Source organism: Methylobacterium sp. (assembly GCF_019745455.1).
Lineage (GTDB): Bacteria > Pseudomonadota > Alphaproteobacteria > Rhizobiales > Beijerinckiaceae > Methylobacterium.
The window spans coordinates 1-56667 of sequence record NZ_JAIETD010000079.1 but is presented as its reverse complement, the minus strand read 5'-3'; the positions used below and the strand labels follow the sequence as shown (position 1 = coordinate 56667).

The following is a 56667-nucleotide window of genomic DNA, read 5'->3' as shown; positions in this document are numbered from 1 at the left end:
ATCGCCGCGATTCATCGTCTCGCCGTTGTTCTTTGTAGAGGACTCGTGGAGCGCGATCCGCTGAGCCAGAAAGTTCATCACGGCAAGGCCGCCTTCGCGCTGACCGCCTTCGCGGGCATCACCGCCACCCTGGCGCGGCGCCCGTTCCGTGGTCGCACGTTGCGGGCGCAGGCGATCCGCATGCAGAGCCAGGGAGGACGCCCGTGAGCGCCACCGCGTCGCCCATGCCGGTCGCAGGCGCCGAGACCCCTGCCCTGCCGGCGAAATCCTCGTCGTTCTACACCGCGATGCGGCTCCTGCCGAAGGAGCGGCGCGAGGCGATGTACGCGGTCTACGCCTTCTGCCGGTCCGTGGACGACGTCGCCGACGATGGCGGTGCCGCCGAGATCCGCGCGGCCGAGCTCGACCGCTGGCGCGCCGATATCGATGCGCTCTATGCCGGGCGGCCGGCGGCGCGGGTGCAGGACCTCGTGGTTCCGATCTCCCGCTACGGGCTGCTGCGCGAGGATTTCCAGGCGGTCATCGACGGCATGGCGATGGACGCGTTCGAGGACATCGTCGCCCCCGACGAGGCCACCCTCGACCTCTATTGCGACCGGGTCGCCAGCGCGGTCGGTCGCCTCTCGGTGCGGATCTTCGGCATGCCGGAGGATCTCGGCGTGCGACTCGCCTATCACGAGGGCCGTGCGCTGCAACTCACCAATATCCTGCGCGACATCGACGAGGATGCGGAGCGCGGCCGGCTCTACCTGCCGCGGGAGAAGCTCGCGAGGATCGGCCTGACCGATCCGACGCCCCATGCGGCTGTGATGCATCCGCGCATCGGCGAGGTCTGCCTCGCGGTGGCGGCCGAGGCACAGGAGCATTACCGCCAGACCTGGGCGATCATCGCCAGGAGCCCCCGCTCGGTGACCAAGGCGCCACGGCTGATGGCCGCCGCCTACCGGCTCTATCTCGACGCCGTGCTCGCCCGCGGCTGGACTCCGCCGCGCGCCAGGGTGAAGCCCGGAAAGCTCGCCCTCCTCGCCGTCGCATTCCGTCACGGCATCGTCTGATGGCAGGAACCATTCATGTTGTCGGGGCTGGCCTTGCCGGTCTCTCGGCGGCGGTGTCGCTCGTCGAGGGCGGCGCCCGCGTCGTGCTGCACGAAGCCGCCAAACAGGCGGGCGGGCGCTGCCGCTCCTATTACGACCCGACCCTCGGGCTCACCATCGACAACGGCAACCACCTGCTGTTGTCGGGCAATCCCTCGGCGCTCGGTTTCATGCGTACCATCGGTGCTCCTGCCGACGCGCTGTCGGGACCGGCCGAGGCGGAGTTCGACTTCGCCGACCTGAAGACCGGCGAGCGCTGGCGCTTGCGGCCGAATCGCGGCCGTCTGCCCTGGTGGGTGATGAGCCCGTCCAGACGGGTCCCCGGCACTCGCGCCGCAGACTACTTAGCTCCTCTCGGAATTCTGAGGGCCGCTGCCGGCAAGGGACCGGGCCAGGGCGGCACCATCGGCGAGAGCATGACCTGCGCCGGACCGCTCTACGACCGGCTCTGGCACCCCGTTCTGCTCGCCGCCCTCAATACCGATCCAAAGGAGAGCGATGTCGGCCTCGCCGCTAAGATCCTCCTCGAAACACTCGGCGCGGGCGGCGAAGCGTGCCGGCCCCTCGTGGCAGTTGCCGGCCTCTCAGCGGCTTTCGTCGATCCGGCGGTCACCTACTTGAGCGGGCGTGGCGCCGAGCTCCGTTTCGGGCGCCGACTGCGCGGCCTAGGATTCGGCGTCGGCCGCATCGATCGCCTCGATTTTGCCGATGGAGCGGTTGAACTTGGCCGCGACGACGGCGTTGTGCTCGCGCTCCCCCCTTGGGTTGCTTCTGACATCCTGCCGGGCCTTACGGCCCCTCAGTCTTACCGATCGATCGTGAACGCACATTTCGCGCTTCCTCCGCCACCCGGATCGCCTCTACTTCTTGGCGTGGTGAATGGGCTCACGGAATGGCTGTTCGCCTACCCGGATCGTCTTTCCGTGACCATCAGTGGCGCGGATCGGCTGCTGGAAACGTCGCGTGAAGACTTGAGCTCCCAGATCTGGATCGAGATTTCGACTTTGATGGGACTTGCGTCGGAAAGGCCAAGCTGGCAGATCGTGAAGGAGAAGCGGGCGACCTTCGCGGCGACGCCTGCCGAGGCCGCACGGCGTGCTAGCGCCGTCACCGACCATACGAACCTCGTCCTGGCAGGTGACTGGACTGCGACCGGACTGCCATCGACGATCGAGGGGGCGATACGCTCTGGAACGACGGCTGCGCTCGCGCTCCTAAATGGAGAACGGGCTGGCCGAAACATGCGTGGCGCTGCCTGACCGGCAGTGCCGAGTGTTGCACAGGTGTGCTCGATCACCCGCGCGGCGTTCGGATCGGTTCAAGCCGGGCGCATTGTGGTCGAGCGTTGAGCGAGGCGAGGATTGATGCGCGAGGCATTCAAGAAGGTAGAGGCGCTGCAGCGCCCGAAAACCCAGGAAATATCTCTCTCCGATGTCGAACGCGGAATCGTCCGGGCGACCCAGGGCCTTACGGCGTTGTCGCACGATGACGGCCATCTCTGCTTCGAGCTTGAGGCGGATGCGACGATCCCTTCGGAATATATCCTATTCCACAACTTTCGCGCGACGCCGATCCGCGACGGCCTAGCGCCCAAGATCGGCAATTATCTTCGCCGCACGCAGGGTAAGCATGGTGGTTGGGCCCTCGTCCATGATGGCCCCTTCGACATCAGCGCCAGCGTAAAGGCCTATTTCGCCCTGAAGCTGATCGGCGACTCGATCGAGGCGCCTCATATGCGCAAGGCCAGGGAGGCGATCCTCTCCCGCGGCGGTGCCGCCAATTCCAACGTCTTCACCCGCTTCTTTCTTGCTCTCTACGGCGAGGTTCCGTGGCGTGCGGTGCCGGTGATGCCCGTGGAGGTGATGCACCTTCCGCGCTGGTTCCCATTCCACCTCGACAAGGTGTCATACTGGGCGCGCTGCGTGATGGTGCCCTTGTTCGTGCTTCAGGCAAAGAAGCCGCGGGCGAAGAACCCGCTCGGCATCGGCATTCCAGAACTGTTCGTCACGCCGCCGGAGCACGTCCAGGAATGGCCGGGGAGCCCGCACGCGACCTGGCCTTGGACGCCGATCTTCGGGGCCATCGACAGGATACTGCAGCACACCCAAGACTATTTCCCGAAGAAGCGCCGCCAGCGCGCCATCGACAAGGCCGTCGCCTGGGTGAGCGAGCGCCTCAACGGTGAGGACGGCCTCGGCGCGATCTATCCGGCCATGGTCAACTCGGTGCTCATGTACGAGGTGCTCGGCTACCCGGCCGACCATCCGCAGATGCGCATCGCCTGCGAGGCGATCGAGAAGCTCGTGGTCGACAAGGGCTATGAGGCCTATGTCCAGCCCTGCCTCTCTCCGGTCTGGGACACGGCGCTCGCAAGCCACGCCCTCCTCGAGGCCGGCGGCCTCCAGGCCGAGCATCAGGCCCGGCGCGGCCTCGATTGGCTGCGCCCGCTCCAGGTCCTCGACATCAAGGGCGACTGGGCGGCCGGGCGCCCGAACGTGCGGCCTGGCGGCTGGGCCTTCCAATACGCCAACCCGCATTTCCCCGATCTCGACGATACAGCCGTGGTCGTGATGGCCATGGACCGGGCCATGCGCCAGCACGGCCTCGTCGCCGACATGCCCGATTACGCCAATGCCATCGCCCGCGCCCGAGAATGGGTCGAGGGGCTGCAATCGAGCGACGGCGGCTGGGCGGCCTTCGACGCCGACAACAACCACCATTACCTCAATCATATCCCCTTCTCGGACCACGGCGCTCTCCTCGATCCGCCGACCGCCGACGTGACGGCGCGCGTCGTCTCGATGCTGGCGCAGCTCGGTGAGACGCGCTCGAGCTCGAAGGCGCTCGACCGCGGAGTGACCTACCTCCTCAACGACCAGGAGGAGGATGGGAGCTGGTATGGCCGCTGGGGCATGAACTTCATCTACGGCACATGGTCGGTGCTCTGCGCCCTCAATGCCGCAGGTGTCGATCCGGCCTCACCGGAGATCCGCAAGGCCGTTTCGTGGCTGATCCGCATCCAGAACCCGGATGGCGGCTGGGGCGAGGATGCCTCGTCCTACAAGATCGACCCCGCCTTCGAGCCCGGTTACTCCACTGCCTCGCAGACGGCCTGGGCTCTCCTCGCCCTAATGGCTGCCGGCGAAGCCGACGACCCGGCCGTGACGCGGGGCATCAACTATCTCACCCGGACGCAGGGTGCAGACGGGTTCTGGGCCGAGGAACGCTACACCGCCACGGGCTTCCCGCGGGTGTTCTACCTTCGCTACCACGGCTACCCGAAGTTCTTCCCGCTTTGGGCGATGGCGCGATACCGCAACCTCAAGCAGAGCAACACCCGCCAGGTGGCGTTCGGGATGTGAGAGCGTACCCCGGCTCGTTCGTGACTCGCGAGCAGGACGAGGGAGCACTCGTCCTCGCCGTGGTCGGGCTCTCCAAGGAGGAACGGCTGGCATCGGGTCAGGGCATTGCGGTAGCCGGCGCCGGCGGAAACCCGTTGCGCCTCCGAACCATGCTTGACGGCCGGGCACCGGCAGGCCTTCGCGCTGTGGTCAGCTTCGGTATCGCGGGTGGCCTGGATCCTGGCCTCAAGCCGGGTGATGTCATCGTGGCTTCCGGTATTGCCGCGCGAAGCTGCCGCTACGACACCGATCCGGCAGTGACGGCGCGCCTTCGCGAGACGCTAGGCCGTTCGGGCTTTCGGGCCGCGCACGCGGAATTGGCGGGCGTCGATGAGGCCGTTCTCAGCGTTGCCGGCAAGGCGGCGCTCCGCAACAGTACGGGCGCGGCGGCGGTCGATATGGAATCCCACGTGGCGGCCGCGTTTGCCCTTCGACACGGCTTACCCTTCGCCGCGGTACGTGCGGTGTGCGATCCTGCGGACCGCGCCCTGCCGGCCTTCGTGGCGACCGCGTTGAAGCCGAATGGCGACCCCGACATCCTCGCTGTCCTCGCAGCCGTCATCGGCCGGCGCGCCAGTATCGGTGACCTCGTGCGGCTGGCCCGCGACTCATCCGCTGCCTTTGGCACCCTGACCAGATGCCGACGCAGCCTCGGTCATCATCTCGGTCTTCTCTCAGCCGAAAGCGCCTGACGCAGGGTTAGGCCGAAAAAAACCCGCCACGGTCGTTCGTGACGGGCTTTCCAAGATCAGACGCGACAGGCGCGTTCAGGCCGCCGAGCGGTTGCGCGCCTCGCGCTTCGTGTCGGCGCCCGAAGCTTTGATTTCCGAAAGCTTCTGGGCGACATTGCGAGAGAAGACGAACTCGGCCGGACGCTGGTTCTCCAGGCTGACTTCGGGAGCCATGTCGCCCTCGGTCTTGATGCCGCGGATGGCGTGAACGAGCGGCTTCCAAGGCTTCCTGACGGAATCGACCACCGAGGAGGCCTCGTAGCCCGAATGGACCATGCAGTCGGCACACTTCTCGTAGTTGCCTGTACCGTAGGCGTCCCAGTCGGTCTCCTCCATCAATTCCTTGAAGGTCGCGGCGTAGCCCTCGCCGAGCAGGTAGCAGGGCTTCTGCCAGCCGAAGACGGTGCGCGTCGGGTTGCCCCACGGCGTGCAATGGTAGGTCTGGTTGCCGGCCAGGAAGTCGAGGAACAAGCCCGACTGCTGGAAGGTCCACTTCTCGCGGCCCTTCTCCTTGCCGTGCCTGAAGACGCCGCGGAACAGATCCTTCGTCGCCTTACGGTTCAGGAAGTGCTGCTGGTCGGGAGCGCGCTCGTAGGCGTAGCCCGGCGAGACGGTGATGCCGTCAATGCCCATCTTCGTCACGCTGTCGAAGAAGTCGGCGATCTTGTCGGCCGAGGAATTGTTGAAGAACGTGCAGTTGATGGTCACCCGGAAGCCCATCTCCTTGGCCTTGGCAATCGCCGCCACGGCCTTGTCGTAGACGCCGCGCTGGCACACCGACTGATCGTGCATCTCCTTGTCGCCGTCGAGATGGATCGACCAGGTGAAATAGGGGCTCGGCTTGTACTCCTTGATCTTCTTCTCGAGGAGCAGCGCATTGGTGCACACGATCGCGAATTTCTTCTGCGCGATGATGCCCTCGACGATCTGCGGCAGATCCTTGTGGAGAAGCGGTTCGCCGCCCGCGATGACCACGACGGGGGCGCCGCACTCGCGCACCGATTCCAGTGCTTCGGAGACCGGCAGGCGCTTGTTCAGGATCTCATCGGGATAATCGATCTTCCCGCACCCGGCGCAGGCGAGATTGCAGCGGAACAGCGGCTCCATCATCATCACGAGCGGATAGCGCTTGCGACCGGTGAGGTGCTGCTTGAGAATGTAGCCGCCAATCTTCGCGACGTACCGAAGGGGAATACCCAAGGCGCGGCTCCTTTGCTTCTGGGCCCGATATGCCGGGCTGCTTACAGGGAAAAACCGTCAATTTCCAGCGCACTAGGCTGGAACGGCTCCAGCTCCAGCACTTGCCGGGTGTTGTTTCGTACTATGACGCAACTGTGTCACAGCCGTACAAGATCCGAGCCTGCGTCGTGGCCATGCCAGATCCGCGCCCGCCGCGTGAGCGGTGGATCGAAGCGAAGGATATTGCGGTGCGAAATGTCACATTGAGCTTCGCGGGCGGGTCGAAGCGCAGGTTTCATTGCTTTTTGCCGCCCGCCGACGTAATCAGCCGACCGCGTCGGGCGGCCCCGGAGAACCCGGCAGGATCAGCCTCGATCGTAGGTCCGCAGGACTCCGCACTCTGTGGATTCGGGGATTGCGGCTGCAGATGGTAGGTCGGCGTCGAAGACTGGTTCTCGCCCGGCGCATTTCATCGTGCCGCCGGGCGTTCCAGATGGAGCCCCGCGTCCAGGATGGCTCCGACAAGCAGGCAGGATACTCGTGATCGAACGGCTCGTTGCGTTCTCCGTCCAGCGTCGCTGGCTCGTCATCGTCCTGATCGCCCTGCTGACCGCGGCCAGCGTCGGGCTCGCCGCCCATCTCTTTCGCATCAATACGGATGTCGAGCGGCTGATCGACAAGGACGTCCCTTGGCGCCAGGACGAGATCAACTTCGAGAAGGCGTTCCCGCAGCGCACCGGAACCCTCGTAGCCGTGATCGACGGCCAGACGCCGGAGGTAGCCGAGGAGGCGGCCGCGGCACTGGCCAAGGCCCTCTCCACCAATAAAGACCGCATCGAGACCGTGTACCGGCCCGATGGCGGGCCGTTCTACGACCGCAACGGCCTTCTCCTGATGTCGAAGGAGGAGCTGACGAAGACCACCGAGCAACTGATCCAGCAGCAGGGCCTGCTCGGACCGCTCGCGCAGGATCCCAGCCTGCGCGGATTGATGCGCGTACTCGGTTTCGGTGCAAGAGGGATCAAGAGCGGCGACGCGAAGCTCGAGGATCTCGAAGGTCCGCTGTCGCGCATCGACGAGACGCTGAAGGACGTCATGGCCGGCAAGCCTGCGCGTCTGTCCTGGCAGCTCATCATGTCGAACGGGAAGGTTCAGAGCACCGAACTGCGCAAGTTCGTGATGATCCAGCCAGTCCTCGACTTCAATGCGCTCCAACCAGGCGCCGAGGCGACGAAGCTCGTCCGCAAGATTGCCGACGATCTGAACATCGACGCCGATCGAGGCTTGCGGCTTCGCCTCACGGGTCCCGTCGCCGTCGCCGACGACGAGTTCGCGACGCTCTCTGACGATGCGCTCCTCAACAACCTTGTGACGGTCGGCGCCATCGTGCTGTTCCTCTGGTTGGCACTTCGCTCAGCCTCCCTCGTCGTCGCCGTGATGATCACGACCTTCTCGGGACTGATCGTGACCGCGGCGTTGGGCTTGGCGATGGTCGGCGAGCTCAACCCGATTTCGGTCGCGTTCGCGGCCCTCTTCGTCGGTCTCGGCATCGATTTCGGTATCCAGTTCGCGGTGAGATATCGTGCCGACCGGTTCGAGCAGCCTGACCTACCCTCGTCGCTCACCGCGGCGGCGCGCGGGGTCGGCTGGTCGCTGACGCTGGCCGCAGTTTCCCTTATTGCCGGCTTCTTCGCCTTCCTGCCCACGGCGTTCCGCGGCGTCTCCGAGCTCGGCCTCATCGCCGGCGTCGGCATGGTCGTGGCCTACCTGTTCTCGCTGACGCTGCTGCCGGCCCTGATCGCCGTCATGAAGCCGAAGATCGAGAAACGCCCGGTGGAGACGCCGTGGCTCGCCGGCGTCGATCACTGGATCATCGAGCACCGCAAGGCCGTGCTGATTTTCGTCGGCCTCATCACGGTCGCCGGCATCCCGCTCCTGTTCAAGCTTCCATTCGATTCGAACCCGATGCACCTGCGCAGCCCCAAGGTGGAATCGATCTCGACCTATCTCGATCTGATCAAGGATCCCGAGACGAGCCCGAATCTCATCGATGTGATCGCCCCATCGGTCACAGCGGTCCCGGAGATGTCGGCGAAGCTGCGTGCACTCCCGGTCGTCGCTCGCGTCATCGATATCCAGACCTTCGTGCCACCGGACCAGGCTGAAAAGCGCCCGATCATCGCCGAAGCCGCCGAGATCCTCCGGCCGATCCTCAACCCGGCTCGCAAGGCCCCTCCCCCCACCGACGCCGACACCGTGAAGGCACTGAAAGACGGCGCAGCCGCTTTGAAGAGCATCGCCGTCGGCGACGCTTCAGGCGCGAAGGTGGCGGCACAGCTCTCGGCGACCTTGGAAACCCTTGCGACTGCAAACCCGGCTGTGCGGGATGCGGCGAACGTTGCTGTGACGACGGACCTGAAGTCGCTGCTGACGCGACTGAACGGGCTGCTCAATCCCGAGACGATCACGATCGAGAACCTGCCGCCCCAGCTCAAAGCAGAATGGATCACAAGCGACGGCCGCTCGCGCATCGAGGTCCATCCGAATGGCGACGCCAACGAGAACGCGGTCCTTCGCCGCTTCGCCAAGGAGGTGCAGAGCGTTGCGCCTCACGCCACGGGAGCGCCGGTGGCCACGACCTCGTCGAGCTACACGATCCTCGGCGCTTTCGTTCAAGCGGCGCTCACGGCGCTCGTCCTCATCTTCATCATCCTCTCGGTGGCCCTGCGTAAGCCCTGGGACGTGGCGATGACGCTCGGGCCGCTGGTGCTCGCCACCCTATGGACCCTGATGGCCTTGCACGTCGTCGGCATGCCGCTCAACTTCGCCAACATCATCGCGATGCCGCTGATGCTCGCCGTCGGCGTTGCGTTTCACATCTACTACGTCATCGCCTGGCGGGCGGGCGTGGTCGACATGCTGGCTTCCAGCCTGACGCGGGCGATCTTCTTCTCCGCGTTAACGACAGGCACCGCGTTTGGGTCACTCGTCCTGTCGAGCCATCCGGGTACCGCAAGCATGGGCAAGCTTCTCGCCCTGTCGCTGTTCTTCACCCTTGTCGCGGCCTTCTTCGTGGTTCCGGCCTTTCTTGGACCTCCGCCCAAGCAGGTCGATCCAGATCGGCCCGAAGGCGACGAGGCGTCGCCCAACGTGAGGGCGTCTCGGTCCGAACCGGCTGCGGTGAAATAGGGACTTGCCTTCCCGCAAGCCGTCGCGGTCACGGTCGTGTTCCGCCCGTACGGAAAGCTGACGAACGACGGAACGAATGGGTAGAACTGGCCGGATGGCGGTCGATCGTTCTTCGAGTGTCAGGAGAAATCCGAGAATCCGCCGCCGACCGCTCCCACCGCCCTCATTGCCGCAAACGCCTCGGGTGCTATGAGCGCGTCGCGTTCTGAGGCATAGGCGTAGCCCGGCGCTTCGCCGACAAAACCCCCGCTCGCTGCCGGGTGGGTATATAGCTCGGTCAGCCCTTCCGGTAGATGTGCCAGTAGACCCGCCACGCGCCGTGGGGTCATGGCGCCAGACCATGACAAGCCAAGGGTCCGATCCGGGATCAGCAGCCCTGCCTGGCGAGCCCGCACCGCGAGCAGCGCAGCCCAGGGTGCGATATCGAGGGCTGGCTTAGGATCGGCACCGGGCTCGGCGGCTCGCAACACGGCTCGCGGCTCGCGCGGCACGCGGATCGCACGCATACCGTAGTCCCGCCCGATCGCGAGCACCCGGCCGGCGATGAGCGGGTGGACGTGGAAATGCTTGTGAGCGTTGACGTGGTCCAGCGGCAAGCCGGTGGTGCGATAGGCATCGAACTGGGCCCGGATCTCTGCGGAGAGCTGACGGCGGGCTGCCGGCTTCAGGGCGAGGTCGAGACCAAGGCGGCCCATATCCCTTCGGAACAGACCATCGAATGCGACGAGATCCGGCAAGGCTTCGGCCGGGAGCGTCGGCCAAGCCTCGACGAGGACAAGATGGAGGCCGACACGCAGCCTCGGCATTCGCTTGGCCCGCGCGACGGCATCCGCCGCCGCGGGAGCGGAAACCATCAGGCTCGCGGCTGTGAGGATACCTTCGCGATGGGCCTGCTCGACGGCTTCGTTCACCGCGAGACTCAGGCCAAAATCGTCGGCGGTGACGACGAGCTTCCTTACCACGCCTCATCCTCGTCATCGTTTGCGGAGGGCAAATACGCCCGACACCCAGAACCGCAGCCCAGACATAAGAACGGCCGAGCCCTGAGGCCCGGCCGCGAAACTCGCAATCGGTGCTGAGATCAGGCTGCCTTGGCAGAACCGGTCTGGCGCTCCTTGAGGAAGCGGTAGAACTCGACGCCTTCACGAAGGCGGCGCTTCATCATGTCGGGCGAGCGGACCATCTCGCCGACGATGGAGGCGATCTTCGGGGCGCGGAAGTAGAACTTCTTATAGAAGTCCTCCACCGAATTGAAAATCTCGGTATGCGAAAGATGAGGATAGTGCAGCGGAGCGATCTGCACGCCATTCTCGTCGACCAGCTCTGCGTTCTCGACGTCGAGCCAGCCGTTCTCGACGGCCTGCTTGTAGAGGAACGTGCCCGGATAGGGCGCGGCAAGCGAGACTTGAATGGTATGCGGGTTGATGCGCTTGGCGAACTCAATCGTCTCCTTGATCGTCTCCTTCGACTCGCCCGGCAGGCCGACGATGAAGGTGCCGTGGATCGCAATGCCGAGCTCGTGGCAATCCTTAGTGAACCTCTCGGCCACTTCGACGCGCATGCCCTTCTTGATGTTGTTCAGGATCTGCTGATTTCCGGATTCGTAGCCGACCAAAAGCAGGCGCAGGCCGTTATCCTTGAGCACCTTGAGTGTCTCGCGCGGCACGTTCGCCTTCGCGTTGCAGGACCAGGTAACGCCGAGCTTGCCGAGTTCGCGGGCGATTTCCTCGGCCCGCGGCAGGTTGTCGGTGAAGGTGTCGTCGTCGAAGAAGAACTCCTTCGTCTGCGGAAATTCTTTCAGGCAGTATTTGATCTCCTCGATCACATGAGCGACCGAGCGGGTGCGGTAGGTGTGGCCGCCAACCGTCTGCGGCCAGAGACAGAAGGTGCAGCGGCTCTTGCAGCCACGGCCCGAGTAAAAGGAGATGTAGGGGTGCTTGAGGTACCCGATGAAGTACTTCTCCATCTCGAGGTCGCGCTTGTAGACGCTCGTGACGAAGGGGAGCTGGTCCATGTCCGTCATGATCTCGCGGTCCTCGTTATGGACCACGACACCATTGACGTCGCGATAGGACAAACCCTTGATCTCCGCCATCGGGACGCCGTCCGCGACTTCCTTGACGGTGAAATCGAACTCGTTCCGGGCGCAGAAATCGACCACGGGGGCCTGGGCCATGGAGCCGGCCGCATCGACCGCGACCTTGGCGCCGATGAGCCCGGCGATGAGCTTCGGGTTGGCGGCTTTCAGAGCCTCGATCGTCTTCACGTCCGACTTGAACGACGGCACCGAGGTGTGAAGCACCACGAGATCGAAGTCGTTGGCCTGGGCCACGATCTCGTTCAGCTTGATGTTGTGGGGCGGCGCGTCGATCAGCTTCGAGTTCGGCACCAGGGCGGCCGGCTGGGCGAGCCAGGTCGGGTACCAGAACGACTTGATCTCGCGCTTGGCCTGGTAGCGGGAGCCGGCACCGCCGTCGAAACCGTCGAAGGTGGGGGCCTGGAGAAAGAGCGTGCGCATGGGGTTCAAGGCCTCAGCGGGGTTCAAGGGACGGGCGGATTCGAGGCGAGCGTGGAGCTCTAGAGCGGCGTCGCGCCGGCATCGGGGCCGAGGCTTCGTTCCGGGATCAGCGTGCCATCCGCAACCACGCGATAATCGTGACCTTTCCATGTCACCGCCCCCGAGACGAAGCTCCAGGAGAAGTTCATGAAGGAGAGTATGTCGCGAATTGGCAACAGCCAGTAGGGGTGCGAGGCAAGCCCGAAGGCACGCTCGATGCGGACGCACAGGACGATCCGACAGGCGAGCGCGAGGGCGGCGACCGCAAGGGCAATCTCCCCGGCACCCGGAATCAGGGCGCCGATCAGCGCCAGCGGGAAGGCATGGGTGACGATGGAGCCGGCATAGCCGCCGGGATCGACGTTGCGGATCGTGCGGTTCCAGCGCAGTTCATGCCGCCACAGTCCGGTAATGTCAGTGTCGACGCAGGTATGGCCGACGGTGAAGACCGGAATTGAAACCGTGCCGCCGGTCTCCCTCAGCGCCTCGCCGATGGCGTAGTCGTCGGCGAGGTCGTCGCGGAACCTTTCGAAACCACCGATGGCCTTCAGGGAAGCCGAGGTGAACGCGATGGTCGAGCCAAAGCACGGGCGCGCCAGACCGAGCGCCGTTCCCATGACGACGTTAGGCAGGAACTGCACGTCGATGGCGAGCGCCGAGAGGTGGGCGAAGATGCTCTTGTTGGCCGGTACACCGTGATAGAGGCAAGTGACGCCGCTGACGCCTTCGACGGAGAGTTCGGCGACGACGCGCTCCAGGTAATCCGGCTGTACGACCATGTCGCTATCGGCGAGCACGACGATGTCATGCGCGATCGTCGCCGACATGTTGATGAGGTTGGAGACCTTGCGGTTGGCCCCATGCTGGCGGGCATCGACGACGAGATCGAGCCGCAGGGCCGGGTAGGCCTCGGCGAGGCGGCGCACCACGGCAATCGCCGGATCGGCGGCGTTTTGAACACCGAACACGATCTGGACCGGGCCGGCATAGATCTGGCGGCAGAAGGTCTCGAGGTTCTCGTAGAGGTTGGGCTCGGTCCCGCAGAGCGGCTTGAGCAGCGTCACCGAAGGGCGGGGCGCATCCGGTGCGAGGGAGGCCGGCACCCTGCGTGCGAAACGGCCGACGAGCCAGGCGGTGGACAGCCCATAGACGCATCCTGCCAATGCGAGCAGCAGGCACAGAGACGAGATCCAGGTCGTCAGGTCCATGGGGTGTATCGCTCGGGGTCACGTTTCGCGTGAGGAAGCCGCCGGAAAGACCCGGATCTCGGGCGAGCGGTGGCCGACGGTATCACTGCGATTCACGGCGCCGATTTGGCACCGCATCGCCCTGGATCCGTTCTCGTCGGAATTTGCGGCTTTCGTCAGCCCCCTCAGCCCTTAATCTGGCTCCGCAGCCCGTTCTCAAGGCAGCAAGTTCACCGACGTTGCTGTTGGGATACACAATCTGGCGACAGGCCTATCGCAGGTTGGTCCTCAGGGACGCCCGCCGGATACCGCGTCAGGCGCAGCGCTTGAGGGCTTGTGTCTCGACCTCGGACGACCGCACGGGCATCACGCCCGGCTCGTTTGCGGGAACGTAGGAAGCCGTACGCGTCCGGACTTCGCGACTCTCCCCCTGCTCGGGATCGGTACCGCGTCGGCCTTCGAGGGCGTGCCACGCGAAAAGGCCTGGGACGCCGACAAGGACGTCGGCGAGGCGCTTTACCAGCGAGAGCGCGAGAGCAACCTCCGCCGGGATACCGAAGATCGCGCAGAGGGCGATCAGGCCACCTTCCTGAGCGCCGAGCGCGCCCGGAATTGCGAAGGCGGCGCCGCGGACCGCCTGGGCGAGGCTCTCGATCACGATCGCCTCGACGATCGTCACCGGGTAGCCCATGAAATGGAGGGCGACGTAGACCTCGATCGTGCCGATCAGCCAACCGACGAGATGCACGCTCATGCCGGCGCCGACCCGCAGGGGCGCGCCGTAGAGCCGGCGAAGGTTGTCGTAGAGCACGTCGATGGCGCCGAGGGCGCGCCATTCGCGGCCATTGGCGAAGCGGCCGAGCAGCGACTGGATCAGCCGGTGGCCGCCGCGGCGCTGGATGATGAAGAACGCCGCCAGGGCGGGTGCGGCGAGCGCGAGGCCGCCGGCCACCGTCCGCACCACCGGGCCGTCGCCGGCGAGCCAGACCAGGGCGGCGAGCCCGGCGATCGTGAAGAGAAACTGCGTCACCGCCTGGGTCATCAGGTCGACGAACAGGCTGGCGCCGGCAAGGCCTCCGCCGACACCCTGGCGCGTGAGCAGCCGGGCCGCGACGAGATCGCCCCCGACCTGTGCCACGGGCAGCAGCGTGTTGATGCCCTCGCGCACGAAGCGCAGGACGGTGCAGTCCCACAGGCTCGGACGATCGCCGCGCGGGAAGATGACGAACCACCCGAAACCCGCCCAGGCGACGGCGACGACGCGCGCCACCACGACGATGAGAGCGCCCCAGCCGGCGCTCATCACGGCGGCAGCGACATCATCCAGGCCGGAAGACAGGAACAGGCCGGCGACAGTGCAAAGACCGACGATCAGAGCCAAAGTCGTCAGGTGTTTCATGGTCCCCTTTCGACCGGCCGGAAGCTGAGATGCCGTCGCATTAAAGCTACGGTTCCGCTCGATAGTAACGGCGGGGACCGAACAGCATCATGGCAAGTTGCAGCTTTGGGCATCGTTGTCTATCACCGGCGAGACACAGTGCGGAGCAAAGCGGCACAGGCCATAGCGCCAAGGACAACCGCCGCGCCGGACGCCCATAGGGACGATCAGAGAGATGGACCGCGACTCCCACATCACGGCGAATGATGCCGTGCTCGACGACGCGCGAATCGAGACCTACGCGACGGGACGGACCGGCTCGGCCGGGACACCGGCCCCGCAGAGCCCCGTCATGGCCTGGAACGAGTGGGACCCGCTTGAGGAGGTCATCGTCGGCTCCCTTGATGGCGCGACGATCCCGACGCACCACCTGACCGTGATCTTCAACCTGCCGCGCGCGGCGCAGCCGTTCTATCGCTTCGCCTCGGGCTTCCGGTATCCGAAGTTCATGAAGAAGCTCGCGCAGCAGGAGCTCGACAACTTCATCTCAATCCTCGCCGGAGAGGGTGTGAAAGTCCGCCGGCCGGATTCGATCGACTTCTCGAAGAAGTACAACGCTCCGCGTTGGTCCTCGCGCGGCTTCTGCGTCGCCTGCCCACGCGACCCATACATCGTCATCGGCGACGAGATCATCGAGAGCCCGATGTGCTGGCGCTCGCGCTACTTCGAGGGCGACGCCTACCGCTCGCTGTTCAAGGAATATTTCCGCGCCGGCGCCCGCTGGACTTCGGCGCCCCGGCCACAGCTCACGGACGATCTCTACAACTACGATTACCGGGTGCCGAACCTGAAGGCCGGCGAGCCGATGCAGTTCACGGTCAACGAGTTCGAGCCCGTCTTCGACGCAGCCGACTTCGTGCGCTGCGGCCGCGACCTCTTCGTGACCCGCTCCAACGTGACGAACCTCATGGGCATCGAGTGGCTGCGCCGCCACCTCGGCCCGGGCTTCCGCATCCACGAGATCGAGAGCCGCTGCCCGCAGCCGATGCACATCGATAGCTCGTTCATGCCGCTGGCTCCCGGCAAGGTGCTGGTGAACCCGGACTATATCGATGTCGAGAAGCTGCCTGCCGTGCTCAAGAAGTGGGACGTCCTGATCGCCCCGCGCCCCGACCCCGTCGAGGGCTTCATGAGCAAGATCTCGATGTGCTCGCCCTGGACCTCGATCAACGTGCTCGCCATCGACGAGAAGAAGATCGTGGTTGACGCGAGCCAGCCGACACTGATCAAGGCCCTGAAGGATTGGGGCTTCGATCCGATCCCGGCGCCGTTCCTGTCCTACGGCCCGTTCGGCGGCTCGTTTCACTGCGCGACCCTCGACGTGCGCCGTCGCGGCCCGCTGCGCTCCTACTTCTAGGACCCTTCCTCCGTGCCGGTGTGTTGCCGGCACGGAGTTCAGGCAGGCTCGGTTGCGCCCCACAGGCCGCCGAAGCGATCGCGGAACCTTTTTTTCGCGGCGCGCAGCAGCCTCTTCCAACCCGTCGCGCCGAAACGCGACAGGTAGACGGGGATCATCAGCGGGTTGCGCAGAACGAAGGGGGCATCCCCTTCAACCATCGTCCGGATCGCAATCACCGCAATCGGCGAGCGGAACGAGCGGAACGAGCGGTTTACGATTCCCGGCTGGGCGGAGTCAGGCTCGAAGAGCCCGATCATCAGCCCCTGCCGGGCCGCGCGGAAGCGCATCGAACGCTGGAGCCATTGCAACTCGGCGACTGCCTCCTCGCCTGAATGGGTCGGGTAGGCAATGACCACCGTGCGGAAAACCGCCTTCGCCTCTGGGCAGGTGATCGACCCATAAAGCTCGACGCCCGCGGTCAGCGTCCGTCGGAGCGCCTGTCGATCTCCCGGCATCGCCTCATTCACAGTGAGGCGCGCGAGATTCTGGCGGGCGGAAGGAGCCATGTAGGGACAGACATGGCCGCTGCGCCCGACATCGAGATGCGGCTGCATCACGTAACCTTCGAACCAATCGGCGAGAGATTTCAGCGTATCGCCGCTAGCAGAACGCACGTCCTGCCATTCGCTCCAGATTGGCGCCGGGATGCGGTCAGTCTGGGTTCGTCGGCCAACACTCATCCTGCGCTGCTCCGCTCTCACCCTCTTCCTCGAAAAGCGACGTGTGTCACCATTTGTCGAATGATGGGCTACTTAGACGATCGCATCTTATGACCCGGGGACTTCAATACAATTACATCACGCCTCGATCTTAAGGTATACTGAAGACGCGGTTAAGCGGGGGCGTCGCGACGAAAGGTCGAATGGCAATATCAAGCCGTCGCCCTGGATACACGCGTCGCCCGACGCCAGAAGATCACCGCGACAGCAAGGGCCAGCCCGTACTGCACAAATCCGTTCTCTGCGAGATCTGCCGGCGCCATGCCGAGGGCGATCACGAGTCGCGTCGCCCCGTTCAGCAGGATGACGGCGACGCAGAACAGGATGGCGGAGACGAGGGCAGCAATGAAATCCGGCATGTGTCAAGGTCCGCGGGCGACCCTCGTAGTCAGCAAAGTCCGCGCCAATGACCGCATGGATGGGCAGGATCAGGCCGCGGGCGGCCGCGTCGACTGCATCGATGGACGCTGCGAGAAAGTTTCGTACCAGGCCTTGAGTGCCGGCATCCGCATTGCCCAGGCCAGATTCGGCAGGCGCAGATCGAGATAGCCAAGGGCACAGCCGAGAGTGATCGTACCGATGTCGAGGCGATTATGGAAAAGGTCCGCCCTCGCTTCGAAGGATTGCAGCGAGGTCTGGATCTTCTGGTTCTGTCCGGAAATCCAATCTGAGGAGCGCTCGGATTCCAAGCGGGCCGTAAGTTCGTAGCGGATCAGCAACGCTGCCGCGAGAACGCCGTCAGCGGTGGATTGCAGGGTCAGCGCGTTCCACCGATCCGGCCCGGTGTGCGGGAGGAGCGCCCCACCGCCGAGGGAATCGAGGAACTCGCATATCACGCGGCTGTCAGCCAGAACGGCACCATCGTCAGTGATGAGGGTCGGCACCTGCGCGAGGGGATGGTGCTCCAGGATGTTGGAGTCCCGCTTGATCGGGTGAGCTGCGCTCGGCAGCAGCGTGATCCTCTCCGCAAGACCAAGCTCATGCGCGACGACCATCACCTTTCGCGCATAGGGCGAGAAATGGGAGTGGAACAGCTTCATCGGGAATCCGTGCTCTTGGAGTATGAGCTCAAGGCGTGCGCTTGGTGGGGGCGGCCTTCGCGGGTGCTGTCGGCTCGGCACTCGCAGCAGGCTGAGGTGCGGGAGTGATCCGCGGCGTCTCGACGACGAGGCGCTTGACCGGCCATCCGTCGCCCCATCGCTCCATGTCGCTTAACCGCGGGTTCGCCTTCAGGGCTGCGGCATCGGAACCAGCGAAGGCCGCGGCGGCAGCAAGGTCGAAGGTCTTCCAGAAGGCAAGATAGTCGAGGCTGTCGGCACGGGCGTTGTTGAGCTGGGCCACCAGAGTGGTCTGCTCGCCGGTAAGTGCCATGTCGGCCGACCACTTGAACGGCGGCGCCGGTTGTTTCGGATCGCGTGGGGGCTCGGGCGGCGCCTTGATCGAACCGCCATCGAAGGAGGCGTCGACTCCGGCCGGCGCAGCCAGAGTGGCCGTCAGGGCCGGGAAGCCATGATCGTCCGACAAGACCCTGATGAACAGCTTCCGCTCGATCGGAACCGCGCTCGCCTCGCGCAGGATCCGCCGTGCAGCGAGGTCGGCGGCGCGCGCATCGCGATCGCCGATCATCGTGATGATGAGGGTCTGGGCGGGAATGTCGCCAAGGTCCTTGAGCGGGATGCCTCGCGCCTTGGGGTCGCTGGCAATGCCGCCGGGCATCGCGGCGAAGACGAGTTTGGGAGCCGGCAGACCCTCGCCTTTGGCGGCCCCGGCGACCGACGCGGCAATTGCCGCCCCGGCAAGGTGCCCGACATAAGCGACCTTTGCCAAATCTGGCTTGGCATCCGGATCTGCGCCGAGTTCAGTAAAGGTGGCCTTCATCGCCCGAACGGCGTTGGCGGATGCATCTGCCGGCTTCGTACGGTTGACCTCCTGGAAGCGGGGAACGACGACGAGGAAGCCCGTTCGGGCAAGATGATCGATCCAGGCGCCGTAAACCTGGGGATTTGGCGCACCCCAAGCATGGAACAGCACCGCAACTGGCCGCCCTGCGGCAGGGGCGGGCCCTGCCTTGAAGAACGCGTAGCTGGCGGAGCCTGAGAGGCCGACGATCCGCTTGGTCACGGTTGCCGTGCGGTCGTCCTTCCCACCTGCGCCCTCGGCCGGCTGAGCTGGTGGAGGTGCGGCGATGCTCTCGCCGGCGATCGAGACGAGAGTCAGAAATCCAGCAAGGATCGCCGAGAGTCTAGTCTGCAGGAACATCGGAAGCCCGGTAATGGAAACCGTTCGGGGACGAAGCGGCCGATTTCTCATACCAGATAATGACGCTTCGCAACGCGGCGCGCGAAGGAGTGGATGCGCGTTGCCACTTAAGTGATGCTATTCGTACACGTTCGCTAAAGAAGTCGTCCCTCTCAGCCCTCGCTTGCCTTCAAACCGCAGCGGTCATCGATACGGTTGGCCAGCTCGGTCAGGTATTCCGGCTGCGCACCGGATGCGACGTCGCCGTAGAAACCGCGAAGGTCATCTCCGATTCGTGCGATAAGGCTCGGCTTCGAAAACATGGCGTACACGCTGTCTTCGTCGCCGAAGGATGAAGGGTCAAATTGCTCTTCGGTAATCATTGCGGGCACTTAAGATGGGGGGAATTCACCTACGTTAGTATCGATAACGACGCAGGTCGCCAAAGTTTCCCGCTGGATCGTAACATTTCAGGATGGATCCGAGGATCGAGCCAGAATGGCCGCATCCGGCATACCAGCGCGCGGCGCCGCGTTCTCCTCTACCCATGCGAGAATATCGGATGCTCGCCACGGTTTGGGAATGAAAGTGGCCGATACCCGGAGATCGCTCGGCTGGTCGCCGGCATCCCCGGATGTCAACAGCACCCTTACCCTTGGCCATGTGACGCCGATGATGCGGGCGAGTTCGAAGCCGCCGATCGGCCCCGGCGTGCGAACGTCCGAGAAAACGACGCTGACTTCGTCCGCCCGGTCGTTGAGGATGCTCAGAGCGTGCTCTGCCGTCTCGGCCTCGATGACGTCGAAACCGGTCTCCTCCAACAGGCTTGCCGCAAGGAAGCGCTCATCGGGTTCATCCTCGACGACGAGGATTACGGGCTTGGAAGAGGGCGATCGTGAGACACTCATCTTTCCCGAACGCCCTCGCCGGCGGCATGGATCGGCCGATCCTCTCGAAACTCATCCCTGCAATTAATGCTGCATTGTGTCGATCTTGCGGACCTTGCATCGAGTTCGGAATCTTTCCAGCCCAGAAGAACCATCTAAGCAGGCTTTGCTCCCGCTTCAGCTGACGCCGTGGCTCTTGAGGAAGTCGAGGGCACGCGTCCAGCCATCCTCGGCAGCAGCCTTGCGGTAGCTCGGTCGGTAATCGGCATGGAAGCCGTGAGGCGCATCCGGGTATATCTTCAGTTCGACACTCTTGCCGGCCGCCTTAGCCTTGTCTCGCGCCTCCTCGACGCTGGCGACGGAAATGCCGGTATCGGCCCCGCCATAGAGGGCGAGGACCGGAGCGTTGATCTCCGCCGCCACGTCGCCGGCCGTTCTTGGCTGGATTGCGGTCCGTTCACCGCCAAGCGGTCCGTACCAGGCCACGGCGGCCTTGAGATCGCGACGATGGGCAGCATAGAGCCAGACTGCCCTGCCGCCTCGGCACCAGCCCATTGCGCCAAGGCGACCGCCGTCGCCATTGGAGGCGGACACTGCCCAGGAGGCAGCCGCGTCGAGGTCGGCGATCCACTGCGCGTCCGGCGTCTTTAAGATGACGTCGCGGATGATCGTCTGCGCGTCTGTCATGGTCGAGAGGTCGCCTTGGCGAGCGTAGAGCTCGGGCGCCACGGCACAATAACCGGCCTTGGCAAGCCGGCGGCAGTTGTCCTTGATGTAGTTGTGTACCCCAAAGATTTCTTCGATCACCAGGACAATCGGGAAGGGACCCTCGCCCTGCGGCACTGCGCGATAACCGGGCATCGGGCCGTCGACGGTGGGGATCGCAACCTCTCCCGCCTCAATCCCGGCAGCGTCTGTCGTGATGACCTGAGCCTCGACGGACGTGGTCGCCAGGGTGAGCCCGGTCATCAGGCTCGTCATGACGAAGCCGCGGCGTGAGAAGGGCGTGGCGTGAAGCCCTTCGAAGCTGCCCAGATTGTCGTTGCCGGCCTCGACCGTTTCGTCCTTCATCATGATGTCAACTCCCTCAGCTGCGCCGCCAAGGACCATCGGACATCCTGAGGGTCAACTCACGAAAGGAACATCGCGCAAGACGGTCAGTTGCCGATTCCCGCGCTGATGCGCTGACGATCGCCGGTTTCGCGGCGCGATGTCGCGCGAACGTCTCCAACCGGCATTCTCTTTCGAGCCGCACTTCGATGCGGCTTCAACACATCGCCAAGCGCAACGAACCCGTCCTGCCTCGCTGCTCCGCCCGTCGCCGGGCGCAGACCGAAGGCAAGGGCGAATGACGAGGCAAGACCGGTATCCACCGCGATCCCGAACAGATCGAGAGCTGCGACGAACGCTTCGTGAAGTGCGCGCGGTGCGCACCAGCGCTTCTCGGCAAGGTGGAAAGGCCATTCCCAGAGAACATCGCCCCGCCGCCGGGCAATCGCAGCACGATCAATGAAATAGCCGGTCTGCCGATGCTCGAGGCCGTCGGTCAGCACACGCCACTCCTCATTGGCGAACAGCACCTCGTCCGCGTCCAATGCGTCGCAATCGACCATTTTGGTCTCCCGCCAAGCGTTCCGCTCCAACCGAGGATTAGAACATTAGGGGAACGATGATCCGAAACGGGACTCAGGTCAAGCGCTGCGTTCACCGTCCGTTCGAAGGCGCTCTTTCTCAGCGCGGCTTGAAAAGCGGGTGCAGGACGCGATCGCCGGCTGCTAGGCCGAGTTTGACCGCCGTGCCGGCATTCAGTTCGAGCACGGCGAGAACAGGTTCGCCGGAGGGGATCACCCGCGTCGATTGCGGCTCGGCATCCGTTGCGATGCGGGCGATGCTGCCGTCGGGTCGAATGAACAGCATGTCGAGGGAGAGGTAGGTGTTCTTCATCCACATGGCGACGGGCGCCACCTTCTCGAAGTCGAACAGCATGCCGTGGTCGGCCGCCATGCTGCGCCGGAACATCAGGCCGCGCGAGCGGCTCTCATCGTCCCGCATCACCTCGACATTGAAGGCATGGTTCCCTTTGCGCGTCGCGATCGAGAGCGGTTCGGTCGCGTTCTGGGCGAAGGCTCCCGCCTGCAGCATCAGGAATGCGACGGCCGCAAAGGCCGCCCGACGTAGGATGTTCAGCATCGTTCCCGTATCGTCCGTCAGTGCGAGACCGGCAGGCCGCCGCCGTCCAAGAGCCTGACCTCGGCGGCCATCACGCCCTTCGACCCATCGCCATACCGTACGAGAACGGTCTCGCCCGGCTTGAGTTCGGCGATACCGTAGCGGCGCAACGTCTCCATATGGACGAAAATGTCGGGCGTGCCGTCGCCGCGGCTGACGAAGCCGAAGCCGCGAAGGCGGTTGAACCATTTCACCACGGCGGGTTCGAGGCCGCTGGTCGGGGTCACGCTCACATGCGTGCGCGGCATCGGCAGTTCGGAGGGGTGCGTCGCCGTCGATTGATCGAGGGAGATCACGCGGTAGGCCTGCCAGCCGCGGCTGCGCTGCGTCGCCTCGACGACAACACGGGCACCTTCGCTCGCGGCCTGGTGGCCGTCCCGGCGCAGGCAGGTGACGTGGAGCAGGACATCGGCCGACCCGTCGTCGGGCACGATGAAGCCGAAGCCCTTGGCGACGTCGAACCACTTGATGCGGCCGGCCACCTCGATGAGGTCGAGGGGACGCTGCTCCTCAGTGAGCAGAGAATCCGAGACGCGGACGTCGTCGGATAGCGTGACGTTACGCCGGCCAGGGGACCCTGATCCGAATTCGTCCGACATGTAAGCAACCCACACCGAATCACGCCGCGCGACCCGCAATTAAGATTAACAAAGTCGTGACTCGGCGGAAGCCCGTTTGGCCGCCACGGCTGCCTCTCGATGGTGCATTCTTGAGAGGCCCGGCAAAGGCGCAACAGGTGAAACGCCGCCGCTCGACGGCCCGCCGCGACGAACCTGCTGAGGCGACTCACGAAATCGCCGCGCCGTCCCGGCCGGGGGTCCAGCACGATGTCGAGCATCACAATGCCGGGATCGCGCGGTCCATGGATCGATGCTAGGGCGCGCCATGATCTCCGCCCCTTCCGAGTCCGAGAACGCTCCCCGGCGGAGGCAGCGATTCGGCGCTCTCGACGTCGTGCGCGGTGTCGCGCTCGCCGCCATGGCGGCCTACCACACCGTCTGGGACCTCGGTTACCTTCGCCTGACGCCGGAGAATTACGCTCTGATGCCGGCCGGCAAGCTCGCGGCCCATCTCATCGCCGGCACGTTCCTGTTCCTCGTCGGCATCGGGCTGGTGCTGATGAACCGCGACGGCATCCGCTGGCGGCCGTTTCTCCTGCGGCTCGTTCGCATCGGGGGCGCCGCGCTCGCGATCACCGGGGCGACCTGGTTCGCCTTTCCCGACAGCTACATCTTTTTCGGCATCCTGCACGGGATCGCTCTGTCGAGCGTGCTGGCCCTGCCATTCCTGTTCCTGCCGCCCCTCGTCACGGCGGCTTTCGGCGTCCTGGTAGTGGCCGCGCCCCATTTCGTCACGGCGGATATCCTCGATGCGCCGGCACTCGCCTTCCTGGGCCTCGGCCGCACGGTGCCGCAGACCAACGATTACGTGCCGCTGTTCCCCTGGTTCGGCCCGGTCCTCTTCGGCATCGCGGCCGCCCGCCTGGCATCAGGCCGGCGTGTCGCCGAGTTGGCCGGTTGGGACGCATCGGGGCGGCTCGCGCGCGGTCTCGCCTTCGCCGGCCGCCACAGCCTCGCGGTCTATCTCGTCCACCAGCCCTTGCTGCTCGCAATGCTGACCGGCCTCGTGATGCTAACCGGACCGCATCCAAAAGCCGGGATGGAATCCTATCGTAAGACCGTCGAACGAAACTGCATCGGCACTGGGGGAGTCGCCGGTTCGTGCCGGGTTGCAGCACGCTGCGTCGTTGAAGCGTTGCGCCGCGAGGGCTTGTGGGCCAACAGGCAGCAGAGCTTCACGCTTGAGGAGCGGGCTAGAGCGATGGCTCTCTGGCAGGGCTGCGCCGACGCGGCAGCGCAACCTCAGCCATAAGATTCTCGTCAGTCCTTGGCGCGCTCCACGTAGGAGCCGTCCTCGGTCATGATCACGACGCGGGTCCCGGCGCTGATATGCGGCGGCACCGCGGTGCGCACGCCGTTCGAGAGGATCGCGGGCTTGTAGGAGGACGAGGCGGTCTGGCCCTTCATGGCCGGCTCTGTCTCGGCGATCTCGAGCACCACGCGCTGGGGCAGTTCGATGGTGAGCGGCACCCCGTTATGGGAGGAGAGCTTCACCGTCATGTTTTCCTGGAGATACGGGGCGGCATCGCCGACCACGTCCTTCGGCACCGCGACCTGCTCGTAGGTCTCCGGGTTCATGAAGTGGTAGCCCTCGCCATCCTCGTACATGAAGGTGTGGTCGCGATCCTCCACGAAGGCGCGTTCCACCGATTCTGTAGTGCGGTAGCGCTCGGAGATCTTCACGCCATCTGTGATGCGGCGCATGTCGAGCTGCGTCACAGGGGTGCCCTTGCCGGGATGGATGTTCTCGATCGTCAGGATGACGTAGAGCTTGCCATCCTTATCGACGACGTTGCCCTTGCGGAGCGAAGAGGCGATCACCTTCACGGGGTCTGGTCCTGTCGTTAACGAAAATGCAAAGCCGGTCCGCGGGCGTTTGCCCGGCGAACAAGATCTCTGCGGGTCGCCACTAACCTATCCGCGTCGCTCTTGCCAGTCGCGGGTGTTTGACGGCAGGGCTTGGAATTCGGTTTAACGGCGCGCAGATCCTCCCTTCGTCTCGGGTCTCGATGACAACCGCTCCGTCATTCCGGGGCTGCGTAGCAGAACCCGGAATCCATAGCCGCCGAGTGTGCCTATCCTGGCTCCGTCGCGGCTATGGATTCCAGGCTCGCCTTCGGCGCCCCGGAATGACCGCGAGAGTGTGGTCTCTGCTGCGCAAGACCCTTCCCGCGGCCCTGTCTTTGGCGGTGTATCCCCGGCCAGGAGAAAGAAACCCATGCGGTTATTGCGCGAGATCGACACGCCATGACCGCCGCCTCCCCCTGGTGGACACGGCAGTCACATGCCGACCGCCGGCCCGTCCTGATGATGCGTGCAAAGGTCGTGGCGGCCCTGCGGGCGCATTTCGCAGCCCAGGACTTCGTGGAAGTCGAGACGGCGGCGCTTCAGGTTTCCCCCGGCAACGAGACGCATCTGCGCGCCTTTTCCACGCAGATCCTGGCGCCGGATGGCAGCTCGGCGCCGCTCCATCTCCACACCTCGCCGGAATTCGGCTGCAAGAAGCTCGTCGCCGCCGGAGAGACCCGGCTCGTCACCGTCGCGCGGGTGTTTCGCAACGGCGAGCGCAGTGCCCTGCACCACCCCGAATTCACGATGCTCGAATGGTATCGGGCCGGCGCGGATTACACCGTGCTGATGCAGGATTGTGCGGACGTGATCGCCCGCTCCGCCGAGGTCGCCGGCACGGGGATTTTGAGCCATCGCGGCCGCGAGGCCGACCCCTTGGCGCCCTTCGACCGGTTGACCCTCGCAGAGGCCTTTGCGCGGTATGCCGGCATCGACCTCTTCGCCAGCATCGCGGCGGATGGAGCGACGGATCGCGATGCCCTCGCTGAAGCCGTGGCAGCCGCAGGGATTCGCGTGGCGCCGGACGACAGCTGGTCGGACCTGTTCAGCCGCGTCCTCGTCGCCCGGATCGAGCCGCATCTCGGGATCGGCCGCCCCGCAATCCTGTACGAATATCCAGCCTGCGAGGCGGCTTTGGCCCGTCGCAGCGCCCGCGACGCGCGCGTCGCAGAGCGTTTCGAGCTCTATGCCTGTGGCGTCGAACTCGCCAACGCCTTCGGCGAACTCACCGACCCGGTGGAGCAGCGCCGCCGCTTCGAGGCCGACATGGCGCTCAAAGCGCGGATCTATGGCGAGGCTTATCCCATCGACGAGGATTTCCTGGCCGCCCTCGCGGCGATGCCGGAGACGAGCGGAATCGCCCTCGGGCTCGACCGCCTCGTCATGCTGCTCGCCGGTGCGCCGAGGATCGAGGACGTGATCTGGACGCCGGTGGCGGATACGCTGCCGCGATGAACCGAACCCTCCGAAGCCCGCGCGACCTCGTCGAAGCGGGACTCGCCGCACCCGCCGACCTTAGCGCACTCGACGGCATTGCGGCGCGCTACGCCGTGGCGGTGACGCCGGACATGGCTGAGCTGATCGTGCCCTTCGATCCCGCCGACCCAATCGGTCTCCAGTTCCTGCCGCAGGCTCGAGAGGCCGAGACGAGGGCCGAGGAGCGGACCGATCCGATCGGCGATACGGCCCACTCTCCCCTCCCCGGCCTCGTCCACCGCTACCCCGATCGGGTGCTCCTGAAGCCGCTCCATGTCTGCCCGGTCTATTGCCGCTTCTGCTTCCGCCGCGAGATGGTCGGTCCCGACGGGCTCGGCAGCCTGACCGAGGCGGAACTCGCCGCGGCCTTCGCTTACATCGCGGCGCATCCCGAGATCTGGGAGGTGGTGGTGACGGGTGGCGACCCCTTTGCGCTCTCGCCTCGTCGCCTTGCACGGATCACCAGTGCACTCGGTGAGATCGACCATGTCCGGGTGCTGCGCTTCCACACGCGCGTTCCGGTGGTCGATCCCGCCTCCGTCGACGAGGCTCTGATCGCAGCACTGAAGGGCTTTGGCCGCGCGGTCTTCGTCGCCCTCCACGCCAACCACCCGCGCGAATTCACGGCGGCCGCCCGCGCGGCCTGCGCGAGGTTCGTCGATGCCGGCATCCCGATGGTGAGCCAGACCGTGCTCCTGCGCGGCGTCAACGACGAGGCCGCCACCCTGGAGGCGCTGATGCGGACGTTCGTCGAGAACCGGATCAAGCCCTACTACCTCCACCACGGCGACCTCGCGCCGGGAACAAGCCACTTTCGCAACAGTCTTACCGAGGGCCGCGCCTTGATGGAGGCGCTGCGGGGCCGGCTCTCGGGACTCGCCCAGCCGACCTACGTCCTCGACATCCCAGGAGGGCACGGAAAGGTGCCGGTGGGGCCTAACTACCTTCGCCAGAATGCCGGCGGCTGGAAAGTGCGCGACCCGCAAGGGGAGGAACATGCCTATCCGCCCGGAGACGACTCGGACTAGGTATTCTGTCGGCCCAATCGGGTCATGTCCCACCCGTCATCCTCATCCTGAGGTGCCGCGCCAGCGGCCTCGAAGGAGGCTTCTAGGACCCGCAGCGCAGCCCGGAGGCCTCCTTCGAGGCCTTCGCTCCGCTGCGGCACCTCAGGATGAGGGAGAGCACGGGGGCACCCGAACCGATCAGGCAAAAACGATTTCGCTCGTCTTTTTTCCTCCAAAAGGCCTGGCTCGTCCGATGTTCTTCCCGCTCTCGAAGCTGATCTTCTTCCTGATCACGCCCTCGAACTTCCTCATCCTCATCACAAGTGCAGGACTATTTCTCCTTCTCGTCGGGCGCCTCCGGCGGACGGCTTTGAATTTCGTCCTTGTCGGCACGATCGGCCTCGCCGCCGCGGGCTTCACGCCGCTCGCCGCCTGGCTCGCCCTTCCTCTGGAGAATCGCTTCCCTCAATTCGTCGACGATGGGGAGCCGGTCACCGGGATCATCGTGCTCGGAGGCGGTGTCGAGACGGGTCTCACCGTGGATCGCCGCCAGATCGGCATGAACGACGCCGGCGAGCGCCAAGTTGCGATGGCCGACCTCGCCAGACGATATCCCGCCAGTCGGGTCGTCTTCTCAGGCGGGAGCGGAAGCCTTTCTGGAGACAGGATTTCGGAGGCAGAGGTCATCAGCCGCTACGCCGATGTCCTTGGCCTTCCGCGGACCCGACTGATCCTGGAAGACCGCTCGCGCAACACGCGCGAAAACGCGGCGTTTACGGCCGACAAGATTCAGCCGAAAGCCGGCGAGCGCTGGCTGCTCGTCACCTCCGCCTGGCACATGCCGCGGGCGATCGGCTGTTTCCGCAAGGCCGGTATCGCGGTGATTGCCTACCCCGTCGACTACCGCACCGGCGGCGTCGCGGACGCCGCGCGCTTCAACAGCTTCGCCTCGACCGGCCTCCTCCTCCTCGACCTCGTCGCCAAGGAATGGGTCGGACTCCTCGCCTACCGGCTCACCAGCTATATCGACGAGGGATTCCCCTCCCCGTCCGGCGGCAGCCCGAGCCTGTAGACGCCGCGGAAATCCTCCGGATCCTCCACCGGCTTGCCCTTGCGAAAGATCGCGATGCGGCCCTGCCGCGTCAGGGCCACGGCGACGCGGCGCACCGGCTGCATCAGCGGGCTCCACTCATCGGGCTGTGCGCCTCCGAGCGCCCGCGCCACCTCCGAGGGACAAATGGTCTTGCCCGCGCCGCGCTCGGCCACCAGGGCCAGCATGGTCTCGGCGATGAGCTCGTCGCTCAGCCGGGTCGGTTTCGTCATGATCTCGCATCCTCCGGCCAGGGATCATCCTCCACGAGCAGGGCCGCCCGGATGTCCGAGGCGAATTGGCGCCGCCACATCACGCAGACGACCCCCGCCGTGGTCGCCATGAGCAGCCAGGGCCCGACGAACCATTCGAGATAGGCCAGAGCGAACAGGAAGGCGCGCTGCCCACGGGCGAAATGACCGCCGGCCGCGACATTCATGGCCGCGGCCCGCCTTGCCGCCCGCTCCATCTCCATCTGGCTCGCGCCCGACCCCTTCGGCGGGACGGCGCCGATGAGGATCGCCGAGTAGTTGAACAGCCGGTAGGCCCAGGCGAACTTGAAGAAGGCATAGACGAAGACCACTGCGAGGCCCGCGACCTTGATCTCCCAGGTCGCTCGCGTGGCGACGCCGCCGAAGGGGAGAGCCCCGAACAGCGTAAGCACGTCGTCGCTCGACCGCGACAGGGTGAGGACGCCGCCGAGGGCGATCAGCGAGGTCGAGGCGAAGAAGGCCGTGCCGTTCTGGAGGGAGGCGTTGATCGTCGTGTCCACCACCCGGTTATCCCGGGCGACGAGCTGGTGCGCCCAGGCCTCGCGCTGCCGGTTCATGATCTGGCTGAGGCTGATGCGCCGCCCGCGCATCCTGCCGACGGCAAGGCCGTAGCCGACCCACATGGTGACGAACACCAGGAGGGCCGCGATATCGATGGGCGAGAAGTCCGTTGCGAGCGTCGCTGGAACCATGATCTCCTCAGTGCCGCATCATATCGGCGACCTGCGCCAAGTCTTTGCCTGATTTCGGTTTTTCCGTCGAGACTGCGGATCGGGATTTCGCACCGTCATCGACTCGCCGATGAGGTCGCGAAGGGCGCTCAGGAACGCGGTTTTAGTCCCTCAGGATCAGGAATCCTGGCGGGGTTTCCTCGCTACGATTCGAGACGGTGACCTCGTCGACGCGGGCCACCGGCGGTCCCTGGCGGCAGGCATCGATCATCTCGGCCACGGCATCCGACGTTCCGGAGAGCACCGCTTCGACGGCCCCGTCCGCCCGGTTGCGGACGTGACCGGACAGGCGGAGCTTCTGCGCCCTGGTCTTCACCCAGGCGCGAAAGCCGACGCCCTGGACGCGTCCCACGACCACCACCGACACGGTTCGCTCGATCCCCGAGGTCATGACTTGCGGAATTCCCTTCAGCGCGTGCGGCGCAGCCAACCTCGGATCTCGCGGAGATAGGGCGGCGGCAGTTGCGCCGCCGCGGCGGCGTCCAGGACCGCTTCCAGATAGCCAGGACGGGGGGTGCCCGACGCGGCGTTTCCGCCCAGATAGATCAGCGCCCGCTTGATGCCGGTCTTCGTCGCTACCGGCTGGGAGGCCTTGACGTAGAGCCCGCCGGCCACGCCTTCGTAGCGGTCGAGAGCCGGCATATCGGCGAGTTTGAGGTCCCACAGCACGCCCCAGACCGTCGCCGAGGGGTCGCGGACGACCGAGGCGTAGCCTTCGCGCATGATGATGAAGCGATGCCGATTGAGCCGGCCCTGCCCGATCAGGATCGAGCCGGGGCAGCGCGCCGCCATGGCGCCGGCATCCATGTTGGCGCCGTAGGCGAAATAGAGGGGCATTCCGTGCTGGTGGGTGAAGTAGCTGGTGCCCTACTTACCCTGCCGATCATCCGAGCGGTGCACGCCTCGCTCATTGGCGAGCATAGCAAGATAAGCTGCCGTCAGGACAACCGCCGGGATCACGAAGGTGACGAAGATCTCGCCGGCATTCATGGCTTCAGGCTCCGCAACACGCGTCTCACGATAGAATGTAAGCCCGCACCAGCGCAAAACCAAACGCTGGCGAAGAACGCCGTGGCGAGGCTCGGAGCCGGGCCGGCCGTGATACCGAAGCTGACTGCAGTGACCGGCGTGACGACGCCGATCACAATGAAGGCCACGGCGATGTTGTTGATCCCCGTGGCCAGCAGCCTGGTCTGCTCGCTATGCGTCGCGTTCACGCAAATTCGAGGATCACCGCGTCAACCGCCAGGCTGTCGCCCTCCTTCGCGGCGATCTTCGACACGGTTGCGTCGCGCTCGGCGCGCAGCACGTTCTCCATCTTCATCGCCTCGACGATGGCGAGGGCCTCGCCGTTCTTCACCTCCTGGCCTTCCTTGACCAGGATCGCCTTGACGAGGCCGGGCATCGGGCAGAGCACCTGCTTGCCCGAGCCGACATTCTCCTTCACCGGCATCAGGGCGGCGAGTTGAGCTTCGCGCCGGGTATAGACCCGAGCCTCGGCCGCCGCTCCGGCATGCTGAAGCGCGACGCCATTCAGGAGGCTGCGGACCTGGATCGCGACGCGGTGGCCGCCGACCTCCCCTGACCAGACCGGCTCGCCGGGGCGCCAGTCGCTCGCCACCGTGAGGACGCTGCCGTCCTCGGCGGTAACGGCGAGCGCGCCTCCGATGGCATCGACCGTCACCGGATAGGACTGGCCTGCGAGGATCACGACGCGGTCGCGCTCGAAATGCAGCAAAGCCGGGTCGCGCATCTGGCCGGAGATGCCGCGCTTGCGCTGATTGAGCTTGTGATCGATCGCCGCCGCGGCTGCCGCCATCCGCTGCGCGATCTCGCCCTGCGGCTCGGGCGCGGCGAAGCCGTCCGGGAACTCTTCGGCAATGAAGCCGGTGGAGAGATTGCCCGAGCGCCAGCGCGGATGCGCCATCAGGGCCGATAGGAACGGAATGTTGTGGCGGATGCCATCGATGGCGAACGCATCGAGAGCCTCAGCCTGCGATTCGATGGCTTGGAGGCGCGTCGGCGCCCAGGTCACGAGCTTGGCGATCATCGGATCATAGTGGATCGCGATCTCGCCGCCTTCCTCGACGCCGGTATCGTTGCGCACGATCGCCTCGCCGAAGGTGCCTTCCTCCGGCGGCCGGTAGGTCGTCAGGCGGCCGATCGAAGGCAGGAAGTTCCGGGTCGGATCCTCGGCATAGACGCGGCTCTCCACCGCCCAGCCATTGAGCTTCACTTCACCTTGGGTCAGCGGAAGCTTTTCGCCCGCGGCAGAGCGGATCATCATCTCGACGAGGTCGAGGCCGGTGATCATTTCGGTGACGGGGTGCTCCACCTGGAGACGGGTGTTCATCTCGAGGAAGTAGAACGACTTGTCCTGGCCGGCGACGAACTCCACCGTGCCGGCGGAATCGTAGGCCACGGCCTTCGCAAGGGCGACGGCCTGCTCGCCCATCTTGCGCCGAGTCTCCTCGTCGAGGAGCGGGCTCGGTGCCTCCTCTATGACTTTCTGGTTCCGGCGCTGAATCGAGCATTCACGCTCGCCAAGGTAGATCACGTTGCCGTGCTTGTCGCCGATCACCTGGATCTCGATGTGGCGCGGGTCGGTAATGAACTTTTCCACGAAGACCCTATCGTCTCCGAAGGACGAGGCGGCTTCCGACTTCGCGCGGGCGAAGCCCTCGGCAACTTCGCTGGACGAATACGCGATGCGCATGCCCTTGCCGCCGCCGCCGGCCGAAGCCTTTATCATGACGGGATAACCGATTTCGTCGGCGATGGTGACGGCGTGCTCGGGGCTGTCGATCACGCCGAGGAAGCCCGGCACGGTCGACACCTGGGCGGCGGACGCGGCTTTCTTCGACTCGATCTTGTCTCCCATCGCGGCAATCGCCCCCGGATTGGGGCCGATGAAGATGATCCCCTCGGCCTCAAGCGCGCGCGGGAACGCCTCGCGCTCGGAAAGGAAGCCGTAACCGGGATGGACTGCCTGCGCCCCCGTCTGCTTGCAGGCGGCAATGATCTTCTCGATGACGAGATAGGACTGCGATGCCGCCGGAGGGCCGATATGCACGGCCTCGTCCGCCATCGCGACATGAACGGCGTCGCGGTCGGCGTCGGAATAGACGGCCACCGTCTTGATGCCCATCCGCCGGGCCGTCTTGATGATGCGGCAGGCGATCTCGCCCCGGTTGGCAATCAGGATCTTCTCGAACATCGGGCCGTGCACTCTGGTCGGTCAGGAAAGGCGGCGGGCGGAATAAGCCCAAGCTCGTTCCCGTTAAAGCAGTTGCGCGGCTTCGGAAAGCTACGGCTCCTCATCGTCAGGCGCAGAGGCGGTCGCCCGCTCTGGGTTCTGGCTCCGGACGTTCGGCAGCGAGCGGAGTCAAAGCGGTCACCGTCTGGTTCCGTCCGCGCGACTTCGCTTGGTAGAGCGCGGAGTCGGCGCGGCCGATCAAGATGGCGAGGCTCTCGAGCCCGCCGCCCGGGAGAGCGAGCGCTGCCCCAGCGCTCACTGTTACGATCCCACCTTGCCCCAAGCCGGGATTGGAGAGCGACATCGCCTCGATCGAGGCTCGAAGCGCGTCCGCAAGTTGACCAAGGTTCTCCGCCGTGGCGTCGGGGATGATGCAGATGAATTCCTCCCCACCATAACGGGCTGCCATTCCGTTGTTCGTCAGGCAGGCTCGGATTGCGCCGGCCACTGCCGCAAGGCAGCGGTCGCCCGAAGCATGTCCAGCCGTGTCGTTCAGGCATTTGAAGTGATCGATGTCGAGCATCACGATCCCGATGCTCGGCGGGTTGACGCCTGGCTGAAGCCATAACCGTGCGGCAGCTTCCTCGAAGGCCCGCCTGTTGGGCAGGCCCGTCAGGGCGTCGGTCGTGGCCAGGACGGCGAGGCGAAGGTTGGCATCTTCGAGTGCGCGGCCCTGCAGGAGATCTCTCAGCGTGAGCAAGAATGCGTGCTGAAGCAGTGTGTTGATGCTGTTCCGCGCGGGAATCAAGCACCCGGTGACCAGTGCAAAGGCCGTCGCGTAGACGAGGATTTCCCTTGTCCCGCGGATCGGATCGAGAAGCCCGAACCCGGTATAGGCGGCGACTGCGGTAATGGCTCCGATAACCGTCCAGGCAAGGGTAACGGGAAAGATGACGATGGCTGTCGTGCTCGCGAAAAGGACGACCCCGAGATTGTCGTGAAGGCGAAGGCCCCCTGCATACACGCCGAGAACGCCGCCCGCGGTCATCAAGGCGATGATGGCGATCGGAACAGTAAGGCCTTCGATCCAGGACGAGCGCGGCCGACTCCACACGTGGGCCAGCGCCGCGTGCAGAATAGGAATGAAGATCGCCAGCATGAGGAGCGATTCCCGAAGAAGCTCCCTGTGCAGGACGCAGTTAAGCCCGCTGACGCCGACGCTAACGATCGATACCCATCCGAGCCAGGATCGGGCGATCCTCTTCCGCTGGCCCCAGCTTGTCGCAAGGTAGAGGTCGCGAAGGCTGTTCGAAAGGACGATGTCACGGGCACGGCCGCGAAGCATGACTTCGACGTCTTCGAGCAACGCGGTGCGTCCGACTTCATCCAGCCCGTCGACAGAGTCGGAAAGTCGAGCCCGAGCCGGTCCTGTCTGCGATATCCGCCGAATCTTTCTCAAAGGAAATAGCTCTTACACTCGGGCGCGAACCAGCGCGCTCGTCATCGGAACTGTATGTCACCCCATACGCATTAAGATTCGTCTAATTTCCAACGCAGCAAAGAAACATGACATACAGGTCGAAAGTTTCAATTGGATCAGGCAATTATGCATCGCCCATCAAGTAGATCTCTGATCTGGCACTTTACTTTATCGATATTGCAACGACATTGCCGATGATAAATGATCTGATTTGACAGATCCTGAAGCTAAGATATTTAGTCTTCAAGTCTATAAATTTCTCACCGCCGGGATGTTAGGTCCGGCACAACGGAACACGCATGCAGCTATTCCTGCACGGTACGATGCATCGGTCAGCGACATGGTTTGCTACATATGCGGTCAGGCGGACGTTGGCTTCTTCCATCTTACGCGCAGATCGCTTCGGTTGCGGCTTTTGCCAAAGCCGTGCCGGATGAGGTTTCGCAGGCGGCCGCGATGCGGTTTTGTCCGCTCCCCTTGACCCGAAAGAGGGCGGCTTTCGCAGCGCGGACGAGTCCGGCCAAGTTCTCGAGCTGACGATCCGTCGGGGCGACGGAAACGCCAATGTTCACGGTCACGGAGCGGCCGATTTCCGTACTGGGACCGGACAGCGCTTCCATGGCGACACGAAGTTCCTCCGCCAGCCGCTGGACGCCGCGAGGCGTGGCATGGCTGAGGATGCAGATGACTTCTCCCCGCCGCATCGCGCGCAGAGGCTCCCCTCCGGCATGATCCGCGCGATCTCTCTCGCACTGCCGAGGGGCATTGGTTGCCGAAGGCATGACCGGCGGTGTCGTTGAGGCGCTCGAAATGGTCGATGTCGAACAGGAGGACCCCGAGGCTGCGCGGCGGATCGGATGAGTCGGCCCAGAGACGCCCGGATTTATTCGTAAGCGCGCCAAGGCGGGACCCGTAAGCGGGTCGATATTTGCGAGAACCCCAAGCCGCCTATTCGCCTTGGCCAATGCCCGGTCTGCAGAGTACTGCGCTGATTGGGCAGGAAACTATGCTGCTGAATGATATTCATCGTACGGCGCGACAGTACGAGTGCGCCGAGCACGAACACGAGGAAGAGACGGAACGAGAAGATGGCATTCACGGGTGAGGCCGGATCGAACAGGCCCAGGATGAGATAGAACACCAGCACGGTCGCTGTCCCGACAATGCTTCAAGTCAGCGTGACTGAAAATATGACGTTCGGGGTGGACGCTGCCAGCACGTCCGAGGCCGTATATTGATGCGGCCCGGGCCCGCTGCCTGCCAGCACGCCCGTGCACCGCCAATGACCATGATCGTCAAAATTGCGAGCATCAGGGTAAGGCCTTCGGCCCAATCACGATGAGACCGGGACCACATCCAGATCAGACCGGGGAAGGCGACGAGAAGAAATGGTCCTTGTACGATCAGGGATCGTCATCAGGAGCGAAGGATCGTAGAGCCAATCGAGGGCCCTCATCGGTATGATGAGAAGCATCGCCCAGGTCAGCTAGCCCGTGACGATCCGGCTGCGCTGATGCCAACTTGTCTGACGGTAGAAGCTGTGCTGCCTGGGTGTCAGAACAAGGTCCCTGATCCAACCCGAAAGCGTATCATCCACCTCCTCCGACAAGGCCCTACGATAAATGTCGTCAAGATGCCAAGGATTGACGCCCATCGCGCCGGGCCCCTCGGTAGCATTGTGGCTTCGGATGGGAGAGCAAAGTCGATAGACGCGCGAATGTTTCAGATGTTTTCAGAACAAATGTCTTGAGTTCACAGCATGAATTAAAGAAGACTTAAACTCTCCTCTCCCGGACCGCTTCGAGCGGACAGACGCCACGATTGATTTCAAGCGGCCAACGCCGGGACGTCATGACCGATCTCGGCATCGCGGCGCTGCGCGCGAACCGCGAGCGCAAAGGCAATGAAATGCTCGTCGCTCGTCTGCGCTTCCTGGACGACGGCGAAGGCGATGCGGGCCGCAACGGGGCTGGGTCCGGAACCGGCTCCGAGAGAGGCGGCGAGCCATCTGGCGATGTCCGTGTCGACATAGCCGGTGGGACGTTCGCCCCAGACGGCGAAGTCCACCACGAGGGCGACGACGAGATCTGCGAAACCGACCGCCTCGTGGCAAACCGCACGGTCCAGGGCGATCAGCAGGTCGGCGTCGTCGCGGCAGGCGATTCCGTCGGCGAGAATGTCCTCGGCGAGTTCGCGCACGTCGCGGTGGGTGATGCGGCCTGCTGCAACGATACGGTTACAGAAAAGCTGAAGCGAAGAGTTGACCATTGGTTGATGCCTCCCCGGCTTTACTTTGCGCCGGAACTTGCCCCTGTCTGAACTCGACTATGGGCGGACAGCATCATTCGATCGGTTAACGGCAAGATCTGAACGTGTGTTCAGGTTAAAGCCTGCTCACGAAGCACGCTTTCGAAGATATGACCGAGATGGGTCCATGGCGCAGCGATCGTCAGCGGACCACGACCTTCGTGCCGATCGGTACGCGGTCGTACAGGTCGACGACGTCCTCGTTGAGCATGCGAATGCAGCCGGAGGAAACGGCCTGCCCAATCTTATCCGGCTCGTTCGTGCCGTGGATCCGGAACAGCGTGTCCTTCTTGCCTTCCGCGAGATAGAGCGCGCGCGCCCCGATAGGGCTTGTCGGCCCGCCTTCTAGGCGCTTGGGCAGGTCGGGTCGGCGCGCCAGCATCTCCGGCGGCGGGTTCCAGTCCGGCCATTCACTCTTGCGGTCGATATTGGCAGTTCCGGCCCATGCCATGCCGGCATTGCCGACCGCCACCGGGTAGCGCATCGCCTTACCGTCCGGCATCACGTAGTAGAGCCGCCGCTCCTTGGTGACGACCACGATGGTCCCGGGCGCTTCCTTCGTCGGATTGTCGACGACGATGCGGGCGATCTTCGGATCGACCTCGGCCTTGGGCGCGAGCTTCATCCATTCCTTGTCGCGCGCTTCCGGCGAGAGCGGGATGGCCGCTGCGGCGGAACCCGCAGCGACCTGAACCGGTGGCGGCGTCTGCGCGGTCCGCGTGTTGCAGCCGGCGAGCAGTGCTGCGAGCAGGGAGCCGGCCAGAATTGATCTATGGGAGCGCATGGACGAGCCTGTTAGCGACCCGTCATCAGGTTGAAAGAACCGTGTTCGGCGGGATTAAAACGAGCTTAACCTGCGAGGCGCGCAGGGCGTAGGGTTGTGGCCCCGAACCGTGGCGCAATTGCCAGCGTTGTTGCGGCTGGGTGACAGAGCGGACGTAGCGCCGCCGGGAGGACGCAGTGACGACCTTGTATGTGAGCCACTGCGCCGCCCTCGACCATGCGATGCCGCCAGGACACCCGGAGCGGGCCGACCGAATCCGTGCCATCGAGCGGGTCCTCGAGAACGAGCGCTTCGCCAGCCTCGTCCGCGCGCAGGCGCCGCTCGCCGAGCACGCATTGGTCGCTCTCGCCCACCCCTCGGATTTCGTTCGGGCCATCGTCGAGAGGTCGCCACGCGAGGGCTTCGTCCAGATCGATTCCGACACACTGATGTCGCCCGGCACGCTGGAGGCGGCCCTACGGGCCGTGGGAGGTGCCGTCCATTCGGTTGATGCTGTGATGGCTCGAGACTGCGCCAACGCCTTCGTCGCGATGCGACCGCCTGGTCATCACGCCGAGCGGAACCAATCGATGGGCTTCTGCCTCTTCAATACTGCGGCCATCGCGGTGCGTCACGCCCGCGAAAAGTTCGGCGCGAGTCGCGTCGCCCTCGTCGACTGGGACGTACATCACGGCAACGGCTCGCAGGACATCTTCTGGGACGACCCGGCCGTACTCTATGCCTCCACTCATCAGATGCCGCTCTACCCGGGCACCGGACGCTCCTCGGAGCGAGGCGAACACGACACCATCGTCAACGTTCCGCTAACGGCGGGCGACGACGGGGCCGTGTTCCGCGAGGCCTTCGAGAGCTGCATCCTACCCCGCCTCGACGCCTTCGCTCCCGACCTCATCGTCATCTCGGCCGGCTTCGACGCGCACCACCTCGACCCCCTGGCGAACCTGCGTCTTAACGAGGGCGATTTCGGCTGGGCGACGCGCAAACTCATGGACCTCGCCGACCGCCATGCCGGCGGGCGGCTCGTCTCGATCCTCGAGGGCGGCTACGACCTCACCGGCTTGAGCCGCTCGGTGGCGGCCCATATGGACGCCTTGATGGGACGGTGAGGATCACTCGGCGCGAAGCAGCACGTGTTTCTTGCGTCCAAAGGAGAGCTTGATCACACCATCGGAGGTCAGGTCGCCGAGTCCGAGCATCGCCTTCTCGTCGGTCACCTGGACATCGTTGACGCGCAGGCCACCGCCCTTGATCTGGCGCCGTGCCTCGCTGGTGGACGGAACCAGTTTGGTGATGTCCGGTCCGAACGCGGTGAGCACGCCAAGGCCGCTTTCCAGGGTGCCGCGCGCAACTCCGACGCTCGGCAGGTCCTGGGCGACGCTTCCCTCGACGAACGTCTTGCGCGCGGTCTCGGTGGCAGCCTCGGCCGCCTCGCGGCCATGCATGAGAGCGGTCGCTTCCGTGGCCAGCACCTTCTTGGCCTCGTTGATCTCGGCGCCCGGCAGAGATTCTAGGCGGGCGATCTCGTCCATCGGCAGAAGCGTGAAGAGGCGCAGGAACTTGCCGACATCGGCATCCTCGGTATTGCGCCAGAACTGCCAGTAATCGTAAGGGCTCAAGGCCTCGGCGTTGAGCCAGACGGCGCCGGCCGCGGTCTTGCCCATCTTGGCGCCCGACGCCGTGGTGAGGAGCGGCGTCGTCAGCGCGAAGAGCTGCTTCGTGCCCATGCGCCGGCCGAGGTCGAGCCCGTTGACGATGTTGCCCCACTGATCCGATCCGCCCATCTGCAGTGTCACGTCATAGCGGCGGTTGAGCTCGACGTAGTCGTAGGCCTGCAGCAGCATGTAGTTGAATTCGAGGAACGACAGTTCCTGCTCGCGCTCGAGCCGCAGGCGAACGCTGTCGAAGGACATCATCCGATTGATCGAGAAGTGCCGGCCGACATCGCGCAGGAAGTCGAGGTAGTTGATATCCGACAGCCACTCGGCATTGTCGACCATGATGGCCGCTTCGTCTCCGAAGCTGAGGAACTTCGAGAAGACCTGGGCGATGCCGGCCTTGTTCGCCTCGATGTCGGCGGCCGAGAGCACCTTGCGGCCCTCGTCACGCCCGGTCGGGTCGCCGATGCGGGTGGTGCCGCCGCCCATGAGCACGATCGGCCGGTGGCCGGTCTTCTGCAGCCAATGCAGCATCATGATCTGGACGAGCGACCCGACATGAAGGGACGGCGCCGTGCAGTCGAACCCGATATAGGCGGTTATACGGTCCGACTTCATCACCGCGTCGAGCCCGTCGAGGTCCGAGCATTGATGGATGAAGCCGCGCTCCTGGAGGATGCGCAGGAAGTCGGATTTCAGGGCGGACATCGCAAAAGGCCGTCTTGTCTGGCGCGAGGCGCGCTCGCGCGGGGACAAGGCCCGGTTCGCGTGCTAGCTCGCTGTTCTGTCGCAAGTGGAGCGGGCTCGTAGCATCCCGCGCCCGGAAAGGCACGGGGGCGGTTAGCAATGACCATGATGCGGGCGATCGGCCTGATGAGCGGCACCTCCCTGGACGGCGTCGACGTGGCGCTGATCGAGACCGACGGCGAGGATGTCCGCGTCGTCAGGAGCCATAACGGGTATCTCGAACCTCTCGGCCCCACCGGCTACCGCGGCTACACCGACGAGGACCGCGAGCTGTTGCGCCGGGCACTCGTGGATTCCGAAGGCGTCACCGACCGCGACGAGCGTCCAGGCTGTCTGCCCGAAGCCGAGGCTTTCGTCACCGCCGCCCATGCGGAGGCCGTGGAGGCGTTTCTCTCCGACAATGGCCTGAAGCCATCCGACATCGACGTGGTCGGCTTCCACGGCCAGACGGTGGTCCATAGGCCCGACCAGCGCATGAGCGTGCAGATCGGCGACGGCGCGGCCCTCAGCCGGCGCCTCGGCATCCCGGTCGTGTCGGACATGCGCCACGCCGACATCGCAGCCGGCGGCCAGGGGGCACCGCTGGTGCCCGTCTTCCACAAGGCCCTCGCCAAGGCCTCGGGCTTCGAAGGCGCCCTCGGCATCCTCAATATCGGCGGCGTCGCCAACGCAACGCTGATCGCCTCCAATGGCAACGTCATCGCCTTCGACACCGGCCCCGGCAACGCCCTGATCGACGATTGGATGCGCGAGCGGACCGGCCGGCCTCTCGACGATGGCGGCCGCACGGCCGCTCGCGGGCGCCCCGACGAGCCGTTGCTCGCTTGGCTTTTGATCCATCCCTTCTTCGCGCGCCGGCCGCCGAAATCGCTCGACCGCAACTGGTTCTCTCACAAGCTCGCCGGCCAGCTGACCACCGAGGACGGCGCGGCGACGCTCACGGCATTCACCGCTCGAGCCGTTGCCCGATCCCTCGACCATGCGCCCGAGATCCCGGTTCGCTGGATCGTGTCCGGCGGCGGTGCCCGCAATGGCGAGCTGGTGCGGCTCCTCAACTACCATTTGCGGGCCGATATCGCGACTGCCGACGCCATCGGCTGGTCCTCGGCCTATCTGGAGGCTCAGGCTTTCGCGCACCTCGCCGTGCGCTCGCTGAAGGGCCTGCCGATCACCTTCCCTAGCACGACCGGTGTGCGCGAGCCGATGACGGGCGGAGTGCTGGCGCGGCCTTGAGGCCGTATCCCCCTCGACTGCAGTGCAGATCCAAGCGGACTCCCGGCGACACCCGTGCCGAAAGCCGACTTCGGACGTTCATCGCTCAGCTCATCTGACCGCCGGTGTTCTCCGCCAGGACGGACCGCAATGCCGGAGGGCGCTAGCCCTCTCGCGCAACCCGCGCTAGAGCGAACAGGCCATGTCTCACAATACCTTCGGCCACCTTTTCCGTGTCACCACCTTCGGCGAAAGCCACGGGGTCGCCCTCGGCTGCGTGGTCGATGGCTGCCCGCCTGGCATTCCGATTGAGGCCGCCGACATCCAGGCGGAGCTCGACCGCAGGAAGCCGGGACAATCGCGCTTCACCACCCAGCGCCGGGAAGCGGACGAGGTCCGCATCCTGTCCGGCGTCTTCGCCGACGACCGTAGCGGGGGCATCCAGCTCAGCACCGGCACGCCGATAGCTCTCGAGATCGCCAATACCGACCAGCGTTCGAAAGACTATTCCGAGATCCGCGACAGCTACCGGCCCGGCCATGCCGATTACACCTACGACGTGAAATACGGCATCCGCGATTACCGTGGCGGCGGACGATCCTCCGCCCGCGAGACCGCGGCCCGCGTGGCGGCCGGCGCCATTGCGCGCAGGATCCTGCCGCCGCAGGTCATTATCCAGGCTGCCCTCGTCCAGATGGGGCCGCATGCCATCGACCGGGCCAATTGGGATTGGGACGAGGTCGAAAAGAATTCGTTCTTCTGTCCCGATGCGAAGGCTGCCGCTTTCTACGAGGGCTATCTCGATGGAATCCGCAAGGACGGCTCGTCGGTGGGCGCCGTTATCGAGGTCTTGGCCGAAGGGGTTCCGCCCGGGCTCGGCGCACCGATCTACGGCAAGCTCGATGCGGATCTCGCTGCGGCGATGATGTCGATCAATGCGGTGAAGGGCGTGGAGATCGGCGACGGCTTCGCCTCCGCGGCACTGCGCGGCGAGGAGAACGCCGACGAGATGCGCTCGGGCAATGCCGGCGGGCCGACCTTCCTCGCAAACCATGCCGGCGGCATCCTGGGCGGCATTTCCACAGGGCAGCCGATCATCTGCCGCTTTGCGGTCAAGCCGACCTCCTCGATCCTGACCCCGCGCCAATCGGTGACCCGCGACAACCGTGACGTAGACCTCGTCACCAAGGGCCGCCATGACCCTTGCGTCGGAATCAGAGCCGTTCCCGTCGCAGAGGCCATGATGGCGTGCGTGCTCGCGGATCACTATCTGCGGCACCGGGGGCAGATGGGCTGAACCTGCACAGGGTTCCCTACTCCCCGCAAAGGGCGGAAAGCCGCCAAACGAACAGCGACCAAGAGACGAGTCCAGTGCCCCATACCCATGTCACCGCGGCCATCGAGGCCTATGCGCGCGGCGAGATCGTGATTGTCACCGATGATGACGATCGCGAGAACGAAGGCGATCTCGTCGTCGCAGCCTCGCTCTGCACGCCGGAGAAGATGGCGTTCATCGTCCGCAACACATGCGGCATCGTCTGTGCGCCGCTGACGCAAGCCGAGGCCCGGCGCCTGCGCCTCGACCCGATGGTCGCATCGAACGATGCGCCCCTTGGCACCGCCTTCACGGTGACCGTCGACGTCAAGCATGGGCTCACAACAGGCATTTCGGCCGAACAGCGCTGCAACACGGTGCGGGCGCTGGCCAACGGCAACATGGGCGCCGAGGATTTCGTCCGCCCCGGCCACGTTTTCCCGCTCATCGCCAAGGAGGGCGGCGTGCTGATGCGATCCGGCCATACCGAGGCAGCGGTGGATCTCTGCAAGCTCGCGGGTCTTCCGCCGGTAGGCGTGATCTGCGAACTCGCCAACGATGACGGCACCGTGATGAAGGGTCCTCAGATCGAGGCGTTCTCGGAGACGCACGGTCTCAAGCGCGTCTCCGTCGCCGACCTGATCGCTTACCGCCAGGCGCGGGAGAAGCTGGTCGAGCGCGTCGGCACATTTCCGGTCAAAACCGAGTTCGGCGAGATGACCGGATACGCCTACACCACCCCCTTCGAGACCGTGCAGCAATTCGCCTTCGTCCATGGCCGGATCGGCGACGGCAAGAACGTGCTCGTTCGTCTTCACCGATCGAATGTGGTCGCTGACGTCATCGAGGGTGGCAAGCAGATCGAATGCGTCATGCGCCGTTTCGCCAAGGAAGGTCGCGGCATCCTCGTCTACCTTCGTGATGGAACGGCAGGAGTTCCGCTCTCCCGGGTCGTGGAAGAGGGCGTCGAGGCTCAGCGGGTCCGGCAATGGCGCGAGGTCGGCCTCGGTGCTCAGATCCTTCGCGACCTCGGGGTCGTCTCGATCCGCAACCTGGCGACTTCCTCGCGCTCCTATGTCGGCCTGTCCGGCTTCGGCATCGAGTTTCTCGGCGACGAGCGGCTGGAGGGGTGAACCCTACCGCTCGCTGTCGACGTCGGATCGGCTGCCGGTAATGTCAGGCCCCTTGCCGCCGGCGCTGAACAGCTTGCGCAGGATGCCCGGTGCCAGGACCGAGAGCGGGTTGACGCTGACGTCGGGAGCGCCGAGCCTGCCGGAGACACGGAAGTTGAGGGCGAACAGGCCCTCGTTGTTGCCGCCGCCCAGGAGCTGACCGAACAGCGGCAGTTGCGATACGACATTATTCAAGCCGTAGAGCGGCACGAAGGTGCCTCTCACATCCGTGCGCTCGCGGCTTGTGTCGAGGAAGCCGCTGAGCGTGAAACCCATCGCCGCGTTCGAAATGGCGGCATCGGTGAAATCCACCCGGCTTCCATTGCGGGTGAAATTCGCTCGGAGCCGATCGAAACTCACTTCGCCTCCCTGGCCCTGGACCACTTGCTTGCGGCCGCGACTGTCGACGATCTCGCTCGATGGGGGGCTCTGGGCGATGATGCTCGACAAAGCGGGCTCGTTGCGCAGCGTGAAGTTGGTGATGCGCACGACGCCGGATTGCGGCCCGTCATTGAGGGCGCTGCTCATGGCGAGACTGCCGCCATACATCCGTCGATAGATGTCGGCAAAACGCAGCGTGGCGCCGGCATCGGCGGCCTCGACGGCCAACGTCGACACGCCTCGCTCGGTCCGCGAGATCTGAGCGAGGAACGGCGTGCCGCGGAACTTGCCGACGAACTGGCCGCTGCGGACATCCTTGCCCCGCGTCATCAGCTTGATGTTCGCGCCGGTGAGGGCTTCGCCGTTGAAGCCGGTGACGATCGCGAGGCTCAAGTCGGCCTCGATATCCTTGGGCGCCGCCTCCTTCGACGATTTGCCGTCGGGTCCGCCGAGGCTTTTGAGGAACGGCCTCGCATCCGCGACCTGACCCTTCACGGACAGCTTGTAGCCGCTGCCGGACCGTTCCGCCTGCAGCCTCATGTCATCGCCAGGCGACAGCTTGAGCGAGGTGAAGTCGGCGCGCTCGATGCCCCCTTCGCCGGACAGAACAATGGTGCCACGCGCCGAGGCCGGAGCCGCGTCGAACGCGATGTCTCGCAACTCGACGTTGCCGTTCTGGGTCTGGTCGCCCAGCGTGAAGGTCAAGCGGCCGGGCTTGCCCGCGAGCTTCGCGAAACCGGGTCCGTCGATCGCCGACCGAGACAGGTCGGCCTCGACGCGCGTATGGGATTTCATTGAACTGGTTCGGCCGATGGGTATGGTGATCCGGGTCGGGATCACTCCGGTGAGCTGGGGGGCGGCCGGCATGCCCTTGCGCGCTCTCAGCGCCTCGTCGAGGCTCAGGTTGACGACGATCTCGCCTGCGCCGCCGGCTTTGGGCTGACGCAGGTCGATCCCGATCGGAGAGCCGACGATCCTGCCGTCGCCCTTGAGGGCGAAGCCGCTACGGTCATAGGACATCGCAAACTTGCCAGCGTCGAGTCGCTCCTTGCCGAAAGCCTTCTCGTAAGTGAGGTCGGTGAGGCTGCCGGTCATGATCGCGGGCAGGTCGGCGAGCTCCGGCATGTTCTTGAGATCGAGCGGGAAATCGATCCTGAGGTCGGCGCGGCCCTTGATGCTGGCCGGGTCGATGTCCGCGCCCGTCAGGCTCTTGAACATCTTGGTCTGCAATAGCGCCGCAAGCCCGTCAGCGCCTCCCCCCAGACGCAGACCGATCTGCGCCACGACCCGCTCGGGTGTGATGCCGGAAATCGCGAAAGACCCGTCGGCAATGGCGAGGCTGCGTTCCGCCATCCTCACCTCCGCGGTCACCCCGCGGATGGTCGTGCTCTGACCGGTGATGGTGCCCGCGACCCGGCCACGGCTCAGTGGAGGAGCGTCCGGCGAGATGGCCAGGGTCGCATCCGAGACTGCGAAATCGATATGCACGGCATTGTCGGGCATCGGCTCGCCGCGCGTGGCGGAGGCGAGCTCGACAGCGCTCATGTCGACGACGATATCGACGGAATCGACGCGGCCACCGCGCAAGTTGTCGACGAGATAGTTGCGGGCTGGAGGGGCGACATGCTCGGGCCAAAGGCGCAGGGCAGTGCGGCCATCGGTGTCGCTCGCGGTAATGTGCAGGGTGAGCCCATCGTCGTCAGCAGCCGTGCCGATGCTGCCCGTGATGCGCCCGCGACCGCCTCCCGCCTCCATCGTGAAATCGTCGATCGCGATGCCGCCGGCTCGTCCGATCAGCCGCGCGTCGAGCTTCTCGACATTGACGGGTTTGTCCCCCGTAGCGGCGCCGCGGAGGACGGCATCCCGACCCGACAGGGCGAGCGACCAATCGCTCTCGGCGCCGGCCGCACCGGCCGTCCAGGTGCCGGAGAGGCGGACCGCATTGCCCGCGCCGCGATAATCGATCTCCGCGATCTGCATCGAACGGGTGGTCTCGTCCCAATTCGCCGCGGCGACGAGGCTCTCGATCGTGACGGGGTTGAAGTCCTTCTCCTCGATCAGGAGGTTGCCTCCTCCAGTCCGAAATTCGGTTCGCATCTGTTCGATCCGGCCGTTATCGAGACTGACATCGGCCTTTGCCGACAGCTTGAGGTCCGTCGCGATAGGAAGTTTCGATTGCCCCGACAGGAGCAGCATGTCGGTGAGCGGCATGTCGTCGAGGGTAATGACGCCGCGGCGCTTGAGGCCGCCGGCTTCGTGGAGATTGCCGCCGAGGCGCCATTCTCCGTGCGGTCCGTCGATCCGCAGCTCGAACAGGCGCGCGTCGCGGTCTGCGTCACGATGGAACAGGGCGTTGACGCGCTCGAACACGGCCCGCTCGCGGGCATCGTCGTCGATGAGGGTCAGCCGGCCATTAGTGATCCGCGCCCGGTCGATGGCGCCGACTACGCCGGCTGAATCCAGAACGATTCCGAAGATCGAAGCCACGGAGGCCGAAACAGGCGAGACATTGCCGCGCGCCGCGTCGACGCTCGGCAGGGTGTGCGGCTGGGCCTCGCCAGGATGACCAGGTGAAGCCGCCGCGAAGGCAATCGACCCGTCCTTGTGGACGAGAGCCGTCATCTGGAGATCGCGGAACTCGATCGAGCGCGGCTGAACCGACAGCCGTAGCAGGCTCCATGTGTCGATGCTCACGACCGCGACCGGCGCGCGCATGACCAGGGCGCCTTCTGGGTTTCTGACGTCGAGCCCCGTCACCCGCAGGGCTAGGGATCGCTCTGAGTCGAGCTCGAGGGCGCTGTCGCGGAGGTCGATCCTCCAGCCCGAACCGATCCGCGCGGCGATGGCCGAAGCGACACTGGCCGAGAGCCCGTCGATCCGCAAAGGGCCGGAGGCCAGGCGTGCGATGCCGACGCCGGAAGCGAGCACCACCACCACGATGGCAAGGGCGCACCAGCGCAGGGATCTCAGACGGAGGGGGCGACGCTTTGCGCGTGGACCCTTGGCGGTTTCCTGAACCATCGATCCTTAAGCCGCTGGATCGGCGAACCGACCCGAGATATCGAACGGTAAGCCGTTCTGCGGTCGTTTTTTCTTAATGCCGTTCCCGTTTTCGGGCGCGGTTCTGTCACCTCTCTCTGCCACACCATCAATCGGCCGAAAGGAAGGCATGATGTCCGTTGCCCTTGGAGAAGAGGCTCCCGATTTCACGCTCCCGGGTGCCGGAGGCGAGACTCTGACCCTGTCGGCGATGAAAGGTCGCAAGGTCGTCCTCTACTTCTATCCGAAAGACGATACCAGCGGTTGCACCCTGGAGGCACAAGGCTTCAACGGCCTTGCGGATGCCTTCGCGGCAGCAGACACCGCCATCGTGGGCGTGTCTCCCGACTCGGTAAAGAGCCACGACAAGTTCCGGGCGAAGTACGGCCTCACCTTCCCCCTTGCCTCGGACGAGAACAAGGCGATGCTCGAAGCTTATGGCGTCTGGGTCCAGAAGAGCATGTACGGCAAGACGTATATGGGCGTTGAGCGCACCACCCTCCTCATTGATCGCGAGGGCAGGGTCGCGGAGGTCTGGCCGAAGGTAAAGGTTCCGGGTCACGCCGAGGCGGTTCTGGAAGCGGCGCGCGCGCTGCCCTGAAGCGTCGGCGTTCCGTTCTTTTCCCGTTCCTTAACCCTAATGCTTTCTGATGGTCTCACATGGATGAGGTCCATCGTAATGCGTCTCCCAGATCGTTCAATCGTCCGTATTTTCCCTTCGCTCGCCGGCCGGAACCGTGTCGTTGCCGGGCTATTGGCCGCGACGACCCTCTGGGGCGGGGCGACGACGTGGTACCTCGTCTTCCACGATGAGGTCCTGGCCCGTTTCGTGTCGCAGCAAAGCGCGATGCAATACGCTTACGAGGAGCGGATCGGCGCACTCCGCCTCCAGCTCGAGCGGGCTGCAGTCGAACGCATCGCCGCTCGCGAGGCCACGGACACCAGGCTGGCCGAGCTCGCGCAGCGCCAGGCGGCAATGGAAAAGCGTCAAGCCATGCTGGCGGCGCTCGCCGGAGAGTCTTCTCCGCACAACGCAAAGGTCGCCGACGAGGTCCCGCCTGCGGAGATCAGCGGTCGGCGCCCTCTCGTATCGGGCAAGCCCGTGCCCAGCCCCGACTCCCTCGAATTGCGCATGAATGACGAAGGAAGCCCCGAGTCGGCAGACCGGCGCTCCGACCGCGAAATTCCCCAAACTCTCTCGAACTTGGAGAATCGCCTCGCTTCCCTCGCCGAAGCGCAGGCGCGGAGCCTCGATGCGATCGCGCTCCGCGCCGGCCGCAGCGCCCGGCGCCTCCGCGGCCTCGTCGCCCGCCTGGGCCTTGATGCATCCCGCCTGGAGCGTGCCCCGGCGTCCGGCCTTGGCGGTCCACTCGTGCCAATCTCGACCGATCCGTTCGGCATCGCCTTGGCCGAAGCTCAGCGCTCGGTCGGCGAAGACGAACGCCTGCGTCGGGTCACCGCCGCACTGCCCCTGCGCCAGCCGCTCTCGGGCGCGTCGATCCAGTCCAGCAACTTCGGTCCACGCCTCGACCCCTTCACGCGCAGCCTCGCGATGCATACCGGAATCGATATGAAAGCCGAGTCCGGTGAGCCCGCTCGTGCGACGGCATCGGGGCGTGTCACTGTGGCAGAGTATTCCGGCGGCTACGGCAACATGGTCGAGATCGACCACGGCAATGGTCTGGCAACCCGCTATGCGCATCTATCGGTGCTGTCGGTGGTTGCCGGCCAATGGGTAGCGGCAGGCAACACGATCGGCCGCGTCGGATCGACCGGCCGCTCGACGGGAAGCCATCTCCATTACGAAACCCGGATCGACGGCGAACCGGTCGATCCTCAGCGGTTCCTACGGGCTGCGGCCAGCCTCGACGCGTGGCCGGAGGCCATTCGCTAACCCGGCGCAGCGGCTTTCCGTTCGATGTGGCTGATCGCTTCCGGATCGGAAGACCGGGGAGCAACTTCGCTTCCCGATTCGATAAGCCGACCCTCAGTCGATATCCTCGATCTCGTCGGTACCGCCATAGACCCGTTGGGCCAGCGATGCCTCCATGAACGGGTCGAGGGCTCCGTCAAGCACCGCGTCGGGATCAGTCGATTGCGTGCCCGTGCGCAGGTCCTTCACGAGCTGGTACGGCTGGAGCACGTAGGAGCGGATCTGATGGCCCCATCCGATGTCGGTCTTGGCGGCAGCCTCGGCGTTGGCCTTCTCCTCGCGCTTCTTCAGCTCGGCCTCGTACATGCGTGCGCGCAGCATGTTCCAGGCAGTGGCGCGGTTCTTGTGCTGGGAGCGCTCCTGCTGACAGGCCACCACGATCCCGGTGGGGATGTGCGTGATGCGCACCGCAGAATCCGTGGTGTTGACGTGCTGGCCGCCGGCACCCGATGACCGGTATGTATCGATGCGGCAGTCGGATTCCTTGATCTCGATGACGATGCGGTCGTCGATGACAGGATAGACCCAGACGCTGGCAAAGCTGGTGTGACGGCGCGCGCTCGAATCGTAGGGTGAGATCCGCACGAGGCGGTGAACGCCGGACTCGGTCTTGAGCCAACCATAGGCATTGTGGCCCTTGATCAAGAGCGTCGCGCCCTTGATTCCGGCCTCGTCGCCGTCCGACCACTCGACGATCTCGACCTTGTACTTCCGGCGCTCGGCCCAGCGGGCGTACATGCGCTGAAGCATGTTGGCCCAGTCCTGGCTCTCGGTGCCGCCGGCCCCCGAATGGACCTCGAGATAGGTATCGAAGCCGTCAGCCTCGCCCGACAGCAAGGTCTCGATTTGACGGCGCGCCGCCTCCTTCTCGACGGCGCGGATGGCGTTCTCGCCCTCCAGGATGGTGGCCTCATCGCCCTCCATCTCCCCGAGTTCGATCAGCGTCGCGGCGTCCTCAAGATCCTGCGATAGCTTCTTGATCGCTGAGACAGCGTCGTCGAGCTGCGTGCGGTCTCGCATCACGGCCTGAGCCGCCTCTGCGTCATTCCACAGATCCGGGTTTTCCGACGCGGCGTTCAGCTCAGCGAGGCGTTTTTCGACGGTATCCCAGTCAAAGATGCCTCCTCAGCAGTCCGATCGACTGCTTGGCTGCATCCGAGAGTTGTACGATCTCGGCGCGCATTGGTGTTTTCACATGTCCTGGTTCGAGGCGGGGTCATAGCGCCGCGAGAGCGGAGTGTAAACGAGGCCGTCTCCTTCAGCAGCTTGCGGCCGATGATCGGCCCACGCGGGAGGCGAGCCGCCTCTAAGCTCAAGGCAACCGGTGCGGAGGGGCTCGAAGAGCAGGGGCAAGCACGAATTCCCTGGCCCGCGTGCGCCCTCGGAGGGCGCCCTCATGCAGCCCGTCGCTGTAATAGTCGGTGCCGGTCAGCCCAAAGCCACTGCCATTCATCACACTTGGGATCGGTACAGCCCGATCGACACTGAGATCGCCGCGGTTTTCGACCGGAACCGGCAATCCGCTATCCCTGTCGACCGGAAGGACCACGGGTCCCTGCGCACCGCCGTAATACAGAGCCTGAGCAGCGACACGCGTCGCAAGGCCCGGCGTCAGTGTGATGAGAGTCGCAACCGTAGTGAAGGCGAGATGTCGAATGAAGGCAGTCTGCATCGCCGTTCCAATCCGAGGGTTCTCCGCTCTGCGAGGGCGGGTCGAACAAAGTCTTAGCACATCCACCACATGTCCTACCGCTGCGTCCTTGCCTCATCTGCATTCCGTTGCTCTGAATTTGAGCAGCGAAGTGCGAACGATATGTGCGGGCCTGCGTTCATCCTTCAACCGCACTTAACGTGAGAGACTTGAGATATGACGCGTTTTGGAACCCTCGCCGCCACCGCAATGTTCGCCTTTGGCATCGCCGGCGTCGCCGGCGCCGCACAGGCGCAACTCAGCCCACAGACCCAGGACAATGTCGGCGCGAACGCGGCCGGTTCCAAGTCTGGCGTGGTCGGCAAGGGCGACAGCATGGAGAGCGCCCCCTCGACCACCGGAACGGCCGTTGCGCCGGGTACACGGGTGACGCCCAGCGATCGTTCGATGCCCTCGACCGATACGGCGATGCCCCCGCGCACTGGCACGACCTCGCCCTCGCGCTGAATGGGGCTGATTCGCCTTACGGAAAGGCCGGGCTCGTAACCCGACCTTTTTGTTCGACCTCTTCGCTCGGCGTTAGGCTCACCCCTTGGCGCGTACAACGACCGAAGGCTGTCGCAGAACCGGCTCGCACGCCGTGCGGAACGCGTTGAGCGGCAGAGCCCTCGAGTCGCACGCGTAACCGATGTCCGGGGTCGGCGCCGGAACCGGGTCGCGGGCAACGATCGGGTTCGGCGCGCATGCGGTAACGCCGGCGGCGGTCGCCAGCGCCACAATCATCGTCAATCGGCGCATCACATCTCGATCCCGGTACGTCGTTGCCCGCATTAGGGCTGTCGCCCGCGAACCTGCGTCCAGGGCTTTATCAAGACAAGTCGCACCCACGATTGCGCCGCTGGTTTGGTCATGCCTGTCTCCGCCGGGCCACATCGAACCATCATGCGAAGGCATCTGCGCGTTGTCGCGAGATCAGCCGGTCTTCGCCATCGGTACGACGTTGTGGAGCGTGCGATCGGCATTCTCGAAGAATCGCCGCACGTTCCGGGCTGCCTGTCGGATACGCTGCTCGTTCTCGACGAGGGCGATCCGCACGTAGCCGTCGCCATGCTCGCCGAAGCCGATGCCTGGAGCCACCGCCACGTCCGACTTTTCAAGGAGAAGTTTCGAGAATTCCAGGCTGCCGAGATCGCGGAATCGCTCGGGAATCGGCACCCAGGCGAACATCGACGCCGAGGGCGACGGGATCTTCCAGCCGGCCTTGTCGAAAGACTCGATGAGAGCATCGCGTCGCTTCCGGTAGATCGAACGCATCTCGACGATGCAGTCTTCCGGGCCGTTGAGGGCCGCTGTGGCCGCGACCTGGATCGGCGTGAAGGCGCCGTAATCGAGGTAGGACTTCACCCGCGTCAGAGCAGCCAGCAGCCGCTCGTTGCCGACGGCGAAGCCCATCCGCCAGCCCGCCATCGAAAAAGTCTTCGACAGCGAGGTGAACTCTACCGTGCAATCGATCGCACCCGGAATCTGCAGCACCGAAGGCGGCGGCTCGCCGTCGAAGAAGACCTCCGCATAGGCGAGATCGGAGAGGATGATGATCTCGTGGCGTTTCGCGAAGGCGACGAGGTCGCGATAGAAGTCGAGCGAGGCGACATAGGCCGTCGGATTCGAGGGATAGCAGACCACGATCGCGACAGGCTTCGGGATCGAATGCTGCATCGCCTTCTCGACCGCCGGAAAGAACGCGGGGGTCGGCTCCGCCGGCACGGAGCGGATCACACCGCCGGCCATCAGGAAGCCGAAGGCGTGGATTGGATAGCTGGGATTGGGAACGAGAACGACATCACCGGGCGCCGTGATGGCCTGCGCCATGTTGGCGAAGCCCTCCTTCGAACCAAGCGTCGCGACGACCTCGGTGTCAGGGTTCAGACTGACGCCGAAGCGGCGATGATAGTAGGCAGCCTGAGCACGGCGAAGGCCCGCTATCCCTTTCGACGAGGAGTAGCGATCGGTCCGCGGGCGGCCGGCCGTCTCGACGAGCTTGGCGATGACGTGGCGCGGGGCATCAAGGTCGGGATTGCCCATGCCGAGATCGATGATGTCGGCGCCATTGGCACGCGCCTGGGCCTTGATCCGGTTGACCTGCTCGAAGACGTAGGGCGGCAGGCGCTTGATACGGTGGAAATCGGTCATGGCCTTCACGGGGGCTTTCGGGATGGCAGCGATCCATCCGCGCTCGTCTGTCATCGCTTTGACATGGCCTTCATGTCTAGCACCGCGCACTGGAAACGCCGACCCCGAATCGTCATTGTGGCGCGGGGTTGGGTTTCGAGGGTGACGCTGCAGAGCGTGCGGCACTCTGAGCGGCGCGACCCTTGGCCTCGTTTGCGCCGCGAGCACCTTCGAGTTCCACCGCGAGTGCCTTGGTTCCTTCGCTTGATTTAGGCCGTACGGTCCGCATGGGCGCCGAGACGCCGACCGGCAGGAAGTCGCCCTCGGGCTTTCGCGAGTTGGCGACGAAATCCGGAGCCGTGACAGGCGTTTGCTGCGGCGAGACCTGACCATAGACAGCCCGAAGGGGACTGACGTCGCTTGCACATCCCGAGGCATGAGCAGCGAGGACGGCGAGAATGATGAGCCGGAGCATGGCGAACCTCGATCGAGGAACGGCGCAGCATCGGATGCCGCCATCGAGCACCCGCAATAGGCGCTGGCGTGTCGACAATCGGTGCTGACCGGATGTTTTGTGGCGCCCCTTAGTGGCGGTTTATCGAGCTGACGCGTTAATTTGGCAGAAACGAGGCTAGCCGCCCCGCCTCCGAGTCGGCACGGTGGGGATGGCAAAGCCAATCGAAGGGAGACACGCACGCGTGAGCATCGAGGGCACCACGCCGCGGCCAGATATCGAGGCTCTGTCGCGTAACACGACGCAGTTCATGGAGGAGTTCAGCCGCGCCGCGGCACTGTATCTCGCCCCGAAGATCGCGGTGCCTGGCGAATCGGTCGTGCCTGAGGCCGCCGAGCCTCCGGAAGAGGTCAACGATGTCGTGCGAACCCTCGGCACGGTCGCCGAACGATGGCTTTCCGATCCACAAAAGGCCGTGCAGGCGCAAGCCAAGCTGAGCGAGGCGTTCGTCGCCCTTTGGGGCGCCACCTGGTTTCGCCTTCAGGGTGAGCCCGTTCCTCCGGTCGCCGAGCCGGAGCCGAAGGACAGCCGCTTCAAGCATGAGGATTGGACGGCCAATCCGATCTTCGATTTCATCAAGCAGAGCTATCTGATCACCTCCCGCTGGGCGGAGGCGCTCGTGGAGGAGGCCGAGGGGCTTGACGAGCATACCCGCCACAAGGCGCAATTTTACCTCAAGCAGATTACCGGGGCGCTCTCGCCATCCAACTTCGTGATGACCAATCCGGAGCTGATCCGGCACACGTTGCAGGAGAACGGCGCCAACCTCGTGCGAGGCATGAAGATGCTTGCCGAGGATATCGAGGCCGGCAAGGGCGAACTGCGGGTCCGTCAGACCGATCCCTCGAATTTCGAGGTTGGCGTCAACATGGCCGTGACGCCGGGCGAGGTGGTCTTCCGCAACGAGCTGATCGAGCTGATCCAATACGCGCCGACCACGGAGACCGTGCTCAAACGGCCGTTCCTGATCGTGCCGCCTTGGATTAACAAATACTACATCCTCGATCTGAATCCCCAGAAGAGCTTCATCCGCTGGATGGTGGGCCAGGGTCTCACTGTGTTCTGCATCTCGTGGGTCAACCCGGACGAGCGGCACGCGCGCAAGGACTTCGAGAGTTACATGCGCGATGGCATCGAGGCGGCGATCGATGCCATCGGTGTCGCCACCGGGGAGACCGAGGTCGCAGCCGCAGGTTACTGCGTCGGCGGCACCCTGCTCGCCGTGACGCTGGCGATGCAGGCGGCAACAGGAAACAAACGGATCAAGAGCGCGACGCTGCTGACCACGCAGGTCGACTTCACCCATGCCGGCGACCTCAAGGTCTTCGCCGACGAGGCGCAGATCCGCGCCATCGAGACCCGCATGAAGAAGCGCGGCTATCTTGAAGGGTCGGGGATGGCGGCAGCCTTCAACATGCTACGCCCGAACGATCTGATCTGGTCCTACGTCGTCAACAATTACGTCAAGGGCAAGAAGCCGATGCCCTTCGACCTTCTCTATTGGAACGCCGATGCCACCCGGATGCCGGCGGCCAACCACTCGTTCTATCTGCGCAACTGCTATCTCGAGAACAACCTTGCCCGCGGCCGCATGACGATCGGCAACATTCGCCTCGACCTCAAGAAGGTGAAGGTGCCGATCTTCAACTTGGCTACGCGAGAGGACCACATCGCCCCTGCCCTCTCGGTCTTCGAGGGCTCTTCGAAGTTCGGCGGCAAGGTGGATCTGGTCGTTGCCGGTTCGGGCCATATCGCCGGAGTCGTGAATCCGCCGGACAAGCCGAAATACGGGTTCTGGTCGGGTCCTGCGGTGAAGGGCCATTTCGAGGACTGGCTCAGCGCTGCAACGGAGACAAAGGGCTCGTGGTGGCCCTACTGGTTCTCCTGGCTGGAGCACCAGGCGCCAGCGCGGGTTCCGGCGCGGATCCCTGGCGCCGCGGGTCTCCCCTCGCTTGGCCCGGCTCCCGGAACCTATGTCCGAATGAAAGCCTGAGGGAACCCTGACCAGGGGCGAGCGATCCGCTTCCGGCATGAGCGCATAGAATCCGCTTTTCCGCCTTACCTCGCAATAAAAAAGGCCCCATTTGCGCTTGGGCGAACGGGGCCTTTTTTGATGAGCCGACGGATGTCGAGAAGAGCGCGCTTTGGCGCGCTCACACCCTCAGTACTTGCGGATCAACGGAGCAGCGGCGATCGGCTTTGCAGGCTCGCCCATCACATAGCGGAAGCCGACGGAGACGATATCGGCGCTGCCTCTGCTGTCGCCCGCAAACGCGATGCTCTGCCCAGTGAGCAGACGCTCGTTGTAGTCGCGCCCGGCGCCCGACAGGATCTTCGAGTTACCCACGAGGAAGAGGTGGGTGTAGGCGAGCTGCAGGGTCAGCTTCTCGCTCCACTGATAGCTCGCACCGACCGACACGTTGAAGCGATCGCCATCGGGAAGGCGCACTGACCGATTCTCGAAGTCGATTGGTGAGATTTCGTAGGCCAGGCCACCGCGCACGGTCAGTCGCTCGGACCAGTCGTACTCGACACCGCCTGAGAAGGTGTAGCCATCCTTGTAGTTCAGCGGCAGCGAGGACACGACGGCGCCGGTGCTGCGCTGAACGATGCCGACATCGCCGACCCTCGACCAGTTATCCCACTCGAAGCCGAAATTGACGCGCGTCACGGGATTGACGACCTGCGTCAGGCCGACCGTCACCTTCTCAGGCGTGTTGAAGTTGGCCTGAACCTGTCCGCCACGAGCGGCGAGCGCCACCAGAGGAACACCGATTGCCCCTTCGATGTCGTGGTGGATCGACGAGCGATAACCGACGCCGAGAGTCGTTCCGGTTGGCGCGGTGATCAAGGCACCGGCCGTGAAGCCGATACCCCATGAGTCACCCTTGAGCGACGTACTGGGCAGAGCAGCGGCCGGGACGTTGAACGGGGGGCCCGACAGCACGCCCGTCGCCTGACGGAGGGTGAGCCGGAAATACTGGATGTTCGGGCCGGCGGCGATCGACAACCACTCGTTGACTTTGTAGCCAATGACGGCGTTGAAGGCGAGGGAGAAGATCCGGTTCGAGCGGCCATAGGCCTCACCGGCCCAGACCTGCCGCGGCTTCGTCACGAGACCGAACGGCGCGCCGGTCTGAAGGCCGATCCAGAGCCTGTCGTTGAGCTGATAGGAGGTTGCTCCCGCCGGCACGACGGCACCCTGACCGATGTCTCCGCTATCGCCGAGAGCGGCAAAGTTCGGGCTGGTGCCGACCTCTGGCCTGATCCGAGCGGAGAGATTGATGAAACTGATGTTCTGCTCCTTCACGAATCCCGGGGCCATCGTGACGGTAGCGGGGTTCCAGAACATCGACGAGACGCCGCCGGAGCCCGACGCCGCACCGGCGAAGGCCAGTCCCTGTGCCTGCGCACTGGCTTCGCGAAGACCGAACGCACCCGCCTGAACCTCACCCAGGCCTGCCAACACTGCCGAGGCCGACAACCCAGCTAGTGCCAAACCCCGTAGATGTCTGATCATGACCCCGTCCCCACCTTGGTTATTTGTTGTCTGTTTTGTTGCCGGTTCGGTCGAAGCGGCTCTTGATGCCGCCCCTCAGACCTCATGATTGCCGTGCAAACCCGAACTTCGCAATACCCCGGCCATTACTTAATATTAATTGGATATATTTATAATAATTATGTTATGTACTTTCTGTACTGATGTATAATTTGATAAACTGTCTATAGTTATTTGTAATTTAAAGAGGTCGTGTCCGTCAATGAGGTGGAAATTCGGGGTGGAGTTGGAGCGGCCATCGGTCAGGCGGCCTGAGGTGGA

54 protein-coding genes and 1 pseudogene (1 of these 55 only partly in view) are annotated in these 56667 nt (G+C 64.7%); 19 read left to right on the top strand and 36 right to left on the bottom strand.

What is annotated here, in order from left to right; genetic code table 11:
* The 5 genes from hpnC to K2Y56_RS16890 form a co-directional block, all read left to right on the top strand.
* A protein-coding gene (gene hpnC / locus K2Y56_RS16910; protein ID WP_292509998.1) for a squalene synthase HpnC crosses the window boundary here: on the top strand, positions 1-207 show its end. 708 nt of this gene lie to the left of the window's left edge; the window shows 207 of its 915 coding nt (coding positions 709-915); the start codon falls outside the window, past its left edge; it ends in the stop codon at positions 205-207.
* Entirely contained in the window at positions 204-1055 is an 852-nt protein-coding gene (gene hpnD / locus K2Y56_RS16905) for a presqualene diphosphate synthase HpnD (RefSeq protein WP_292509995.1), read from the top strand. The genes hpnC and hpnD overlap by 4 nt, the downstream gene beginning before the upstream one ends.
* The gene (gene hpnE / locus K2Y56_RS16900; protein WP_292509992.1) at positions 1055-2353 is read left to right on the top strand and encodes a hydroxysqualene dehydroxylase HpnE; all 1299 of its coding nucleotides are present in this window, start codon (positions 1055-1057) and stop codon (positions 2351-2353) included. The genes hpnD and hpnE overlap by 1 nt, the downstream gene beginning before the upstream one ends.
* Positions 2354-2458: 105 nt before the next feature.
* Positions 2459-4456 (top strand): squalene--hopene cyclase, encoded by a 1998-nt coding sequence (gene shc / locus K2Y56_RS16895; RefSeq protein ID WP_292509988.1) that lies wholly within the window; start codon positions 2459-2461, stop codon positions 4454-4456.
* Complete coding sequence (locus tag K2Y56_RS16890; protein ID WP_292509985.1) at positions 4453-5187, top strand: phosphorylase; 735 nt, start codon at positions 4453-4455, stop codon at positions 5185-5187. Before shc ends, K2Y56_RS16890 begins: the two co-directional genes overlap by 4 nt.
* A 75-nt stretch (positions 5188-5262) precedes the next feature.
* On the opposite strand, the gene hpnH is transcribed toward K2Y56_RS16890, so the two are convergent.
* Positions 5263-6426, bottom strand: coding sequence for an adenosyl-hopene transferase HpnH (gene hpnH, locus K2Y56_RS16885; protein ID WP_292509982.1), 1164 nt, complete (start codon positions 6424-6426; stop codon positions 5263-5265).
* Positions 6427-6945: 519 nt separating this feature from the next.
* Between hpnH and K2Y56_RS16880 the strand changes: the two genes are divergently transcribed.
* Positions 6946-9594 (top strand): MMPL family transporter, encoded by a 2649-nt coding sequence (locus tag K2Y56_RS16880; protein WP_292509979.1) that lies wholly within the window; start codon positions 6946-6948, stop codon positions 9592-9594.
* Positions 9595-9713: 119 nt separating this feature from the next.
* On the opposite strand, the gene hpnK is transcribed toward K2Y56_RS16880, so the two are convergent.
* The 4 genes from hpnK to K2Y56_RS16860 all read right to left on the bottom strand — a co-directional run bounded on the left by hpnK (position 9714) and on the right by K2Y56_RS16860 (position 14737).
* A complete protein-coding gene (gene hpnK / locus K2Y56_RS16875; RefSeq protein WP_292509975.1) occupies positions 9714-10556 on the bottom strand; it encodes a hopanoid biosynthesis-associated protein HpnK in 843 nt (280 codons plus the stop codon).
* Between the two features lie 119 nt (positions 10557-10675).
* The gene (gene hpnJ / locus K2Y56_RS16870; protein ID WP_292509972.1) at positions 10676-12112 is read right to left on the bottom strand and encodes a hopanoid biosynthesis associated radical SAM protein HpnJ; all 1437 of its coding nucleotides are present in this window, start codon (positions 12110-12112) and stop codon (positions 10676-10678) included.
* Positions 12113-12171: 59 nt separating this feature from the next.
* Complete coding sequence (gene hpnI, locus K2Y56_RS16865; RefSeq protein WP_292509970.1) at positions 12172-13359, bottom strand: bacteriohopanetetrol glucosamine biosynthesis glycosyltransferase HpnI; 1188 nt, start codon at positions 13357-13359, stop codon at positions 12172-12174.
* Between the two features lie 292 nt (positions 13360-13651).
* The gene (locus K2Y56_RS16860; protein WP_292509967.1) at positions 13652-14737 is read right to left on the bottom strand and encodes a flippase-like domain-containing protein; all 1086 of its coding nucleotides are present in this window, start codon (positions 14735-14737) and stop codon (positions 13652-13654) included.
* 214 nt (positions 14738-14951) lie between these two features.
* Between K2Y56_RS16860 and K2Y56_RS16855 the strand changes: the two genes are divergently transcribed.
* Complete coding sequence (locus K2Y56_RS16855; RefSeq protein ID WP_292509964.1) at positions 14952-16133, top strand: amidinotransferase; 1182 nt, start codon at positions 14952-14954, stop codon at positions 16131-16133.
* A 38-nt stretch (positions 16134-16171) separates the two neighbouring features.
* On the opposite strand, the gene K2Y56_RS16850 is transcribed toward K2Y56_RS16855, so the two are convergent.
* The 10 genes from K2Y56_RS16850 to K2Y56_RS16805 form a co-directional block, all read right to left on the bottom strand.
* Positions 16172-16855 (bottom strand): DUF6875 domain-containing protein, encoded by a 684-nt coding sequence (locus K2Y56_RS16850; RefSeq protein ID WP_292509962.1) that lies wholly within the window; start codon positions 16853-16855, stop codon positions 16172-16174.
* Between the two features lie 191 nt (positions 16856-17046).
* Positions 17047-17253, bottom strand: a complete 207-nt coding sequence (locus K2Y56_RS16845; protein WP_292509958.1) for a hypothetical protein — start codon at positions 17251-17253, stop codon at positions 17047-17049.
* A gap of 69 nt (positions 17254-17322) precedes the next feature.
* Complete coding sequence (locus K2Y56_RS16840; RefSeq protein WP_292509955.1) at positions 17323-17934, bottom strand: glutathione S-transferase family protein; 612 nt, start codon at positions 17932-17934, stop codon at positions 17323-17325.
* A 28-nt stretch (positions 17935-17962) separates the two neighbouring features.
* Positions 17963-19153 carry an alpha/beta hydrolase gene (locus tag K2Y56_RS16835; RefSeq protein WP_292509951.1) on the bottom strand — a complete coding sequence of 397 codons (1191 nt, stop codon included), beginning with the start codon at positions 19151-19153 and terminating at the stop codon, positions 17963-17965.
* A gap of 152 nt (positions 19154-19305) precedes the next feature.
* Entirely contained in the window at positions 19306-19515 is a 210-nt protein-coding gene (locus K2Y56_RS16830) for a hypothetical protein (protein ID WP_292509949.1), read from the bottom strand.
* Positions 19516-19602: 87 nt separating this feature from the next.
* Positions 19603-20040: a response regulator gene (locus tag K2Y56_RS16825; RefSeq protein ID WP_292509946.1), complete on the bottom strand. Its 438-nt coding sequence runs from the start codon at positions 20038-20040 to the stop codon at positions 19603-19605.
* 156 nt (positions 20041-20196) lie between these two features.
* Positions 20197-21093, bottom strand: coding sequence for a dienelactone hydrolase family protein (locus K2Y56_RS16820; protein WP_292509944.1), 897 nt, complete (start codon positions 21091-21093; stop codon positions 20197-20199).
* 83 nt (positions 21094-21176) lie between these two features.
* Positions 21177-21632: a hypothetical protein gene (locus K2Y56_RS16815; RefSeq protein WP_292509941.1), complete on the bottom strand. Its 456-nt coding sequence runs from the start codon at positions 21630-21632 to the stop codon at positions 21177-21179.
* 118 nt (positions 21633-21750) lie between these two features.
* Positions 21751-22161, bottom strand: a complete 411-nt coding sequence (locus K2Y56_RS16810; RefSeq protein WP_292510012.1) for a DUF192 domain-containing protein — start codon at positions 22159-22161, stop codon at positions 21751-21753.
* Between the two features lie 65 nt (positions 22162-22226).
* Positions 22227-22847, bottom strand: coding sequence for a cold-shock protein (locus tag K2Y56_RS16805; RefSeq protein WP_292509938.1), 621 nt, complete (start codon positions 22845-22847; stop codon positions 22227-22229).
* Between the two features lie 286 nt (positions 22848-23133).
* Between K2Y56_RS16805 and K2Y56_RS16800 the strand changes: the two genes are divergently transcribed.
* Positions 23134-24120, top strand: coding sequence for a heparan-alpha-glucosaminide N-acetyltransferase (locus K2Y56_RS16800; protein WP_292509935.1), 987 nt, complete (start codon positions 23134-23136; stop codon positions 24118-24120).
* Between the two features lie 8 nt (positions 24121-24128).
* On the opposite strand, the gene efp is transcribed toward K2Y56_RS16800, so the two are convergent.
* Complete coding sequence (efp, locus tag K2Y56_RS16795) at positions 24129-24695, bottom strand: elongation factor P (RefSeq protein ID WP_292509932.1); 567 nt, start codon at positions 24693-24695, stop codon at positions 24129-24131.
* Positions 24696-25115: 420 nt separating this feature from the next.
* Between efp and epmA the strand changes: the two genes are divergently transcribed.
* From epmA to K2Y56_RS16780, 3 genes are all read left to right on the top strand, one after another.
* A complete protein-coding gene (gene epmA, locus K2Y56_RS16790; protein WP_292509929.1) occupies positions 25116-26171 on the top strand; it encodes an EF-P lysine aminoacylase EpmA in 1056 nt (351 codons plus the stop codon).
* Positions 26168-27220: a lysine-2,3-aminomutase-like protein gene (locus K2Y56_RS16785; protein ID WP_292509926.1), complete on the top strand. Its 1053-nt coding sequence runs from the start codon at positions 26168-26170 to the stop codon at positions 27218-27220. Before epmA ends, K2Y56_RS16785 begins: the two co-directional genes overlap by 4 nt.
* Before the next feature lie 232 nt (positions 27221-27452).
* Positions 27453-28271: a YdcF family protein gene (locus tag K2Y56_RS16780; protein ID WP_292509923.1), complete on the top strand. Its 819-nt coding sequence runs from the start codon at positions 27453-27455 to the stop codon at positions 28269-28271.
* Here the strand turns inward: K2Y56_RS16780 and K2Y56_RS16775 are convergent.
* The 13 genes and pseudogenes from K2Y56_RS16775 to K2Y56_RS16720 form a co-directional block, all read right to left on the bottom strand.
* On the bottom strand, positions 28220-28522 hold the full coding sequence (locus K2Y56_RS16775) for a DUF3253 domain-containing protein (RefSeq protein WP_292509920.1): 303 nt from the start codon (positions 28520-28522) through the stop codon (positions 28220-28222). The genes K2Y56_RS16780 and K2Y56_RS16775 overlap by 52 nt on opposite strands.
* Entirely contained in the window at positions 28519-29253 is a 735-nt protein-coding gene (locus K2Y56_RS16770) for a DUF599 domain-containing protein (RefSeq protein ID WP_292509919.1), read from the bottom strand. The genes K2Y56_RS16775 and K2Y56_RS16770 overlap by 4 nt, the downstream gene beginning before the upstream one ends.
* A 142-nt stretch (positions 29254-29395) precedes the next feature.
* Positions 29396-29683, bottom strand: coding sequence for an acylphosphatase (locus K2Y56_RS16765; protein ID WP_292509916.1), 288 nt, complete (start codon positions 29681-29683; stop codon positions 29396-29398).
* A 17-nt stretch (positions 29684-29700) separates the two neighbouring features.
* Positions 29701-30129 (bottom strand): gamma-glutamylcyclotransferase family protein, encoded by a 429-nt coding sequence (locus K2Y56_RS16760; RefSeq protein ID WP_292509913.1) that lies wholly within the window; start codon positions 30127-30129, stop codon positions 29701-29703.
* 30 nt (positions 30130-30159) lie between these two features.
* The gene (locus tag K2Y56_RS16755; protein ID WP_292509910.1) at positions 30160-30282 is read right to left on the bottom strand and encodes a hypothetical protein; all 123 of its coding nucleotides are present in this window, start codon (positions 30280-30282) and stop codon (positions 30160-30162) included.
* Positions 30279-30509 carry a hypothetical protein gene (locus K2Y56_RS16750; RefSeq protein ID WP_292509907.1) on the bottom strand — a complete coding sequence of 77 codons (231 nt, stop codon included), beginning with the start codon at positions 30507-30509 and terminating at the stop codon, positions 30279-30281. Before K2Y56_RS16750 ends, K2Y56_RS16755 begins: the two co-directional genes overlap by 4 nt.
* Positions 30506-32509, bottom strand: a complete 2004-nt coding sequence (locus K2Y56_RS16745) for an acetyl/propionyl/methylcrotonyl-CoA carboxylase subunit alpha (protein WP_292509904.1) — start codon at positions 32507-32509, stop codon at positions 30506-30508. The genes K2Y56_RS16750 and K2Y56_RS16745 overlap by 4 nt, the downstream gene beginning before the upstream one ends.
* A gap of 106 nt (positions 32510-32615) precedes the next feature.
* Positions 32616-33854 (bottom strand): GGDEF domain-containing protein, encoded by a 1239-nt coding sequence (locus tag K2Y56_RS16740; protein WP_292509902.1) that lies wholly within the window; start codon positions 33852-33854, stop codon positions 32616-32618.
* 500 nt (positions 33855-34354) lie between these two features.
* The gene (locus tag K2Y56_RS16735) at positions 34355-34672 is read right to left on the bottom strand and encodes a diguanylate cyclase (protein ID WP_292509900.1); all 318 of its coding nucleotides are present in this window, start codon (positions 34670-34672) and stop codon (positions 34355-34357) included.
* Between the two features lie 28 nt (positions 34673-34700).
* A pseudogene (locus K2Y56_RS26520) lies at positions 34701-34841 on the bottom strand (diguanylate cyclase); the annotation flags it as partial.
* A 10-nt stretch (positions 34842-34851) separates the two neighbouring features.
* The gene (locus K2Y56_RS16730; protein WP_292509897.1) at positions 34852-35115 is read right to left on the bottom strand and encodes a hypothetical protein; all 264 of its coding nucleotides are present in this window, start codon (positions 35113-35115) and stop codon (positions 34852-34854) included.
* 680 nt (positions 35116-35795) lie between these two features.
* Positions 35796-36236 carry a hypothetical protein gene (locus K2Y56_RS16725; protein WP_292509895.1) on the bottom strand — a complete coding sequence of 147 codons (441 nt, stop codon included), beginning with the start codon at positions 36234-36236 and terminating at the stop codon, positions 35796-35798.
* 181 nt (positions 36237-36417) lie between these two features.
* Positions 36418-37059, bottom strand: coding sequence for a L,D-transpeptidase (locus K2Y56_RS16720; protein ID WP_292509893.1), 642 nt, complete (start codon positions 37057-37059; stop codon positions 36418-36420).
* A gap of 176 nt (positions 37060-37235) precedes the next feature.
* Here K2Y56_RS16720 and K2Y56_RS16715 point away from each other — a divergent pair, with 176 nt between their 5' ends.
* Entirely contained in the window at positions 37236-38165 is a 930-nt protein-coding gene (locus K2Y56_RS16715) for a histone deacetylase family protein (RefSeq protein WP_292509890.1), read from the top strand.
* Between the two features lie 3 nt (positions 38166-38168).
* Here the strand turns inward: K2Y56_RS16715 and tyrS are convergent, their stop codons facing one another.
* Positions 38169-39422, bottom strand: a complete 1254-nt coding sequence (gene tyrS, locus K2Y56_RS16710) for a tyrosine--tRNA ligase (RefSeq protein WP_292509886.1) — start codon at positions 39420-39422, stop codon at positions 38169-38171.
* A gap of 138 nt (positions 39423-39560) precedes the next feature.
* On the opposite strand from tyrS, the gene K2Y56_RS16705 reads away from it, so the two are divergent.
* The 3 genes from K2Y56_RS16705 (at position 39561) to ribB (ending at position 43121) form a co-directional block, all read left to right on the top strand.
* Positions 39561-40694: an anhydro-N-acetylmuramic acid kinase gene (locus K2Y56_RS16705; protein WP_292509883.1), complete on the top strand. Its 1134-nt coding sequence runs from the start codon at positions 39561-39563 to the stop codon at positions 40692-40694.
* A 181-nt stretch (positions 40695-40875) separates the two neighbouring features.
* Positions 40876-41970 (top strand): chorismate synthase, encoded by a 1095-nt coding sequence (aroC, locus tag K2Y56_RS16700; RefSeq protein WP_292509881.1) that lies wholly within the window; start codon positions 40876-40878, stop codon positions 41968-41970.
* A gap of 74 nt (positions 41971-42044) precedes the next feature.
* Positions 42045-43121, top strand: coding sequence for a 3,4-dihydroxy-2-butanone-4-phosphate synthase (ribB, locus tag K2Y56_RS16695; RefSeq protein WP_292509878.1), 1077 nt, complete (start codon positions 42045-42047; stop codon positions 43119-43121).
* Between the two features lie 3 nt (positions 43122-43124).
* Here ribB and K2Y56_RS16690 read toward each other — a convergent pair whose 3' ends face one another.
* Positions 43125-46562 (bottom strand): DUF3971 domain-containing protein, encoded by a 3438-nt coding sequence (locus tag K2Y56_RS16690; protein ID WP_292509875.1) that lies wholly within the window; start codon positions 46560-46562, stop codon positions 43125-43127.
* Positions 46563-46713: 151 nt separating this feature from the next.
* Between K2Y56_RS16690 and K2Y56_RS16685 the strand changes: the two genes are divergently transcribed.
* A complete protein-coding gene (locus K2Y56_RS16685) occupies positions 46714-47181 on the top strand; it encodes a peroxiredoxin (RefSeq protein WP_292510010.1) in 468 nt (155 codons plus the stop codon).
* Positions 47182-47334: 153 nt separating this feature from the next.
* On the top strand, positions 47335-48474 hold the full coding sequence (locus tag K2Y56_RS16680; RefSeq protein ID WP_366848988.1) for a M23 family metallopeptidase: 1140 nt from the start codon (positions 47335-47337) through the stop codon (positions 48472-48474).
* Between the two features lie 93 nt (positions 48475-48567).
* On the opposite strand, the gene prfB is transcribed toward K2Y56_RS16680, so the two are convergent.
* A protein-coding gene (gene prfB / locus K2Y56_RS16675; RefSeq protein WP_292509869.1) for a peptide chain release factor 2 occupies positions 48568-49696 on the bottom strand; the annotation gives its coding sequence in 2 pieces (ribosomal slippage) (positions 48568-49626 and positions 49628-49696; 1128 coding nt in all).
* Positions 49697-50380: 684 nt separating this feature from the next.
* On the opposite strand from prfB, the gene K2Y56_RS16670 reads away from it, so the two are divergent.
* Positions 50381-50671, top strand: coding sequence for a hypothetical protein (locus K2Y56_RS16670; protein WP_292509866.1), 291 nt, complete (start codon positions 50381-50383; stop codon positions 50669-50671).
* A 78-nt stretch (positions 50672-50749) separates the two neighbouring features.
* Here K2Y56_RS16670 and K2Y56_RS26515 read toward each other — a convergent pair whose 3' ends face one another.
* From K2Y56_RS26515 to K2Y56_RS16660, 3 genes are all read right to left on the bottom strand, one after another.
* A complete protein-coding gene (locus K2Y56_RS26515) occupies positions 50750-50962 on the bottom strand; it encodes a hypothetical protein (protein ID WP_366848985.1) in 213 nt (70 codons plus the stop codon).
* Between the two features lie 174 nt (positions 50963-51136).
* Positions 51137-52354 carry an LL-diaminopimelate aminotransferase gene (locus K2Y56_RS16665; RefSeq protein ID WP_292510008.1) on the bottom strand — a complete coding sequence of 406 codons (1218 nt, stop codon included), beginning with the start codon at positions 52352-52354 and terminating at the stop codon, positions 51137-51139.
* Positions 52355-52466: 112 nt separating this feature from the next.
* On the bottom strand, positions 52467-52808 hold the full coding sequence (locus tag K2Y56_RS16660; protein WP_292509863.1) for a hypothetical protein: 342 nt from the start codon (positions 52806-52808) through the stop codon (positions 52467-52469).
* A gap of 289 nt (positions 52809-53097) precedes the next feature.
* Between K2Y56_RS16660 and phaC the strand changes: the two genes are divergently transcribed.
* Entirely contained in the window at positions 53098-54840 is a 1743-nt protein-coding gene (phaC, locus tag K2Y56_RS16655) for a class I poly(R)-hydroxyalkanoic acid synthase (protein ID WP_292510005.1), read from the top strand.
* Positions 54841-55008: 168 nt separating this feature from the next.
* On the opposite strand, the gene K2Y56_RS16650 is transcribed toward phaC, so the two are convergent.
* Entirely contained in the window at positions 55009-56367 is a 1359-nt protein-coding gene (locus K2Y56_RS16650) for an OmpP1/FadL family transporter (protein WP_292509860.1), read from the bottom strand.
* Positions 56368-56667: the final 300 nt, after the last annotated feature.

Bases quoted from the DNA above. Each gene is read 5' to 3' on its own strand.
- hpnE (WP_292509992.1), top strand. From the start codon at position 1,055: ATGGCAGGAACCATTCATGTTGTCGGGGCTGGCCTTGCCGGTCTCTCG.
- shc (WP_292509988.1), top strand. From the start codon at position 2,459: ATGCGCGAGGCATTCAAGAAGGTAGAGGCGCTGCAGCGCCCGAAAACC.
- hpnJ (WP_292509972.1), bottom strand. From the start codon at position 12,112: ATGCGCACGCTCTTTCTCCAGGCCCCCACCTTCGACGGTTTCGACGGC.
- hpnI (WP_292509970.1), bottom strand. From the start codon at position 13,359: ATGGACCTGACGACCTGGATCTCGTCTCTGTGCCTGCTGCTCGCATTG.
- K2Y56_RS16860 (WP_292509967.1), bottom strand. From the start codon at position 14,737: ATGAAACACCTGACGACTTTGGCTCTGATCGTCGGTCTTTGCACTGTC.
- K2Y56_RS16855 (WP_292509964.1), top strand. From the start codon at position 14,952: ATGGACCGCGACTCCCACATCACGGCGAATGATGCCGTGCTCGACGAC.
- K2Y56_RS16850 (WP_292509962.1), bottom strand. From the start codon at position 16,855: ATGAGTGTTGGCCGACGAACCCAGACTGACCGCATCCCGGCGCCAATC.
- K2Y56_RS16845 (WP_292509958.1), bottom strand. From the start codon at position 17,253: ATGCCGGATTTCATTGCTGCCCTCGTCTCCGCCATCCTGTTCTGCGTC.
- K2Y56_RS16840 (WP_292509955.1), bottom strand. From the start codon at position 17,934: ATGAAGCTGTTCCACTCCCATTTCTCGCCCTATGCGCGAAAGGTGATG.
- K2Y56_RS16835 (WP_292509951.1), bottom strand. From the start codon at position 19,153: ATGTTCCTGCAGACTAGACTCTCGGCGATCCTTGCTGGATTTCTGACT.
- K2Y56_RS16830 (WP_292509949.1), bottom strand. From the start codon at position 19,515: ATGATTACCGAAGAGCAATTTGACCCTTCATCCTTCGGCGACGAAGAC.
- K2Y56_RS16825 (WP_292509946.1), bottom strand. From the start codon at position 20,040: ATGAGTGTCTCACGATCGCCCTCTTCCAAGCCCGTAATCCTCGTCGTC.
- K2Y56_RS16820 (WP_292509944.1), bottom strand. From the start codon at position 21,093: ATGATGAAGGACGAAACGGTCGAGGCCGGCAACGACAATCTGGGCAGC.
- K2Y56_RS16815 (WP_292509941.1), bottom strand. From the start codon at position 21,632: ATGGTCGATTGCGACGCATTGGACGCGGACGAGGTGCTGTTCGCCAAT.
- K2Y56_RS16810 (WP_292510012.1), bottom strand. From the start codon at position 22,161: ATGCTGCAGGCGGGAGCCTTCGCCCAGAACGCGACCGAACCGCTCTCG.
- K2Y56_RS16805 (WP_292509938.1), bottom strand. From the start codon at position 22,847: ATGTCGGACGAATTCGGATCAGGGTCCCCTGGCCGGCGTAACGTCACG.
- K2Y56_RS16800 (WP_292509935.1), top strand. From the start codon at position 23,134: ATGATCTCCGCCCCTTCCGAGTCCGAGAACGCTCCCCGGCGGAGGCAG.
- epmA (WP_292509929.1), top strand. From the start codon at position 25,116: ATGACCGCCGCCTCCCCCTGGTGGACACGGCAGTCACATGCCGACCGC.
- K2Y56_RS16785 (WP_292509926.1), top strand. From the start codon at position 26,168: ATGAACCGAACCCTCCGAAGCCCGCGCGACCTCGTCGAAGCGGGACTC.
- K2Y56_RS16780 (WP_292509923.1), top strand. From the start codon at position 27,453: ATGTTCTTCCCGCTCTCGAAGCTGATCTTCTTCCTGATCACGCCCTCG.
- K2Y56_RS16775 (WP_292509920.1), bottom strand. From the start codon at position 28,522: ATGACGAAACCGACCCGGCTGAGCGACGAGCTCATCGCCGAGACCATG.
- K2Y56_RS16770 (WP_292509919.1), bottom strand. From the start codon at position 29,253: ATGGTTCCAGCGACGCTCGCAACGGACTTCTCGCCCATCGATATCGCG.
- K2Y56_RS16765 (WP_292509916.1), bottom strand. From the start codon at position 29,683: ATGACCTCGGGGATCGAGCGAACCGTGTCGGTGGTGGTCGTGGGACGC.
- K2Y56_RS16760 (WP_292509913.1), bottom strand. From the start codon at position 30,129: ATGCCCCTCTATTTCGCCTACGGCGCCAACATGGATGCCGGCGCCATG.
- K2Y56_RS16755 (WP_292509910.1), bottom strand. From the start codon at position 30,282: ATGAATGCCGGCGAGATCTTCGTCACCTTCGTGATCCCGGCGGTTGTC.
- K2Y56_RS16745 (WP_292509904.1), bottom strand. From the start codon at position 32,509: ATGTTCGAGAAGATCCTGATTGCCAACCGGGGCGAGATCGCCTGCCGC.
- K2Y56_RS16735 (WP_292509900.1), bottom strand. From the start codon at position 34,672: ATGCGGCGGGGAGAAGTCATCTGCATCCTCAGCCATGCCACGCCTCGC.
- K2Y56_RS16725 (WP_292509895.1), bottom strand. From the start codon at position 36,236: ATGGTCAACTCTTCGCTTCAGCTTTTCTGTAACCGTATCGTTGCAGCA.
- K2Y56_RS16720 (WP_292509893.1), bottom strand. From the start codon at position 37,059: ATGCGCTCCCATAGATCAATTCTGGCCGGCTCCCTGCTCGCAGCACTG.
- tyrS (WP_292509886.1), bottom strand. From the start codon at position 39,422: ATGTCCGCCCTGAAATCCGACTTCCTGCGCATCCTCCAGGAGCGCGGC.
- K2Y56_RS16705 (WP_292509883.1), top strand. From the start codon at position 39,561: ATGACCATGATGCGGGCGATCGGCCTGATGAGCGGCACCTCCCTGGAC.
- aroC (WP_292509881.1), top strand. From the start codon at position 40,876: ATGTCTCACAATACCTTCGGCCACCTTTTCCGTGTCACCACCTTCGGC.
- K2Y56_RS16690 (WP_292509875.1), bottom strand. From the start codon at position 46,562: ATGGTTCAGGAAACCGCCAAGGGTCCACGCGCAAAGCGTCGCCCCCTC.
- K2Y56_RS16685 (WP_292510010.1), top strand. From the start codon at position 46,714: ATGTCCGTTGCCCTTGGAGAAGAGGCTCCCGATTTCACGCTCCCGGGT.
- K2Y56_RS16670 (WP_292509866.1), top strand. From the start codon at position 50,381: ATGACGCGTTTTGGAACCCTCGCCGCCACCGCAATGTTCGCCTTTGGC.
- K2Y56_RS26515 (WP_366848985.1), bottom strand. From the start codon at position 50,962: ATGCGCCGATTGACGATGATTGTGGCGCTGGCGACCGCCGCCGGCGTT.
- K2Y56_RS16665 (WP_292510008.1), bottom strand. From the start codon at position 52,354: ATGACCGATTTCCACCGTATCAAGCGCCTGCCGCCCTACGTCTTCGAG.
- K2Y56_RS16660 (WP_292509863.1), bottom strand. From the start codon at position 52,808: ATGCTCCGGCTCATCATTCTCGCCGTCCTCGCTGCTCATGCCTCGGGA.
- phaC (WP_292510005.1), top strand. From the start codon at position 53,098: ATGGAGGAGTTCAGCCGCGCCGCGGCACTGTATCTCGCCCCGAAGATC.
- K2Y56_RS16650 (WP_292509860.1), bottom strand. From the start codon at position 56,367: ATGATCAGACATCTACGGGGTTTGGCACTAGCTGGGTTGTCGGCCTCG.